Origin of the sequence: Rhizobium sp. 62_C5_N11_2, assembly GCF_051811185.1 — a bacterium.
Lineage (GTDB): Bacteria > Pseudomonadota > Alphaproteobacteria > Rhizobiales > Rhizobiaceae > Rhizobium > Rhizobium leguminosarum.
This window is the reverse complement of the sequence record NZ_JBPWPW010000006.1, coordinates 1-57671: the sequence shown is the minus strand read 5'-3', so window position 1 is coordinate 57671 and position 57671 is coordinate 1. Positions and strand designations below refer to the sequence as shown.

Annotated in this window: 49 protein-coding genes and 4 pseudogenes (1 of these 53 running past the window's edge); 19 read left to right on the top strand and 34 right to left on the bottom strand. The window is 58.9% G+C overall.

Features of this window, described 5'->3' with window-relative positions; all coding sequences use genetic code 11:
* The 6 genes from AB8B31_RS34985 to AB8B31_RS34960 form a co-directional block, all read right to left on the bottom strand.
* Positions 1 to 72, bottom strand: partial view of a hypothetical protein gene (locus AB8B31_RS34985; protein WP_130722851.1) — the start only. It extends 318 nt beyond the left edge of the window; 72 of the gene's 390 nt are visible here — the first part of the coding sequence; it begins with the start codon at positions 70 to 72; the stop codon falls past the left edge of the window.
* A gap of 246 nt (positions 73 to 318) precedes the next feature.
* Entirely contained in the window at positions 319 to 570 is a 252-nt protein-coding gene (locus AB8B31_RS34980; protein WP_130722852.1) for a DUF1344 domain-containing protein, read from the bottom strand.
* 71 nt (positions 571 to 641) lie between these two features.
* Complete coding sequence (locus tag AB8B31_RS34975) at positions 642 to 3296, bottom strand: ABC transporter permease (RefSeq protein ID WP_130722853.1); 2655 nt, start codon at positions 3294 to 3296, stop codon at positions 642 to 644.
* Positions 3278 to 3943: an ABC transporter ATP-binding protein gene (locus tag AB8B31_RS34970; RefSeq protein ID WP_245494162.1), complete on the bottom strand. Its 666-nt coding sequence runs from the start codon at positions 3941 to 3943 to the stop codon at positions 3278 to 3280. Before AB8B31_RS34970 ends, AB8B31_RS34975 begins: the two co-directional genes overlap by 19 nt.
* 10 nt (positions 3944 to 3953) lie before the next feature.
* Entirely contained in the window at positions 3954 to 4616 is a 663-nt protein-coding gene (locus AB8B31_RS34965) for an ABC transporter ATP-binding protein (RefSeq protein WP_130658178.1), read from the bottom strand.
* Between the two features lie 4 nt (positions 4617 to 4620).
* Positions 4621 to 5226: a hypothetical protein gene (locus AB8B31_RS34960; protein WP_245483879.1), complete on the bottom strand. Its 606-nt coding sequence runs from the start codon at positions 5224 to 5226 to the stop codon at positions 4621 to 4623.
* Positions 5227 to 5323: 97 nt separating this feature from the next.
* Between AB8B31_RS34960 and AB8B31_RS34955 the strand changes: the two genes are divergently transcribed.
* The 5 genes from AB8B31_RS34955 (at position 5324) to AB8B31_RS34935 (ending at position 10420) form a co-directional block, all read left to right on the top strand.
* Positions 5324 to 5980 (top strand): response regulator transcription factor, encoded by a 657-nt coding sequence (locus tag AB8B31_RS34955; RefSeq protein WP_130658177.1) that lies wholly within the window; start codon positions 5324 to 5326, stop codon positions 5978 to 5980.
* Positions 5981 to 6012: 32 nt separating this feature from the next.
* The gene (locus tag AB8B31_RS34950; protein ID WP_260696170.1) at positions 6013 to 7317 is read left to right on the top strand and encodes an ATP-binding protein; all 1305 of its coding nucleotides are present in this window, start codon (positions 6013 to 6015) and stop codon (positions 7315 to 7317) included.
* A gap of 284 nt (positions 7318 to 7601) precedes the next feature.
* The gene (locus AB8B31_RS34945; protein ID WP_130722857.1) at positions 7602 to 8615 is read left to right on the top strand and encodes an ABC transporter substrate-binding protein; all 1014 of its coding nucleotides are present in this window, start codon (positions 7602 to 7604) and stop codon (positions 8613 to 8615) included.
* A gap of 94 nt (positions 8616 to 8709) precedes the next feature.
* Positions 8710 to 9528, top strand: a complete 819-nt coding sequence (locus AB8B31_RS34940; protein WP_130722858.1) for an ABC transporter ATP-binding protein — start codon at positions 8710 to 8712, stop codon at positions 9526 to 9528.
* A 10-nt stretch (positions 9529 to 9538) separates the two neighbouring features.
* Positions 9539 to 10420: an ABC transporter permease gene (locus AB8B31_RS34935; protein WP_125846476.1), complete on the top strand. Its 882-nt coding sequence runs from the start codon at positions 9539 to 9541 to the stop codon at positions 10418 to 10420.
* Positions 10421 to 10471: 51 nt separating this feature from the next.
* On the opposite strand, the gene AB8B31_RS34930 is transcribed toward AB8B31_RS34935, so the two are convergent.
* From AB8B31_RS34930 to AB8B31_RS34905, 6 genes and pseudogenes are all read right to left on the bottom strand, one after another.
* Positions 10472 to 10756: a sensor histidine kinase N-terminal domain-containing protein gene (locus AB8B31_RS34930; RefSeq protein ID WP_130722859.1), complete on the bottom strand. Its 285-nt coding sequence runs from the start codon at positions 10754 to 10756 to the stop codon at positions 10472 to 10474.
* A gap of 27 nt (positions 10757 to 10783) precedes the next feature.
* The gene (locus AB8B31_RS34925) at positions 10784 to 11452 is read right to left on the bottom strand and encodes a response regulator (protein ID WP_130722860.1); all 669 of its coding nucleotides are present in this window, start codon (positions 11450 to 11452) and stop codon (positions 10784 to 10786) included.
* 148 nt (positions 11453 to 11600) lie between these two features.
* Complete coding sequence (locus tag AB8B31_RS34920) at positions 11601 to 11822, bottom strand: hypothetical protein (RefSeq protein ID WP_130722861.1); 222 nt, start codon at positions 11820 to 11822, stop codon at positions 11601 to 11603.
* Positions 11819 to 12571 (bottom strand): COG4280 domain-containing protein, encoded by a 753-nt coding sequence (locus AB8B31_RS34915; protein ID WP_130722862.1) that lies wholly within the window; start codon positions 12569 to 12571, stop codon positions 11819 to 11821. Before AB8B31_RS34915 ends, AB8B31_RS34920 begins: the two co-directional genes overlap by 4 nt.
* A gap of 225 nt (positions 12572 to 12796) precedes the next feature.
* Positions 12797 to 13870, bottom strand: a pseudogene (locus tag AB8B31_RS34910) (IS630 family transposase).
* Positions 13871 to 14418: 548 nt separating this feature from the next.
* Positions 14419 to 15600, bottom strand: a complete 1182-nt coding sequence (locus AB8B31_RS34905) for a flavin-containing monooxygenase (RefSeq protein ID WP_130722863.1) — start codon at positions 15598 to 15600, stop codon at positions 14419 to 14421.
* A gap of 80 nt (positions 15601 to 15680) precedes the next feature.
* Between AB8B31_RS34905 and AB8B31_RS34900 the strand changes: the two genes are divergently transcribed.
* The 5 genes from AB8B31_RS34900 to AB8B31_RS34880 all read left to right on the top strand — a co-directional run bounded on the left by AB8B31_RS34900 (position 15681) and on the right by AB8B31_RS34880 (position 20317).
* Positions 15681 to 16718, top strand: coding sequence for a phosphatidylglycerol lysyltransferase domain-containing protein (locus AB8B31_RS34900; RefSeq protein WP_439007700.1), 1038 nt, complete (start codon positions 15681 to 15683; stop codon positions 16716 to 16718).
* 68 nt (positions 16719 to 16786) lie between these two features.
* On the top strand, positions 16787 to 17197 hold the full coding sequence (locus tag AB8B31_RS34895) for a response regulator (protein ID WP_439007699.1): 411 nt from the start codon (positions 16787 to 16789) through the stop codon (positions 17195 to 17197).
* Between the two features lie 253 nt (positions 17198 to 17450).
* On the top strand, positions 17451 to 19334 hold the full coding sequence (locus AB8B31_RS34890; RefSeq protein ID WP_439007698.1) for a methyl-accepting chemotaxis protein: 1884 nt from the start codon (positions 17451 to 17453) through the stop codon (positions 19332 to 19334).
* Positions 19321 to 19806 carry a YidB family protein gene (locus AB8B31_RS34885; protein ID WP_439007697.1) on the top strand — a complete coding sequence of 162 codons (486 nt, stop codon included), beginning with the start codon at positions 19321 to 19323 and terminating at the stop codon, positions 19804 to 19806. Before AB8B31_RS34890 ends, AB8B31_RS34885 begins: the two co-directional genes overlap by 14 nt.
* Before the next feature lie 55 nt (positions 19807 to 19861).
* On the top strand, positions 19862 to 20317 hold the full coding sequence (locus AB8B31_RS34880; protein WP_439007696.1) for a hypothetical protein: 456 nt from the start codon (positions 19862 to 19864) through the stop codon (positions 20315 to 20317).
* Positions 20318 to 21147: 830 nt separating this feature from the next.
* Here the strand turns inward: AB8B31_RS34880 and AB8B31_RS34875 are convergent.
* The 4 genes from AB8B31_RS34875 to AB8B31_RS34860 all read right to left on the bottom strand — a co-directional run bounded on the left by AB8B31_RS34875 (position 21148) and on the right by AB8B31_RS34860 (position 26876).
* Entirely contained in the window at positions 21148 to 24411 is a 3264-nt protein-coding gene (locus AB8B31_RS34875; protein ID WP_439007695.1) for an error-prone DNA polymerase, read from the bottom strand.
* A complete protein-coding gene (locus tag AB8B31_RS34870; RefSeq protein ID WP_439007694.1) occupies positions 24408 to 25919 on the bottom strand; it encodes a Y-family DNA polymerase in 1512 nt (503 codons plus the stop codon). The genes AB8B31_RS34875 and AB8B31_RS34870 overlap by 4 nt, the downstream gene beginning before the upstream one ends.
* Positions 25840 to 26592, bottom strand: a complete 753-nt coding sequence (locus AB8B31_RS34865) for an ImuA family protein (RefSeq protein WP_439007693.1) — start codon at positions 26590 to 26592, stop codon at positions 25840 to 25842. Before AB8B31_RS34865 ends, AB8B31_RS34870 begins: the two co-directional genes overlap by 80 nt.
* A gap of 92 nt (positions 26593 to 26684) precedes the next feature.
* Positions 26685 to 26876 carry a hypothetical protein gene (locus AB8B31_RS34860; protein WP_439007692.1) on the bottom strand — a complete coding sequence of 64 codons (192 nt, stop codon included), beginning with the start codon at positions 26874 to 26876 and terminating at the stop codon, positions 26685 to 26687.
* Here AB8B31_RS34860 and ligD point away from each other — a divergent pair.
* Together ligD and AB8B31_RS34850 are read left to right on the top strand one after the other, a co-directional pair.
* Positions 26875 to 27939, top strand: coding sequence for a non-homologous end-joining DNA ligase (gene ligD / locus AB8B31_RS34855; RefSeq protein ID WP_439007691.1), 1065 nt, complete (start codon positions 26875 to 26877; stop codon positions 27937 to 27939). The two genes, AB8B31_RS34860 and ligD, sit on opposite strands and share 2 nt — an antisense overlap.
* A gap of 61 nt (positions 27940 to 28000) precedes the next feature.
* Positions 28001 to 28780 carry an SOS response-associated peptidase family protein gene (locus AB8B31_RS34850; RefSeq protein WP_439007690.1) on the top strand — a complete coding sequence of 260 codons (780 nt, stop codon included), beginning with the start codon at positions 28001 to 28003 and terminating at the stop codon, positions 28778 to 28780.
* On the opposite strand, the gene AB8B31_RS34845 is transcribed toward AB8B31_RS34850, so the two are convergent.
* Positions 28758 to 29297: a hypothetical protein gene (locus AB8B31_RS34845; RefSeq protein WP_439007689.1), complete on the bottom strand. Its 540-nt coding sequence runs from the start codon at positions 29295 to 29297 to the stop codon at positions 28758 to 28760. The two genes, AB8B31_RS34850 and AB8B31_RS34845, sit on opposite strands and share 23 nt — an antisense overlap.
* A 278-nt stretch (positions 29298 to 29575) precedes the next feature.
* On the opposite strand from AB8B31_RS34845, the gene tnpA reads away from it, so the two are divergent.
* The 3 genes from tnpA to tnpC all read left to right on the top strand — a co-directional run bounded on the left by tnpA (position 29576) and on the right by tnpC (position 32084).
* Complete coding sequence (tnpA, locus tag AB8B31_RS34840; protein WP_077976416.1) at positions 29576 to 30019, top strand: IS66-like element accessory protein TnpA; 444 nt, start codon at positions 29576 to 29578, stop codon at positions 30017 to 30019.
* Entirely contained in the window at positions 30016 to 30369 is a 354-nt protein-coding gene (gene tnpB, locus AB8B31_RS34835; protein WP_077976417.1) for an IS66 family insertion sequence element accessory protein TnpB, read from the top strand. The genes tnpA and tnpB overlap by 4 nt, the downstream gene beginning before the upstream one ends.
* A 62-nt stretch (positions 30370 to 30431) precedes the next feature.
* Positions 30432 to 32084, top strand: a complete 1653-nt coding sequence (gene tnpC / locus AB8B31_RS34830) for an IS66 family transposase (protein WP_439007688.1) — start codon at positions 30432 to 30434, stop codon at positions 32082 to 32084.
* A 270-nt stretch (positions 32085 to 32354) separates the two neighbouring features.
* Here tnpC and AB8B31_RS34825 read toward each other — a convergent pair whose 3' ends face one another.
* The 6 genes and pseudogenes from AB8B31_RS34825 to AB8B31_RS34800 all read right to left on the bottom strand — a co-directional run bounded on the left by AB8B31_RS34825 (position 32355) and on the right by AB8B31_RS34800 (position 45780).
* Entirely contained in the window at positions 32355 to 33830 is a 1476-nt protein-coding gene (locus AB8B31_RS34825) for an HlyD family type I secretion periplasmic adaptor subunit (protein ID WP_439007687.1), read from the bottom strand.
* Complete coding sequence (locus AB8B31_RS34820) at positions 33827 to 36034, bottom strand: type I secretion system permease/ATPase (RefSeq protein WP_439007686.1); 2208 nt, start codon at positions 36032 to 36034, stop codon at positions 33827 to 33829. The genes AB8B31_RS34825 and AB8B31_RS34820 overlap by 4 nt, the downstream gene beginning before the upstream one ends.
* Before the next feature lie 65 nt (positions 36035 to 36099).
* Positions 36100 to 42480 carry a beta strand repeat-containing protein gene (locus AB8B31_RS34815; RefSeq protein ID WP_439007742.1) on the bottom strand — a complete coding sequence of 2127 codons (6381 nt, stop codon included), beginning with the start codon at positions 42478 to 42480 and terminating at the stop codon, positions 36100 to 36102.
* Between the two features lie 861 nt (positions 42481 to 43341).
* Positions 43342 to 43590 (bottom strand): annotated as a pseudogene (locus tag AB8B31_RS34810) (M23 family metallopeptidase); the annotation flags it as partial.
* A gap of 133 nt (positions 43591 to 43723) precedes the next feature.
* Positions 43724 to 44266 (bottom strand): hypothetical protein, encoded by a 543-nt coding sequence (locus AB8B31_RS34805; protein ID WP_439007685.1) that lies wholly within the window; start codon positions 44264 to 44266, stop codon positions 43724 to 43726.
* 785 nt (positions 44267 to 45051) lie between these two features.
* Entirely contained in the window at positions 45052 to 45780 is a 729-nt protein-coding gene (locus AB8B31_RS34800) for a hypothetical protein (RefSeq protein ID WP_439007684.1), read from the bottom strand.
* A 48-nt stretch (positions 45781 to 45828) separates the two neighbouring features.
* On the opposite strand from AB8B31_RS34800, the gene AB8B31_RS34795 reads away from it, so the two are divergent.
* The 3 genes and pseudogenes from AB8B31_RS34795 (at position 45829) to AB8B31_RS34785 (ending at position 47044) form a co-directional block, all read left to right on the top strand.
* Positions 45829 to 46053, top strand: coding sequence for a hypothetical protein (locus AB8B31_RS34795; RefSeq protein WP_439007683.1), 225 nt, complete (start codon positions 45829 to 45831; stop codon positions 46051 to 46053).
* 47 nt (positions 46054 to 46100) lie between these two features.
* Positions 46101 to 46208 (top strand): annotated as a pseudogene (locus AB8B31_RS34790) (hypothetical protein); the annotation flags it as partial.
* A gap of 140 nt (positions 46209 to 46348) precedes the next feature.
* Complete coding sequence (locus AB8B31_RS34785; RefSeq protein WP_439007682.1) at positions 46349 to 47044, top strand: SOS response-associated peptidase family protein; 696 nt, start codon at positions 46349 to 46351, stop codon at positions 47042 to 47044.
* A gap of 296 nt (positions 47045 to 47340) precedes the next feature.
* Here the strand turns inward: AB8B31_RS34785 and AB8B31_RS34780 are convergent, their stop codons facing one another.
* Positions 47341 to 47667 carry a hypothetical protein gene (locus AB8B31_RS34780; RefSeq protein ID WP_439007681.1) on the bottom strand — a complete coding sequence of 109 codons (327 nt, stop codon included), beginning with the start codon at positions 47665 to 47667 and terminating at the stop codon, positions 47341 to 47343.
* A gap of 75 nt (positions 47668 to 47742) precedes the next feature.
* On the opposite strand from AB8B31_RS34780, the pseudogene AB8B31_RS34775 reads away from it, so the two are divergent.
* Positions 47743 to 48058: pseudogene (locus AB8B31_RS34775) on the top strand (non-homologous end-joining DNA ligase); the annotation flags it as partial.
* Positions 48059 to 48104: 46 nt separating this feature from the next.
* On the opposite strand, the gene AB8B31_RS34770 reads toward AB8B31_RS34775, so the two are convergent.
* The 10 genes from AB8B31_RS34770 to AB8B31_RS34725 form a co-directional block, all read right to left on the bottom strand.
* On the bottom strand, positions 48105 to 48872 hold the full coding sequence (locus AB8B31_RS34770; RefSeq protein WP_439007680.1) for an SMODS domain-containing nucleotidyltransferase: 768 nt from the start codon (positions 48870 to 48872) through the stop codon (positions 48105 to 48107).
* 2 nt (positions 48873 to 48874) lie between these two features.
* The gene (locus AB8B31_RS34765) at positions 48875 to 49381 is read right to left on the bottom strand and encodes an SLATT domain-containing protein (protein WP_439007679.1); all 507 of its coding nucleotides are present in this window, start codon (positions 49379 to 49381) and stop codon (positions 48875 to 48877) included.
* 347 nt (positions 49382 to 49728) lie between these two features.
* Complete coding sequence (locus AB8B31_RS34760; RefSeq protein ID WP_439007678.1) at positions 49729 to 50646, bottom strand: NADP-dependent oxidoreductase; 918 nt, start codon at positions 50644 to 50646, stop codon at positions 49729 to 49731.
* Between the two features lie 155 nt (positions 50647 to 50801).
* The gene (locus AB8B31_RS34755; protein ID WP_439007677.1) at positions 50802 to 51269 is read right to left on the bottom strand and encodes a DUF3788 domain-containing protein; all 468 of its coding nucleotides are present in this window, start codon (positions 51267 to 51269) and stop codon (positions 50802 to 50804) included.
* Between the two features lie 39 nt (positions 51270 to 51308).
* Positions 51309 to 52052, bottom strand: coding sequence for an FMN-dependent NADH-azoreductase (locus AB8B31_RS34750; RefSeq protein WP_439007676.1), 744 nt, complete (start codon positions 52050 to 52052; stop codon positions 51309 to 51311).
* Between the two features lie 42 nt (positions 52053 to 52094).
* Positions 52095 to 52640 (bottom strand): carboxymuconolactone decarboxylase family protein, encoded by a 546-nt coding sequence (locus tag AB8B31_RS34745; protein WP_439007675.1) that lies wholly within the window; start codon positions 52638 to 52640, stop codon positions 52095 to 52097.
* 32 nt (positions 52641 to 52672) lie between these two features.
* Positions 52673 to 53326, bottom strand: a complete 654-nt coding sequence (locus tag AB8B31_RS34740; RefSeq protein WP_439007674.1) for a nitroreductase family protein — start codon at positions 53324 to 53326, stop codon at positions 52673 to 52675.
* Between the two features lie 95 nt (positions 53327 to 53421).
* The gene (locus tag AB8B31_RS34735) at positions 53422 to 54393 is read right to left on the bottom strand and encodes a cupin domain-containing protein (RefSeq protein ID WP_439007673.1); all 972 of its coding nucleotides are present in this window, start codon (positions 54391 to 54393) and stop codon (positions 53422 to 53424) included.
* Between the two features lie 374 nt (positions 54394 to 54767).
* Positions 54768 to 56159: a hypothetical protein gene (locus AB8B31_RS34730; RefSeq protein WP_439007672.1), complete on the bottom strand. Its 1392-nt coding sequence runs from the start codon at positions 56157 to 56159 to the stop codon at positions 54768 to 54770.
* Between the two features lie 71 nt (positions 56160 to 56230).
* A partial coding sequence (locus tag AB8B31_RS34725) for a UvrD-helicase domain-containing protein (RefSeq protein ID WP_439007671.1) occupies positions 56231 to 57671 on the bottom strand: 1441 nt, incomplete at its 5' end.

Below are 57671 nucleotides of genomic sequence, written 5' to 3'. Positions count from 1 at the left end.
ATAGAGTTCAAACCCCGTGAAAGCCGTCACCGGAGCAATAATGAGCGCGATGGCGAGAAAAATCTGTCTCATTCAAAAATCCCTAAATTCTGTAAACGCGTCACGCCTGCATCGCCCTTCGGCGGTGATCGACTGCGCCTCGCTGACGCCCCCAGCGCGCTCGCCGCCTTCCCATTGGCACTTCCTTTGACCGACAATAACTACGCAGAGACTATTAGCGGAGAATTAGAGCCGATGCCGGTGTGGGCCCGATACGTAATCATCCGTCGCAATCGCGCGCGAAAGCGGCGGCCGCGTTGTCGCCGGCCGCCGCAAGCCTCACTTCTCTGGGGTCAGGTGAGAGACGACCGCCTTGCCGCCCTTGATCGCGAAGGTTAGCTGAACCTTCTCACCGACGCGAAGGTTGGTATCCTCGATCCCTTCGGGCAGGGTATAGTTCTTGCCGTCCGACAACGTGATCGTATCGGCCTTCTTGCTGATCGCGGTGATCGTACCGGACGTCTGGGCAGCGAATGCCGTGCCCATCGGTGCCAGCGCCAGTATTGCGACCATAAGCACTTGTGGTTTCATTTCTTTCTCCTTCATGGTTTCAGCCCCAATCTGTAGAATTTTTCGCAAGGCAGCGCCGGCGCGGCCGATGCTTATTCGCCTCTCAACTTCTCGGTGACGTGTACCCGGCTGCGCATCGCTTCGCTCGTCGCGGCGAGGAGGGCAGCGCTGGTTGCGGTGATGACGAGGGCAGCGAGATAACCCCAAGGCAACGAAAGCGCCTCGGGTGGCGGGTCGAATACCCCGGTCAGCAGCTTGACGAGCACATAGGCTATGAGCGCTCCGGTCAAGAGGCCGAGAAACATGCCGCCGCCGACCACCAACGCAGCCTCGCTCCAAACAAAGGCGCCAAGCTGCCGCGGCTTGGCACCAAGCGCGACGAGGATGGCGAAGGAGCGTTCACGGTCTGCCAACCCCAGCCCAAGGACCAATCCGCCCGAGGCGGCAAGCATGACCAGCGCGAAGATCAGCTCAAGCCGCGTCAAACCGGCGAGGTCGATCGCTGTGAGACTCGATCCGATCAAAGCAACGGCATCACCAATCTGGCTCACCTTCAGTCCAGGGAGGCTCGCAGTCGCGCTTTGGGCGGCCAGAGCGACGCGGTCAGGATCGCCGCTAGAACGGAGGAGGACGATCTCGCTTGCTGCGGAACCGGTCTGCTCGGCGATGTAAGCGGCGTTGGCGACCAGAAACGAATCCTTGGGCGCAGTCGGGAATTCGCGCACCACGCCGACAATGTGAAAGCGGACGATGTGGTATTGGTGATCGGTTGCGTTTTGCAGGCGAAGATTGATGCTGTCGCGGCGGCTGAGCTGATAGTCGTTCACGGTTTCCTGAGAGACCAGCACGCCATCGGGCGTTCGCGCGAGATCGGCAAGTGTCGCCCTGGCGTCGCCATTGGCGAAATAGGCGTCGGACATCGCCGTTGCTGTTCCGATGCGCTCCGGATCGATGCCATAAAGATCCTGAAGGTCCGTCCCAACGTAAGCGTATCGATGTTGCATCGGCTGGGCGGCCGCCACGCCCGGCAGCCTGGAAAGACGGTCGAGCGCCTGGGATGCGGGCGCGGCGGATGTGCCCGTAACCCTGACGTCCGCCCCGTTGGTGAGTTCGGCGTCGACCCGTGCCTGGGCCTCATAAGTCGCGTTGAAAATCGCGGTCGATGCGGCGAAGGCAAAAGCAAGCGCAGCCAGGCCGATGCCAGCAGTCAGCCGCCGGCCTTGCCGTGCAAATGTCGCAGCCACAACATCCGCGAGACGTCCGGCGACGGGTCGTAAGCCCCTGGCGATCGCCGGCCGGCCTTGCCGCAACCCGGACCCGACGAGCCGCATGGAAAATAGCGCCAGACCATTCCAGAGCAACACCGGGGCGAGAAAGGCCGTATAGTCGACCGCGGTCGCCGCCACGCCCTCCGGCGCGAGAACGACCTGGTATCCGCTCGCTGCCGAACGCCAGTAGAGCGCCGCCGCGAGCGCCAGCAGCACCAGATCAAGATAGAAGCGAGCCCAAAGTGGTGCCCGGTCATTGCCGATTGGCCGCCGGGCGCCCGCAATGCTCAAGCTACGGGCGTCGCGCCAGGCGGGGATCAGGATCGCTGCGAGCGAAAGCGCGATCCCGGCCACCGCCACGGTGCCGAGCAAAGGAACCGCTGCGCTTCGCAAGAGCGACACCCCGAGGATGAAATTCGCGGCAAGAGCAGCAAGGAGTATACCGAGTATCGCACCGCCGACACCCGCAACTGCCGCTTCAGCGGCAGCCAGGCGAAGAACTGTATCGACCGTTGCCCCGCGCAAGCGCAGCAAAGCCTGGTCGCGGCGGCGCCTGTCCCGACCAGCTCCGGCTACGGCAAGCGTAAGCAGGATGGCGAGGATGGCCCCGGGGGCACCGAGGAACAGGAAAACCAGCCGAGCGTAGAGGGCATCCTCACGGACCGCCCCCAAACGGGCCGCCAGGTTGTTTGCGAGCAGCCCGGTTCCAGCCACGCGAGCCTCGAAATTGTGGCCGCGCTCGGTCGCCCAGGTGCTCGCAGCGACCGGGCCGGAGGGCAGATCACGATGATCGAGCTTGACGTGGAACTCGGTCCGAATGGTATCGGGCCGGCTGGCGCCTTGCTGCTCGAACGCCTGCTGCCACTGAGACATCGGCAACAGCAGAACGTTGTCGGGCGGGGCTTGTGGTGCGGCGCCAGCCGGGACACCGATCGCCTGAAACATCGCATCGGCGTTCGGCAAATCGACGATACCGGCGATCGTCACGCTGGTATCCGGCGCTTGGTGGTGGTGGATGACGACCTGATCCCCGACCCCGACATGCAGGTTGGCGGCAGTCTGCTGCGCTATCACGACGCCGTCGACCGATCCTACGAGCCGTCGAACCTGTGCCGGGAATTGGTCGAAATAGCCCGGTCCGATGCCAAGCACCGTGCCGCCACCCGAGGTCTGCACGGTGCCTCCCGTGTTCGCCTCAAAGCCTGGTACGTCGGCATAGTTGATCAACTCCAAGCCCGTAACCCGCGCGGCAGACCGGATCGCTGCCTCAACCGCACTCTGATCCGCCCCCGATAGCGCCTGGACCTGCCAGTCGACGGGAACCTGGGCGACCGACCGAGCCGTCATCTCAGCTGCGCTGTATTGCAAAAAGGCACCCAGGCACGCGATAAAGGCGACCGTCAGCGCTACACCGCCGATGGTGCCGACAAGCCGACCGGAGCGGGTTCGGATAAGTCCGATCAACCAATGCCCGTACATGGGGACCTCTCAACCTTGCTTTCGAATTTGCCGTGGCGCATCCGCCAGATGCGGTTCATCTTTGCAGCCACACGCTCATCATGCGTGGCGATGATGATGGCGCTTCCGGTCTGCTGCCCCCAGGCGAGGAGCCGGTCGACCAGTATCGCAGCGCCGGCCTGATCGAGTTGGCCTGTCGGCTCGTCAGCGACAATTAATTCCGGATTGGTCACAATGGCACGGGCTACGGCGATCCGCTCAGCCTGGCCGCCGGAGAGCTGCTCTGGCAACTTTCCCGCGAGCGCTTCGACGCTGAAAGTCGCAAGCGCTGCCAGGGCGCGCGCCTCGGCTTCGGAGCCGCTACCGAGAAGGATCGGTAGCTCGACGTTCTCGACGGCGGTGAGCGCGGGCATCAGGTTGGCGGATTGGAAGACGACGCCGATCCGCTCGGGGCGCAATGTGTCGGACGAACCAAGCCCGGGCCATTCCAATAGTCCTGAGCTTGGCATGTCCAGTCCCGCGATCAGGTTCAAGAGCGTCGTCTTTCCGCAGCCCGACGGTCCCATGATGGCGATGGTTTCGCCGGCATTAATACTGAAAGAGCAGCCTTGAACGGCTGCCACGGTACCCCGTTCGCGCTGAAAGCTGCGCCAAAGATCGACGGCCACAGCCAAGGTCTTAGCCATGCACGATGCCTCCATCTCGGATGTCGATGACGCGGTCGGCCCGTGCGGCTAGCGGACGGCTGTGCGTCACGACCAGGACGGCAGCGCCGCTCCGGCAGTTTTCGATGAGGCGATCGATGACAAGCTGCTCGGTTCCCGCATCAACCTCGGCGGTCGGCTCATCGCACAGCAGGATTGACGGCTTTGCTGCGAGCGCCACGGCCAGGCCAGCGCGCGCCGCCTCGCCGCCTGAAAGGTGAGCGGGCAAGACACCCGCGAGGCCGCCAAGGCCCAAACTGTCGAGAAGGCCATCGATCTCATCCGGTCGGCCGTGGCCGGAAATCTCCATCTGGAGACGGACGTTGGCCCGCACCGTCAGATGCTCGAACAGATTGCCGGACTGCATGAGCATACCGAAATGGCGCGCCCTAAGCCGAGCCCGCTCCGGCTCGGGGCGTCGGGTCATGCGCTCGCCCAGGACCGACACCACGCCGCCGTCCGGCTCATCGAGCCCGGCAAGACAGGCAAGCAGCGTCGATTTCCCGCTGCCCGACGGGCCTCTCAACGCGGTGAATTCTCCGGTATCGAGCGTAAGGGCAACCCCGCGCAAAGCCACGACTTCGTCGTCGCCTGCATGATAGAAGCGGTAAAGCTCGGTCGCCTCCAGTGCACGCATGTACTCATCTCCACTGTAAAGAGTTGGAGATCAGCTTCCACTGGTCGACATTATCCGCGCCGGCCGGTGCGGCCAGATCGAGGGTGACCGTCTTGCCATCCTTGAACAGAATGAAACGCTCGTGCTCGAGCCTGATCTGTTTGTTGGTGACCGGGTTGGGCGCGGAATTCGACTGGTAACTGATGCGAACAGCCGGTCCGGCCGCGAGCTTCACGGCCCTGACCGCAGTGACCTTCACGGCGTGCCCGGCTTTCTCGAGGTTCGCGATCTCGCCGGCCCGGACCGAGGCAACCGTCGGAGCCGCCTTCGCCGTTCCAAGAGCAGCGCCGATTTCATCGTATTTGTCGGAGAACCGGACGCTTGGGCCGATCACTGTCCGCGACCATCCCTCGGGCACTTTCAAGCTGAACCCGTCCGGGGAGGTGTAAGCAACGAAGACCTGGTTGTCGGGAATGTCGCCCGGAGGGTTCGTTTCAGGCGCTACGAGTTTCTCCTGCGCCGCGGCTGGAAGAAACGCGCCAGATGCCGACATGAGCAGCGTGGCGAATGCGGCGGCGATCCAACAACGAACGGTCATGACGAAGTCTCCTTTGCAAACCAGCAAGGGCATATGACGCTCGTAGAATTAGGAGGGTCTTAGGGGGTTTCTCCTGCCCCAGCCGCGTCGAGTACTTCTGTTCTGGGGAACGTTCGGTCTATTATGGGGCATGCGTGTTCTCGTGATCGAAGATGATGCCATGCTGGGCAAGGCCCTCGTACAAGCCCTGGAAGATGCCGGTCTGTCGGTAGACTGGGTGCGTGACGGGCAACTCGGGGACGAGGCCGCCGCGGTTGGCGGGCATGGTCTTTTGCTGCTCGACCTTGGCTTGCCCGGTCGTTCGGGCCTGGAAATCCTGCGCTCGCTGCGGACGGCCGGCGACAAGAGGCCAATCCTGGTGATCACCGCCCGTGACGAACTCGACGATCGCGTCACGGGGCTCGACCTCGGGGCCGACGACTACCTGGTGAAGCCGTTCGAGGTCAAAGAACTGCTCGCGCGCATGCGTGCGGTTTTACGCAGGCATGGCGGTCAGGCGGTCTCGGTCCTGGGTACGAGCGAGATCGAGCTCGATCTATCAAGCCACGAGGTGACATATCGGGGGCTGAGCCAAGTGTTGCCGGCGCGCGAATTTGCGCTGATGCATGCGTTGCTGGAGCGTCCTGGAACCATTCTTTCACGCGCTCAGCTCGAAGAAAGGCTCTATGGCTGGGGTCAGGAGGTGGAAAGCAACGCCGTCGACGTGCTCATCCACTACGTGCGGCGCAAGTTCGACAAAGACATCATACACAACGTCCGCGGGGCAGGATGGATGGTCCCCAGGTGAAGAGCATGACTTCGATCCGACGTACGGCTTTCATGTGGCTCGCCGGGTTGATGGCGACTATCGGCATCTGCGCAGCGACGACATCCTACCTCCTCGTCAGGAATGAAGCGTCCGACTTCCTCGACAATCAGCTTCGGCAGATCGCGCTTTATGTTGGAGATGCGCCTCCCGGGCCGGCGGCTGGCCGCGTTGACGGCGTGGTGGCGCATGATCCCGAGGACGACTTCGTCATCCAGGTCTGGAACGCGGTCGGCCAGCCGCTGCAACAGTCGGATCCCTCCATCGCTATTCCCCGGCAACAGGCGAGCGGTTTGGCCGATATTTCAGCGGCCGATAACAATTGGCGCGTCTACATCCTCGTGACGCCGGATCGAACTGTTCAGGTTTCCCAGGAGATGAGTGTACGCCAGGAACTGGCCGCCAATGCGGCTCTTCAGGCGGCGCTCCCGATAGCAATTCTTATTCCATTGTCGTTGCTGACGTTGAGCTGGATCATCGATCGCATCATGGCCCGTCTCAATCGCCTGGCCTTCGCGATCGCCTCTCGAGACGCCGCAGCGGACGACCCCGTACCGATTGACGACGTGCCGGCTGAAGTCATTCCCTTCGTAAGCTCAATCAATCTGCTGCTCGCGCGGCTGCGGTCATTGCTTGAGCGACAGCGGCGGTTCATTTCCGATGCGGCCCATGAATTGCGCACGCCCCTCTCGGCACTTCAGATTCAAATCGACAACCTTCGACGCGACGACCGCGATGGCCGATTTGCCCAGCGGTTGTCCGAGCTGGAGGCCGGGATCAGAAGGTCTACAAGCTTGGTAAACAAGCTCTTGCGCCTCGCCCGTTACGATGCCCGCGAACCCGCGCCCGACCCGCGGCCTGTCGACCTCGCCCAGCTTGCGGTCGACACCATCGCGCGCCTGACACCGCTTGCTAGCAGTCGGTCGATCGATCTTGGCATCACCCGCCGGGATAAGGCCGTCACGATCGGCGCCCTTGCCGATCTCGAAATCATCCTCGGCAATTTGGTCGAGAACGCCGTGCTGTACACGCCACCGAACGGAACCGTCGACGTCGCGGTGCTGGTCGCCGGGCAAGAAGCACGGATCGAAATCCGCGACACAGGACCCGGGATCGCGGAAGAAGAGATGCCCCGTGTCTTTGAACGGTTCTTCAGGGCAATGCCTCAGGATGGCGAGGGGAGCGGTTTAGGACTGGCGATCGCGAAAGCGGCAGCCGAAAGACAAGGAGTGCGGCTCACACTCGCCATGCGCGAGGATGAGCGCGGTCTAATCGCATGCCTCATTGTACGGCTGGCCCCAATGAAGTCGTCTCGTTAGTTCCCCCTAACGCGGGAGATTGCGAACGGAATGATTACGATAATTGAATGAGAAAATGCAACGGATCCAGGTTTCATTGAGCGTCGTCGACACCGGGATGGCGCAAGAGTTCCAATTGAGCAGCAGCGGATACGCGCTGCGCCTCAGTCGGAACCTTTTTTCTCATCCTTGATCCGCCTGAAAGCTGGTTGAAAGCTTGGGCCAACTATCTTCCCCTAATCGCAGAGGAGAGCGTGGCCGTCGTGGCAACGTAAGTGCGATACGAAAACTCAGGAGGAGATCCAATGCGTTCTACACGCACGTTGTTCAATTCAGCCGCACTGTCCGTCGTCATGCTCGCGTCGATGCTTGCAGCAAATTCTGCTCATGCAGCCGGCAAGATCACGTTGATGGTCGGCGGCTACGAAAAGCAGATCTATCTGCCCGCAAAACTCGCTGAAGACCTCGGCTATTTCAAGGATGAAGGCCTCGATGTCGAGCTTCTGAACGAACCGGCCGGCGTCGATGCCGAGAACCAGCTTCTGGCCGGCGCGGTCCAGGGCGTTGTCGGCTTCTATGACCATTGCGTCGACCTGCAGGCGAAGGGGAAGTTTGTCGAATCGGTCGTCCAGTTCAGCCAAGCTCCAGGCGAAGTCGAACTCGTCTCGGCCAAGCATCCGGAAATCAAGTCCATCGCGGACTTCAAGGGTCATAGCGCTGGGGTCACCGGTCTTGGTTCCTCGACCAACTTTCTGACCCAATACATGGCCAACAAGGCTGGTCTGAAATCTGGCGACGTCACCTCCGTTCCAGTCGGCGCAGGCACGACCTTCATCGCCGCCATGCAGCAGGATGCGATCCAGGTGGGCATGACGACGGAACCGACGATCTCCCGTCTGCTGAAGACCAAGGAAGCAACCGTCCTCGTCGACATGCGCACGATGGAAGGCGCACGCCAGGCACTCGGCGGTACTTATCCCGCAGCCTCGCTCTACATGGAAACCTCATGGGTCGATGCTCATAAGGACGATACCCAGAAGCTTGCGAATGCTTTCGTGAAGACGCTGCGCTTCATCAATACGCATTCCGGCGCCGAGATCGCCGACAAGATGCCGAAAGAATATTACGTCGGCGACAAGGAAGGATACGTCAAAGCGCTCGACGAAGGTAAGGCGATGTTTACCGCCGATGGCGTGATGCCGGAAGATGGTCCGAAGACCGTTCTCTCGGTTCTTTCTTCATTCTCGAAGAATATGCAGGGCAAGCAGATCGATCTTTCGAAGACCTACACCACGGAATTCGTCAAAAAGGTCATGTAAGCGGCTTTCAGATCCGCCTCCGGCACGTTCGCCGGCGGCGGACATGTCCTCGGCTTCGCGTGCGAGCCTAACGAGCGCGCGTCAGGAAAAACCAATGTCAGACATCAGCATTCGGAAGCCGGCAATCGAGCTTCTCAATGTCAGCAGGCGCTTTGTCTCTCCGAGCGGCAAGTCGCTGACAGCATTGCGCGATTTCACCTTGTCCGTGGAAGAAGGCGAGTTCGTCGCGGTCGTAGGCCCGACCGGCTGCGGCAAATCCACTACGCTTAACCTGGTAACGGGTCTTGCGCGGCCTAGCGCCGGCGAGGTCAGGCTGATGGGCGGACCCGTCGACGGAATCGATCCGCGCGTCGGCTTCGTCTTCCAGACGGACGCGCTCTTTCCCTGGAAGAATGTCATCGACAACGTTATGGCCGGCGCCCTGTTTCGCGGCAAGAGTAGGAAGGAAGCAGAAGATAGCGCCAAAGGTTGGCTTCAGCGCGTCGGCCTTTCAAAGTTTCTGCATCACTATCCGCATCAGCTTTCGGGCGGTATGCGCAAGCGCGTATCGCTGGCGCAGACCTTCATCAACGAGCCGGAAATCCTGCTGATGGATGAACCCTTCTCGGCGCTCGACGTGCAGACCCGCACCGTGATGCACGAGGAATTGCTCAGACTATGGGCGGAACGGAAGGCTTCGGTCGTATTCGTGACCCATGATCTGGAGGAAGCCGTCGCGCTTGCCGACAAGGTCTATGTGCTCACAGCCGGCCCAGCCACGGTCAAGTCCGTCTACACGATCGATCTTCCACGCCCGCGTATCGTGTCGGAAATTCGCTACGAGCAGCGCTTCATCGACTATTGCAAGACGATGTGGGAGGATCTCCGCCAGGAGGTCGAGGCCAGCTATCGCCGTTCCAGCGAAGCTGCGTAAGGAGGCAAGCATGGCAAACATCATCGCAGACAACGTGCCGGCCGTCGTATTTCGCCCCGGCACATCGGATTCCGAAATCGAGGCCGCAGCGCTCCGCGCGATCAAGAGACGTAAGCAGCAGGTTCTGTCGCTGCAGATCGGGATCTTCGTCGCGGTTGTGGCACTCTGGCAGCTGTCATCCAACCTGCTGTGGATCGACCCGTTTTTCTACTCCAGCCCGAGCGACATTATCTTCCGTCTCTACGATTGGGCGGTCAACGGGACCAGTGAAGGATCACTTTGGTACAACCTCTGGGTGACGATGGAAGAGGCTCTGATTGGCTTTTTCTGCGGCTCCATTACCGGCGTCATCGTGGGTGTAAGCCTCGGTCGCAACCGTTTTCTGTCGGATGTTCTGTCGGTCTATATCAAGGCGATCAATTCTATTCCGCGTGTGGTTCTGGCACCGATCTTCATCATGATCCTCGGCCTTGGCCTGCCATCCAAAGTAGCGCTTGCCTTCATCATGGTATTTTTCGTCGTGTTCGCCAATGCGTTCCAAGGGGTTCGTGAAGCCGACCGCAACATGATCGCCAATGCGAGGATCCTCGGTGCTTCTGATTGGCAGGTCACGCGGGCCGTGATCGTTCCTTCGGCCATGAGTTGGATTTTTGCGAGCCTTCACGTCTCCTTCGGTTTTGCCATCATCGGCGCTATCGTCGGAGAGTTCGTCGGCGCCCGCTTCGGTATCGGCCAGCTGATTTCAATCGCCAAGGGCACCTTCGACGCTGCAGGTATGTATGCCGCGATCGTCCTTGTGATGATCGTAACGCTGATCGCGGAATTCATCATGACGCAGATCGAAAACCGCTTGGCGAAGTGGCGCCCGCAGCAGAGCCTCGATATTCAATGATCCTCCCAGGGAAGCAGTATAGAACACCGGCGCTCTCCGGCGCCGGTGTTTTTATATTGGCAGGATAAGTTCGATCTGTTTGTGACGGCCGGAATTCTGACCGTCAGCAGCAGCCTTCCGGCGATCTGCGCTGCTCCCCGCTTCATCGACGGTGACATCATCGGCAGTGACCCGCGCCGAAGCCATCAATGTCTGGTCGAAGATAAGGTTGGCGGTCGTATTGGCTGTGAGGAAACTGCGGTAGAGATTGATGCAGATTGCGCCGATGAGGGTCCGAAAGATCCATGCCAACAGCTGGATGCGCAGACTTGCGCCGAGCAGCCGGATGGCTTGCAAGGCGCCTTTCCGAGACTTTTGACGTTTTCACCCAGCATGGCGCAACATGTAGCCAAGGCCGCGGAGAGTTGCAATCTGGGCCGAGCTGCCCTCGAGCTTCTTCCGCACCCGATGGACGTAGATTTCGATCGCGCTTGCGTCCGCTGCGTCGTCGAAGCCGAAGACGCTTTCCGACAATGTTGCCTTTGCGACCGTCGTACCAACCTTTAGGGCAAGGTGTTCGAGGACCGCATGTTCTCGCGGCGTTAGAACCAGCGTCTCGCCCGCCAGGGTGAACTGGCGCGTGCCGCCGTCGAATATTAGATCTCCGATGGCTATCTCGGGCGCTGCCCGGTCATGGCCGCGCCGGACAAGCGCACGGATGCGGGCTTCCAGCTCCGCTATTTCGAAAGGTTTGGCAAGATAATCGTCCGCGCCGCCATCCAGTCCGGCGACCCTGCCATCGAGGCTGGCATTGGCCGTGAGGATGATAACCGGGACCTTGTTGCCGGCTTGTCGGAGCCCCTTGAGCAGCGTCATTCCGTCAATTTTCGGAAGCGACAGATCGAGAATGACGACGGCATACTCCGCTACGTTCAGGAGATGTCCCGCGTCTTCGCCGTCGTGTGCGATATCGACCGCATAATTCGCCTGCTTGAGCGCCTTGCCAAGCCACGCTGCTAACTCGTGATTGTCTTCGACAAGCAGGATTTTCATAGGAGGACACTACTACAAATCATCCGGAAATGTCGCGACGTTAGAGGTGCTACTCCTAGCATAAAAAGCGCAACTAAGAAGAGACGGCACTATCGATGACTTCTCGGAGAAGGGAGGTCGTGGAGTCCTTCAAAAGTTCATAAGGCCATCACCTGTGCATGAATTTCCGCCTCGCAGCTCGCGCAACGCTCTCGGCCAAGATCAGCAGGCATCCGACGATCAGTATGCCGGCGGCGATTGAACCGCCAAGTAGCCCCCATTTCACCGAAAAGCCGATGGCGATGATCAGGGCCAGCGCCAAAAGGGCAAGTGCGCCGTCGTCTATGAACATGCCGACGAGTTCGTTGATTGCGATTTTGAGAATGTTCATTGGGCAGGTTCCATATGCGCGTTGTAGTACCGGCGAAGCATTTTGACGGCCGCCAAAGAGAAGAGCGCCAATACGCCGAAGATCGGCAACAGCGAGAGATCGGCGCCCGGCCAAACCGTGCCGATCCCTTCTCCCACCCAGAAAATTCCAAACGCGCTCAGCGTCACGCCAACCACGAGTTTGAGCGTGTTTTCCGGAACGGTCGAGAGCGGCTTGTGAACCAAAAGGCCGGTAAGGAGAACGAGAAGGCACGCCGCCAGCGCTCCCAGGCTCGCATAGCCGAGCATTCCGGGACGTGCGCCGGTGGCGATCACAATGAACACCACTTCCAACCCTTCGAGCAGGACGGCCTTGAATGCTGCAATGCCGGCCAAAAAGTTTGCCCTGCGGTTGTCCGCCTGCCGACGAAGGCTGTCCGTCTCCTCGGCAAATGCCCTTTCCTCGTCATGCAGGTCGATGAAACCGGAAGCACGCAAAATGGCTTTTCTCAGCCAGCGCAGACCGAACAGGATCAGCAGCGTGCCGATGACGAATTGCATAATGTCGATCGGGATGAGGCCGAGTAGCGGCCCGAAGACCAGCACCAGAAGGGCGAGAACGAAAAGCGCCAGGCCCATGCCGATGAAGGCCGGCCGCCAACTCTGGGTCACGCCGACCGCAAGGACAATGGTGAACGCTTCGACGACCTCCACGAAAGAGCCTAAAAAGGCTGCTGTCACCGTGGAGATGATACTTGTTATTGTTGTCATGATCAGTGTCCGTTTTTGGTCAGAAGAGTTCGGAAGAGGTCCAATCGGTGCAGCGTTTCGCGGAGAGCGAGAACAGAGCCTAGCCCTAAGTTCCTATCGCAGCCAGTCGATGCGCACGTGGCACCGGGCAGGCGCCAGCAGCGTCCGTGAAAATGCGCTGTCGACGGCCTCGCCGGTCAATGGCCGACCACCATCTTCATGCAGGTCGATGAAGCCGTTTTGCTGCTAGTGGATTGATTCCAACGCTTGGTGCCCACGTTTGACCGCTGCAATGATCTCGTCTGGATCTGCCCTCCAGATGAAGGGTTTTGGTTTTTGGTTATGCTCTTTGACGAAGCGGTTAATGGTAGCCTGGAGGTCGACGACGGACTGGAAGAGGCCGTACTTCAGACGTCGGCGCGTCAGCTTCGCAAAGAAGCCCTCGACGGCGTTCAGCCATGAACAGGATGTAGGAACGAAGTGGAAGGTCCAGCGCGGATGCCTGGCTAGCCAAGCGCGGACCTTCGGCTGTTTATGGGTCGCGTAGTTATCGAGAATGACGTGAACGGCCTTATCCTTTGGCAACTCCGCCTCTATGGCGTTGAGAAAACGGATGAACTCCTGATGCCGGTGACGCTGCATGTTTCGACCGATCACCGAGCCGTCGAGGATATTGAGGGCGGCAAACAGGGTGGTGGTGCCATGGCGCTTGTAATCGTGAGTCATCGTGCCGGCGCGCCCTTTCTTCAGGGGAAGTCCTGGCTGCGTCCGGTCGAGTGCCTGGATCTGGCTCTCGACGGACAGGACAATGGCATGGGCCGGTGGCGAGACGTAGAGCCCGACGACGTCATGAAGCTTCTCGGCAAAGGCCTTGTCGTTCGATAGTTTGAAGGAGCGCCAGCGATGCGGGGCAAGGCCATGCTCATGCCAGATCTTCACAACCGAAGAGGCTGCAATCCCAACGGCCTTGGCCATCGCACGAACAGTCCAATGCGTTGCTTCCTGTTGAGGCGTCTCAAGCGTCAGTGCGACGACCCGCTCAACGAGTTCGCCATCAAGCGGCGCAATGCCGGGCGGTCTGCTCTTGTCGTGCAAAAGGCCATCGACGCCCTCAGTCATGAAGCGCTCCTGCCAACGCTAGACACACGTTTTGGATTTGCCGGTTGTCTCCATGATTGCGACCGTTCCCGAGCCATCACCGCTCATCAAGATGATCCTCGCTCGCCACACGTGCTTCTGAGCAGAAGTTGGAGCTGCAACAATCGCTTCCAAGCGGGCTCGATCCGCCGCGGCCACGTCAAATCTGATACCTGTACGCATACGATATCGTTGCACAACGAAAGTCGAAAAGGAATCCCAAATCGGACTCCTTTGTTTCAATCAATCCACTAGCTATAAGACTATACCAATTAATTCAGGTAGATAACACAGCACATTCCTCGGGATGCAGCAACATTGGGAACGGAACGGTTCCATTTATATCGCGCTTTGTCGCCGGTGAGAGTCCACAACCTTCTGCGACGCAGCCTGTTATGGTGATCGCCGCGTCACAATGCGTATTTAGTAGAACGTTCTTGGTACAAAACTTATAGGCAATACGGCGTGGCGGCGGACCCTGGGGCCTTTCCATGCATCGTCTGAGCATAAAGTCCAGTCTGCTGCTGGCTCGAGATTGTGATCTAGGCGCGAACGTTTCCGTCACCACCTGCCACAACAATGCTTTAAATGGCGGTGCAAAAGTGTGAGTTACGGGTCGCGGCTCCTCGGCGAATGATGCACGCGTGAACGCGTCGCGCCGCCTTGCCCGGTCGAGGGCGGGATTGATGTTAGCAAGCGGGCTGGTGCTTACAGGGGCCTCGTCGTATTGATCATCGATCACGCCAGGTGGTGGCGCTCCCATCAGTCATTCCTTCCTGCTGTGCACGCCGAATAGATCTCGCGATAGCGCGTCCCTGAATTTTGGCGCTCCCGATGTCACCGATAATGCTCGCGCGCATACCGATGAAGTACAGTCCCGAAAGATGCGGTAACTGTTGCGATCCATTGATCAGCGTTCGTCCCTGCTGATCTAGCAGATCGAGATTGCCGACGATCCTTTCGAGATCAGCAGAGTAACCAGTCGCTGCAATAACGATGTCTGGCGAACAAGCTTGCCCGTCTCTGAAATAGACTTGATCCTCGTCAAACGATTGCACTTCAGGCATCACCTTTATGGTTCCGGCCTTGATCGCCCTTACCGCGCCATCGTCTAATGCCAGTGCCGTGCCCTCTCTCAGTCGGGTTGCGCCGCCACCTGCCGGCTTTCCCATACCAAACCTTCTCAGATCGCCGAAGGCCACATAACTCGTCGCTGCGAGCGCCACATCGGCAAGTCGCGTCGGAAGCCGTTCCAGCAAGGGGGAAAGGCGATGTACAGTCACTCCGAAAAGCCGCTTCGGCACGAGTGCGGGGGCATGTCTTGAAGACAGCCAAAGAGTAGATGTTTTTCGCGCCGCCAGATGGTTCAGGATATCAAATCCGGAGTTGCCGGCGCCGACGATAAGCACGCTCTTTCCATCATAGTCGTGCAGACTTCCGAATTTCGCAGCGTGGATGACCTTGCCTCGAAAACGCTCAAGGCCCGCCCACGCCGGTATAATTGGTTTGCGGTCTCGGCCCGTGGCGATGACAAGATTGCGGGCTGCCACAGCCCCTTTGTTGGTCGAGAGGTGATAATTCCCGTTCACAACAGATATGCGATCCACCTCCACCCCGAATTCGATCGCCATAGACTGTTGAGCAACGAATTCTTGGAGATGCTCGACAACGGCATCGCGCTTTGGAAATGCCGGAGTACCCGCTGGATATCTAAGGTTCGGCAAGTGCGAAAGATCCCTGTGGGTGTTGAGCGTGAGCTGGGGATGTCTCGCACGCCATTGGTCACCCACGCGGGTCGCCCTCTCGAATATTCGAGGAAGGATTCCAACTTGCTGCAATTCAAAAGCGGCGATCAAGCCCGCGGTGCCAGCGCCCACGACGACGGCGGATTCGACTTCATTAGTTCGGAACACGATATATCTATCCCGTTTTCATTGACATTCTATCGACACGCATTGACGGTGCAACCGAGTGGTCTTGGAATTATTCTAAAATGGTGCGCATGAGAACCTTGATCGATTCCTGTTTTGACCGGAGCCTGCCCGCCATCCCATCTTCCAAACTGACGCTTGATCAGCGGCTCGCTCTTTGTCGGCAGTACGGTGATTTTTCCTTGGCCTACTCCACAGCCGTTCAGCCGGATCTTAGTTATTTCGGCGACGAAAATGGCTATATCGCCTATGCTACAAAGATGGGACATGTTTTTGCGCTCGGCGATCCCATCGCCAGCCGGGCTAGCAAAGCTGACTACATCGCGCGTTTCATCGCCCAATCCGGAAAACCTTGTTTTGTTCAGGTTCACGCTGCAACCGCCGCCGCACTCACATCACACGGCTACAGGGTCAATCAATTGGGCAAAGACAGCGCCCTTTCATTGCCCAACCATTCCTTCAACGGCAGGCGCAACGAGACGCTCCGCTATTCCGAGCGATGGCTGTATAAGAATGGATACTCCATTCACGAGTGCGGGGACGGGGAGCTGGGCCCCGAGCTTTCGAAGATCTCTGATGACTGGCGGGCGGGTAGAATCGTCAGACGCCGCGAGATGCGGTTTTTAAATCGGCCATTTTGCCTGTCGCTGAGGCCCGGCATGCGACGATTTGTTCTTTTCTCGCCTCATTCAAAGCCAATTGCGTTGCTCGATTTCGACCCTCTTTGCCGCGATGGCAAAGTCATTGGATATACGGCAGCGTTCAAGCGGAAGATTCAGGGCACAACGGCCCATGCTGAAATCGGGCTCACGAAGTACGCGGCAGATCGGTTTAGACAAGAAGGTGCTGAAATCATGACGCTCGGCTTGTCACCGCTGGCCGGCATCGAGAAAAGCCAATTTCCCGAGAGCACCGTTTGGCGCTACCTGTATCAGCGCGCTTTTCTGTCGCCGCTCATAAACCGCCGCATTTTCAACGTTCAGGGTCAAGCTGCATTCAAGCGCAGGTTCCACGGCGATGAGTTGCAAACTTACATCGGCTTCAAACGCGGGACTCCAACGGAAAAGGTTGCGCTCTTGCGTTTGCTGAAAACGTTCTAGCAGACCAGATCGCGCTAAGGGTTGATCACGCGCGTCGGGCCAATGTTACCGACTTGCGCGGTAGTGACATGCATGCGGAGGCGGTGTACGTCAGTTCTATGGAAACTCCGGCTATTGGCCTGCCCGTTCTCATTCTTGAGGACGAACCTTTTATTGCCTTGGATGTCGAGGAGCTTCTCGCCGCGCACGGTTACGGCGAGACGATCGCCCTTTCCAGAGGCTCGGAAGCTATAACCTGGCTGGAAATCAACGTACCGCGGCTGGCGATTATCGATCCCAGGCTGTCCGACGGCATGTGCTCCGCAGTGGTGCGACTGTTGGCCGAGCGCGGCACGCCGTTCATCGTCTACTCCGGGGAGACGAGTTCGCTGACAGACGAGGAACCGGCTTTCGGTGCGGGAGAGCTCGTGTTGAAGCCTGCGCCGCCGGAGGACATCATGGCCGCGGTCGCACGAGCTCTGAAATCTGTGAGCGGATGAGCGCTAAAGCCCACGGGCACCAACGACCCTATCTGACATGCGTGATGCCAAGCCGCGCCTCCCCCCAAACGCGGACTCAAGCTGACCGTCGGAGACTGCCTCAGTCCGACGGACAGCCATTGATCTCGCTACTGATCGTCTCTTCGAATGTTGGTAAACTGCGTATTATATTTGAGTAAATCATTAAATTATTTTCCTTACGATCTCCAACATCAATCCGCCATTGTGTTGGAATTGCCAAAGGGGTCCTTCGATGCGTCGTCCAAGCATAAAGTCGAGCCTGCTCATAATTCTTGGCGGCCTCGCTGTTCTATTCGGTCTCATTGCGTATCTTTCAATTGACGGTCTCAGCAAGACAAACGGATCCACCGAGGAAATCGCAAAAAATTGGCTACCGAGCGTACAAGCATCGCGGGCAATCAATCTCAACATGGCGAATTTGCGCCTCGCGTACCGCGACCACGTCATCGCGCAGTCAGACGCAGACAAAAAAACGCGCGAAGAAGCCATTGTCATCGCGGAGGATACACTTCGCAAATCGATAGATGCTTACCTTTCTTTGGCATCATCCGACCGCGAGCGACAGTTGGTCGCCGGGATAAAGGAGAGCGTTGAGGGCTATATTGCCAGCAGGCCGCAGCTTGTGGTTCTTTCCCGCGCGAATAAAATTGAGGAAGCTGGTAAATATCTCGGCGGCGAGATGCGCACCTATTCGGACAAGCTGAAAGAACTAACAACTGCCTTGGTCGAATTCAACGTTAGCGGCAGCAACAAGGCGGCAGAGGAGAGCAAGACAACCTATGCATCCATAAAGTTCTATCTAATTGCCGCCATTGGAATCGCAGGACTGCTTGTTGTCGGCGCTGTGGCCTTCGTGCTGACCTGTATTGCCAATCCGATCGGCCAGATTACCAGCGCGATGAGACGGTTAGCCGAAGGAGACACCGGTTCTGACATCCCATTTGCCGGCCGCGCCGACGAGATCGGCTCCATGGCAGCCGCGGTGGAGGTTTTTCGGCAGGCGGCGATCGCCAACAAGCGGATGCAGATCGAAGCGGACGAAAACCGCAAACAGGCAGATGACGATCGCATAGCTGCGCAGCAGAAAGCGGAGTCTGATGCCACCGAGCGTTTACGCATTGCCACCTCAGGTCTTGCTTCCGGCTTGCGGCGGTTGGCTGCAGGCGACTTGGCATTTCGTCTCGATGAGCCGTTTGCTCCCGACTTTGAAGCACTACGCCACGACTTCAACCAGTCCATCGCACAGCTTGCCGAAGTTTTGACGGCTATTTCCTCCAGCATCATCACGATTGAAGATGGCACCCGGGAGATTTCCTCCGGGGCAGATGATCTTTCAAAGCGCACGGAACAGCAGGCAGCAGCCCTCGAAGAAACTGCAGCCGCCCTGGAAGAGATCACCGCCAACGTATCAAACTCGAGCAAGCGGACCGAGGAGACCCGTACGGTAGCCACGCAGGCAAACCAAAGCGCGGCAAAGTCCGCCGAGGTCGTTTCCCAGGCCGAAGAGGCGATGGGACGTATCGAGACATCATCGCAGCAGATCTCCAATATCATCGGCGTGATCGATGAAATCGCGTTTCAGACAAACCTTCTCGCCTTGAACGCAGGAGTCGAGGCGGCCAGAGCGGGCGAAGCGGGCAAGGGCTTCGCAGTCGTCGCTCAAGAAGTGCGGGAACTTGCCCAGCGGTCAGCCAGCGCGGCCAAGGAGATCAAGGGCCTCATCCAGAACTCCTCCAAGGAGGTGGAGAGCGGGGTAAAGCTGGTGCGTGACACTGGACAGTCTTTAAAGACCATCTGCAGCTTTATCATGCAGATCAACCAGCATATGGATGCGATCGCAACCTCTGCAAATGAGCAATCGGTCGGCCTCAGTGAAGTCAACGTCGCAGTCAATCGGATGGACCAGACCACACAGCAGAACGCCGCCATGGTCGAACAATCGACTGCGGCCTCTACTTCACTTGCTCAAGAAGCGCAAAAACTTCGTGAGCTTGTCAGCCAGTTCAAGTTAGATGAGGTCGCATCCGGCCAATCCACAATGCTGCGAATGACGGCGAGAACCATGGCTCAAGATGTCGCTCATTCACCCGTCCCATTAGCAAGTGCACGCCGCTAGCTCTTGGACGAGAAGCCGCAAAGGGCTTCAGAAGCCGGGGGGGGTAGACCCTTGTTCATCTCCGGTTCATTCGGCGGGTGTAAGCGTTGTATACGGTTGGACCAGGGAGAGTGTCATGGGGCTTTTCGATGGTTTGGGCAGTGTCGTCAGCGACGTCTTGAATGGCAAGCCGGTCAATCTTCTGGCGGTCGCCGAGGATGTCTTCCAGAATGCCGGCGGACTCGATGGCGTTCTCACCCAACTCAATCAAAGCGGGCTTGGCCATCAGGTGGCCTCCTGGATAGGCACGGGCGATAATATCCCGATCACTGCGGACCAAATTCGCGCAGCGCTCTCGTCCGAGCAGCTACAGGGCCTTGCCTCCAAACTCGGCATCGATATCAGCAAGGTACCCGAGCTTCTGGCCGGGCACCTTCCGACAGCCGTAGACCAGGCAAGCCCCAATGGAACCCTCCCGTCGTCAGCGTCTTAACGCCGAGGCGGAAGCGAAGACTGAAACGTCAACATTATCGACGGAGGCCAATCATATGTCACACAAACTGCTTCTCTCCGCTGCCGGCTCGCTGGTTGCTGCCATTATCATGTCGTCGCCGGCGCATGCGTTGACGATGAAGGAGTGCAGCACAAAGTATCAGGCCGCCAAGGCCGACGGTTCCGCTAAGGACGTAAAGTGGAACGATTTCCGCGCAAAGTTCTGTGGGGCGGACGCTGCTGCTGCCGACAAGGCTGACGAGGCGGACGTTACCGCCACGAGCGAGAAGGAACCGGCAAAGCCGACGACCGCGGCGCCGAAGAGCGTCAAGTTCCCGAAGGCGATCGACAAGAAATATTCAAGCGAAACGCCTGGCAAGGCCCGCTTGCACACCTGCGTCGACTCCTACCATACCGCCAAGGATGCTGGGACGCTCGGCGATCTGAAGTGGATCCAGAAGGGTGGCGGCTACTGGAGCCTCTGCAACACGAGCATTAAGGCTGCCGGCTGATCGAAGCCGGATTAGGTCTCCTGAAACGCGAAAGGCCGCATCTGCGAGCGGCGGCCTCTTCTCAATTCGCCTGCCGTTGAAAACATAAGTTCGCTCTGCATAATCGTCGAAGCCATCGCGCGACCACCAACTGGATTTGATAGAAGAGTCGCCGGTTAGCAGCTGCCTGCTCCCTTCTCGCGCCGACGCGGTGGCTGCCGCGGCAAGGACGTTCCTCTAAACAACGAGCATCCGAGGCGAAGGCGCTCCGGCGTCAGTTCGCGCACAGCTTGACCGGTCAACAGGGCAGCCGCGGGAAAGTTAGCAAAGAGCTGCCTTGTGGGTCCCAAAGGTCTCGGAAGAGACGGACAACGTCCGCGCCATCACCACGGCGTAGGAGACTTGCACGATCAAAACAGAATTCGCGGGCGGTGGCTCTATCGAAACGCAGATAGAGGCTTTTGACCCATCAGCCCAAATCACTGGGCATGATCTATCGGCTCCCACCACCAAGCTTGCGACTTTGCTGAATGGCCTCTCGCAACAGCGGTTCCGTTGCGAAGCATCGACCGGCCGGCTCGGTGACAATTTTTCCCCAAATCAGTGCTTGCAGTCGCCCTTGTCGCCCTGCCCGGACTTAGCCGCGTGTTCACGTCATGGCGCGCGTCGGCGGAGAGCGATCGCGAGATGTCGATGAGAACGATCGGAATCTTATTGCCGGTCAACTCGTTCATGCGGTCGCAAAAGATGCAGGGCTCGACCCCAATCGGACGCGTCTTCATCAATCGCCTGCTCTTGACCGGAATCGGACCGCCGCATTCTCATCGAAGAAAGCTATCACGCTGGCTTCTCTAGTGAAAATTCCTGGCCTTCACTTTCAGCGTATCGATATGAAGGTCGGGAACAAAAATATCCCTCGGCTTGACCGCCGGCGCTCGATCCCGCGTATCCGGACTTCCCGGCGATCCATGGGTGAACTCGTCACCGCGACCTGTCGGCAGTTTGAACTCCCCATCACGATCAGCCAAGGCGGATAGGTCGCCCGAGAGATCGAACAGCTGCTGGGCGATGAGGTGCACGACTTCCCCTTCCCGTTGGATGCGGCCATTGATCGCCATCATGCTCGACCCGAGCACAACGCGCCCGCGCCGCTCGAAGAGTTTCGGCCAGACGACGACGTTCGCCGGACCGGTCTCATCCTCGATCGTCAGAAACATCACGCCTTTGGCCGAACCGGGCATTTGCCGGACGAGAACGAGGCCTGCGGTCATCAACCAACGACCATCTCGGGCCGACATGGCTTCCTCGCATGTGACGATGCTTCGAGCGGCAAGGTCCTTGCGTAGGAAGGCGAGCGGATGCTCTCGCAGTGTCAGACCGGTGTGGCTATAGTCCTGTATGACGTTGTGCCCATCTGTCATCTGCCGAAGTTTGACATCAGGCTCCTGCTGCTCGGCGATTGTCTTCATCTCGCGCTCGGCCGCGGCAACAAAGAGTGGCAGTGGCTCATCGCGCAAAGCTTTGATCGCCCACAATGCATCCCGTCGCTGAAGTTGGAGCGATGGCAGGAAAGCATCGGCCTCTGCCAGTTCGACCAACGATGCTGATGGAACGCTCGAACGCCGCCACATGTCATCGATGCTGTCGAAGGGGTGATCGGCACGGGCGGCGACGATGCGAGCCGCGTCGATTGCGGCCAGCCCACGCACCAGACGCATGCCCAGGCGGATAGCATGGCGGCGTTGGTCGCCTTCCATCGGCTCGAGCGTACAGTCCCAGCGAGAGCGGTTGATACAGACCGGTCGGATCTCCACACCGTGGTTGCGGGCGTCGCCGACGATCTGGGCAACCGCGTAGAAACCCATGGGCTGGCTGTTGATCAAGGCCGCGCAGAACGCGTCGGCGTAATGGCATTTCACATAGCTGGAGGCATAGGCGATGAGTGCGAAGCTCGCGGCATGGCTTTCCGGAAAACCGTAGGAGCCAAAACCTTCGAGCTGCGAAAAGGTCTTTTCAGCAAACTCCGGCGAGTATCCATTCTTCACCATGCCGGAGACCAGCTTGTCCTTGAACTTCGAGACGCCACCGGTGAACTTGAAGGTTGCCATCGACTTGCGCAGCTGGTCGGCTTCGCCACCGGTAAAGCCGGCGCAGACCATCGCGACCCTCATCGCCGACTCTTGAAACAGCGGCACGCCGAGCGTCTTGCCGAGCACCGCCTCAAGCTCGGGCGTCGGATATTCGACGGCCTCCTTGCCTTCGCGACGGCGCAGATAGGGATGCACCATGTCGCCCTGGATCGGGCCCGGCCGGACGATCGCTACCTGCACCACAAGGTCGTAGAAGGTTCGGGGTTTCAGCCGCGGCAGCATCGCCATCTGCGCGCGGCTTTCGATCTGGAAGGTGCCGAGCGTATCGGCCTTGCGGATCATCGCATAGGTCGCAGGATCCTCCTGCTCGATGTCAGACAGGTCGAGATCCCGACCCTTGTGCTCGCGGATCAGATCGAAGGCCTTGGCCATGCAGGTCAGCATCCCAAGGGCCAGGATGTCCACCTTCATGAATTTCAGGGCTTCGACGTCGTCCTTGTCCCATTCGATGATCTGACGGTCCTTCATCGTCGCCGGTTCGATCGGCACGAGATCGTCTAGCCGATCATGGGTGAGGACGAACCCGCCCGGATGCTGGCCGAGATGCCGTGGCGCGCCCATCAATTGCTGCGCAAGCTTCAAAGTCAGCACAAGACGCCGGTCGTCTGGATTGAGATTGAGCTCGCGGACATTGCGATCGCAGACCTCCTCCGACCATGACCACATGCCGGACGACAGCGCCTTGATCACGTCCTCCGGAAGCCCGAGCGCCTTGCCGACATCGCGGATCGCGCCGCGCGCCCGGTAGCGGGTCACGGTGGCGCAGAGCGCTGCCTTTTCTCTGGTGTAGGTCTGGTAGATCCACTGGATCACCTCTTCGCGCCGCTCGTGTTCGAAATCCACATCGATATCCGGCGGCTCGTCACGCTCCTGAGATACAAAACGCTCGAACAGAAGATCATTGGTCGAGGGATCGATACTGGTGATGCCGAGGATGTAGCAGACGGCGCTGTTGGCTGCGGACCCCCTCCCCTGGCAAAGAATGTCTTGAGACCGCGCATAGCGCACGATCGAGAAGACCGTCAGGAAATACGGGGCATATTTCATGGTGCGGATGAGATCGAGCTCGTGGCGCACGATCTTCAACACATCAGGCGGCAGTCCTTCCGGATAGCGATCGGGCACGCATTGCCAGACATAGTGCTCCAGTGAGGCCTGAGCATCCTTGCCCGGCACGATCGCCTCCTCCGGATATTGGTAGGTGAGTTCCTCGAGCGAGAAAGTGCACCGACGGACGATCTCCATCGTCCGCGACAGAGCTTCCGGATATCGCGGAAACAATCGCTCCATTTCTTCCGGCGGCTTCAGATAGCGATCAGCGTGGCGCTCGCGCTCGAAGCCCACCTCGTCGATCGTCGTGCGGGTCCGGATGCAGGTGACGATGTCCTGCAGCTGCCGGCGGCCTGGCTCATGGAAAAGGACGTCATTGGTGACGACGGTCTTCACCTTGAAGCGCGCCGCAAGATTTGAAATCTCATGCAGCCGCAGCTGGTCGTTCTGCCGGCGCCGGAGGCAGAGCGACACATAGGCGCGATCGCCAAATAGCTCGGCCATCTTGCGCAGCTGGATCGCGCAGGCGTCGTCCGGTAGATCCGGCACAAGAATGCCGATCATGCCGTCGGTGTATGCGATGACATCATCCCAATGCAGGATGCAGTTGTTCTTGCCGCCGCGCGATTTGCCGAGCGTGATAAGGCGGGTCAGCCGGGAATAGGCAGCCCGGTCGGTCGGGTAGACCAGCAACGACATGCCGTCTTGCAGATCGAGCCGGCAACCGACAACGAGGCGCAAACCGGTGGCGCGGGATGCTTCGAGCGCCCGGACAATTCCGGCAAGCGAATTGCGATCGACGATGCCGAGGGCTTCGATGCCGAGAGCTTTGGCGGTCTCGAACAGTTCCTGCGCCGAGCTTGCACCGCGCAGGAAGGAAAAATGGGTCGTGACCTGCAGCTCGGCATAACTCATGCGAAGATCCCATGGCAGAACCAGCGGTGACTTCCGGTTTCAGGATCGATGCCATCACCGGAGCGAAACACCCAGAGGCGTTCGCCGTCCTCGTCTTCGATGACGAAGTAGTCCCGCACCGCCTCCATCTCGGCGTCGCGCCGCCACCACTCGCCAAAGATCCGTTCCGGACCGTCGGCCCGCTTGACCTTCCGACGCTTGCCGCGCCAGGTGATCGAGACCGGCGGCCGGTCCGGCAGCAAGGCGATGGCCTCGATCAGCTCCGGACGCGCCAGCAGCCGAACCGGCCGGCGCCAGTGACTGACCCAGGTGACCTCGACCGGATCGGCAGCAGGACCGATCCGCTGGACGGAGCGCTCGGGCACATCGGAGGCAACCGGTGCCACCCGATAAACACGTTGCCCACGGTTGCCGTAGATATCGATCAGCGGCGTCACGTCCTTCACTTCCTCCTCGACCAGCGAGGAGAATTTCTGACGCTCCTCCAGCGGCTCGACCATGACCGCCACCAGGGTGAGCTTCTCGATCCCGAAGCCGGGCTCGATCTTTTCCGTCCGATCACGAAACAGCTTCGTCAGCCAGACTACATCGCGAACCGGCTTCACCGTGCCGGCGCGGATTGCCTGCCGCGTACCGTCGACCTTTTCGACGATCAGGTCGGCGCGCCGAACACCAAGGCCGCGCCTTTGCAGCTCTTCGATCAGTTGCACCACCAGCCGGCCGACATATTTGTTGATGGTTTCGGCAGCACCGATCGGCTCGGCGAAGGCTCTGGAGACCTCGATCAATTCTGCGGTGCGGATTGGATCGATCGGTTCGCAGATGCGGCCGACCATCTGGTCGAGCCGCCGGCCAATCTCCGGACCAAAACGAAGCGTCAGCGGCGCGCGCGGCGTGTTGGCCAGTTCGCCGATCGTCTGGAAGCCGAGCGTTCGCAAATCACTGACGACTTTCCCGGGAAGGCGCAGCAACGATATCGGCAGCTTCTCGACGGCGCGGACGGTCTCACCTGAAGGCACGATGACCGTGTCGCGACTGATGGCGCGGGCACAGGCGTGCGCTGCACCCCAGGTGTCGGCGATCGCGACACGGGGGGTGAGTTTCTTGGCCAGGAACTGATTGGCGATCTTCGTCACCATGGCAAGCTCGCCGCCCTGCAGGTGATCGGCACCCTCTGTGTCCATGACGATCCCGTCGATCCCATCGACCGCGACGATCGGCGAATAGAGCGTCAGTGCCCAAAGCGTAATGCGTTCGAGTGCTGCAGCATCCAGCGCAGGATCCGCATCGACCAGCATCAGGCCGCGGAACAGCGCCTGTGCTTTCGCCGCCGGCATGCCGACATGGACCCCGGCTTTCCTGGCAGCGGCGTCGGCGGCCGACACCCAGCGTTTCGAGCCGCTCCTGGCGATCACGGCGATCGCCTGTTCAGGCGGAATAGACGGATCGGCGCGACGAATGCGATCCGTCGGCAAATCCGGAAGATAGATCGAGACGACCCTTGTCATCGCACGCCCTCACGAGAAACTCAGCACATTCACCCGCTTTCACGCGCATCAATTCCAGCAACCATTGGGCTCTCCCCACACCCGGCACTGGCAATTCCTCCGACGGCATCACGCTCACCCGCCATCGGGTGATCGACGCCGTCGGCTGCCCGAAATCATTCGCCTCCGTCTGCCGTCGCCAGCGTCGGACGGCAAGCGCCATGGTGCCGGTGCGCTCAGCCGCCAGCTGCAGGCGGCGCGAGCTGACCATAGGCAGGCGAACGAGTTCACCGACGACTGCGCCGAGCCCACCAAAGGACAGCCCTTCCTCCATGTTTGCCAGAACGTCGTCCTCTCTGTCGGATTCGACAAAGATCACCCGGTGGGGATGGAGGCCGACCTGGGCGAGCGCGGGAAAGAAGAGATCGGGGCGCGTCAGGCACCAGACGATCGGACCTTTGGTGCGGGCTGCGATGCCCGCCGCACATAGGGCTGCCGCCGCACCATCTACCGTGCCCGACCCGCCGCCGGCAAATTCGTGCAGGGCGCCATAGGCCAGACCACCTCCCGGGAGCACTGCATCGATCTCAGGCACGCCGAAGGACAGACAGCCAGCCTTTCTGGCTGATACGCCTTCCAGTGATGCAATGCGCTCGCGCAGATCGGAAATCACCCTTTCACGGGCAGCAGTCATCGTTCACGGGTCCCTTCAAGGTCGTGTTGGCGGCCGACATCATGTCGATCAAAATGCGGATGTTCTCTTTCTGTTCCGACGCGATTGAAGAGTCAAGCAACCGGAAGGATGGGAATATTATCCTGAACATTAGAAATCAGCAGAATACCGAAGGGAATCAGCCCAATAGCGGCCTGTGGATTTTTTTCCGAGCGTTTGCGAGCGCTAATCCCTTTGTGTGAATTGCGGGGACAAGTCGGCATCGTCACAGTGTCTTTAAGATTTTTCTGCTGAACTCTCGGCATGACGAAGCCTCCGAGATCAAAACCCCTCCTTCATGACACCGAGGCCCCGATCCGTTCGCGGCCGCGAGGCAAGCGCAATCCAGCCCAACCGCAGCTCCTATTCGACCCCATGCCTGAGCGCGTCGAGCCTGCGCTGGCGCAACTGAAGCCTCATCCCCCAAAGGGAAGCGAGTGGAGCTGGGAGCTGAAATGGGATGGCTATCGCCTTGCCGTTCACATCGAGCCGCAAGGGATCCGGATCCTTACCCGCGGCGGCCATGACTGGACACATCGGTTTCCAGCGATAGAGCAGGCCGCCAAAGCGCTCGGGCCGGCAACAATGATCATCGATGGCGAGGCCGTCGTGCTCGACGATGAGGGTCGACCGGATTTTGGTCTGCTACAGCAATCGCTGGGCACATCGGGCAAACAAGCTGGCAACCGGGCGTCGGACGCTGTCCTCTACGCCTTCGATCTAATGTACCTTGATGGCCATGATCTGCGCGGTGTCGAATACCGGTCTCGACGACACCTTCTCGAGGACACGTTAAACGGCACAAAGAATGACCAGATCGGCGCCATCAGGCTATCGGAAACACTCGATGGCGAACCAGCTGTCCTCATGGAGCACGTCTGCCGCCTGGGGCTGGAAGGCATCGTCGGCAAGCGTCTCGATCAGCCCTATCGTTCCGGCCGGACCGGGGATTGGGTGAAAGTCAAATGCGTCCAGAGCGAAGCCTTCTTCATCGTCGGCTATGAGCGGTCGACGGCGTCCCCGGCCGGCTTCGGCTCGTTGGTGCTCGCAGCGTATCGTGGTGATGAGCTCGTCCACGTGGGGAGCGTCGGCACGGGCTTCAAAGAAGCCGAGACCATCAGATTACGGAAGATGCTTGACACGCTGCGGTGGAAGCGAAAGCAGCCGCCCCTGCCCTATTCAGGAAGTGCCGATATTGTCTGGGTCGAACCGACCCTCATCGCCGAGATCGAGTTTCGCGCCTGGACGTCGGACGGGAAACTACGTCATCCATCCTACAAGGGCTTGCGAGAACGGCAGGACAATGCCGATGTCTTCCAGCTCGACTAGCGAAATCAGCGCCATACGCTAGATTGTCCGCCACTCGAGCTCGGCGGAGTGGATATCTAGCATGTGCAATCTTTATCGCATGGAAGACAAGGACTGGGTCGCGAAATGGGCCCAGGACGCTGAGAGCCTGATCAACCTCATGCCGGCCTACCAGATGAACCCCGATCAGATGGGGCCGATCGTCCGCAACACCGCCGGCGGAAAGAAGCAACTGGTCCATGCGCGCTGGGGATTGCCCTCGCCGCGCTTCGCACTTGAAAAGGCGGCCAAGGCCAAGGCCGAGAAACTTGCAGCGAAAGGCAAGCCATTCGATCTGGAAGAACTGACCCGCATGGAGGCCGACCGCGGCACGACCAACGTGCGCAAGCTCAGTTTTCCGCACTGGAAACGATGGTTCGGGGTCGAGAACAGATGTCTCGTCCCGGTCACCAGGTTCGCGGAACCAGATCCGGCCAGCCGGCAAGATGGCGGCAACGTGCCGAATGCCTGGTTCGCCCGCGACGAGCAGAAGTCGCTGATGTTCTTTGCCGGCATTCATGTGCCGCAATGGCAGAGTGTCCGAAAGGTCAGGGACGGCCTGACCACCGATGATCTCTACGGGTTCTTGACCACAGATCCCAACGACCTGGTGAAGCCGATCCATGAGAAGGCCATGCCAGTCCTGTTGCTGACCAAGGAAGAGACGGACACCTGGATGCGGGCGCCGTGGGAAGAGGCCAGGGAGCTGGCCCGTCAGTTACCCAAAGACGCTCTGATCATTTCGTCGCGCGAACCGTACGGATCCACGATCGTGTCGAAATCCGGAGATCCGACGTCCGCTACTTCTTGCGCCAAGAGTTGATTTCTTTAGCGAGCTGCGGATCGTGTCGTAGTTCCTCAACCGCCTCTCTGCTGATAGCGGCTTTCGAGCGCCTTAAGGGTCCAATCAGCAAGAGGCGGCTTTCTCCATTGGAGGGATCTTTTGCTAATCGAATAAGGTCAGGGAGCCTCTCTTCAGTTACTGATCCGGAAAGCGCGCAAGCCAAGCCTTCCTTGAAACCCAGCACGAATTCCGTTTCCTCACCGGGGAAAACAGGGCCTTTGCCTTGTTTCGCGTTGATGTATTGCTGGACAAGGAAGTCCCAATATTCGCCGGCCGCGGGAACCGCTAGAGCTCTGGCAATCCCGCTTCGTGTTCGATCAGAGTAAGGCAATTGCAAATGCTTCATCAAGATCGGCACCAAATTCGGATATCCACTTCTGCTGTTAATTAAGTCCCAAACCGAGGTGATGTTCGCGCCTGCCTCGCGAAGGTCTTTCACAATAGGTTGTTCCTCTTGAACTAGGCGAGCGTCGCGAATGGTCCAAATATCGCTCATTCTATCCTCCTAAATCTAATGCACTCCCACAATGGTCACTGCCCTATGTCCCTACGGTTCAAGCCCTCCTCAATTGCCCTTTGGAGAGGCCCTGATCTTTGTGTCGTTGGCCGGTCGAACAGATCGAAGCGCAAAGGCCGACACGGGTAGCGTAGTCGCCGGGATGTTTAGCCGTGGATCGAATGGAACGTAAGCGCCGTTTCCGCCCCATTGAATTGGCAGTATTTTGAGGCTTGTTGCCTATGCGAGAAGGTCTCCAGGAGTATCTGGAGATTTGCATGGCAGAAGAAGGATTTGTTGGGCGCTACGAAGTTGTCGAGCCGCGTCGTGGAAACCGGCGTTGGCCGGATGATGTGAAGGCGCGGATCGTGGCGGAAAGCCTTGAGCCTGGTGTTCGTGTTGTTGATGTCGCGCGCCGTCATGACGTTGTGCCGCACCAGCTTTCCTTGTGGCGCCGGCAAGTGCGCGAGGGCATTCTGGCCCTGCCTTTTGAGGCTATGCCGGACCTGGCGGAGAGCGGCGATGCCGAGCCTGCATTTGTGCCTTTGGCGATTGCGGCGGAGCCGAGCGAGGCTGTGAATATTTTGGCGCCGCCGCTGCCGGAGGCGGTTTCGTCGGTCTTGACGTTGGAGATCGGCCCGGATGTCGTGATGCGGGTTCCCGGCGATGTGCCGGTTGAACGTGTGGCGGCTCTGGTGCGAGCCATGCGAGGGACGGCATGATCGTCGCGGGCCAACGACTGCCGATCCTGATTGCAACGCGGCCGGTGGACTTCCGCTGTGGGCATCAGGCGCTGGCTCTGATGGTGCAGACCGAGTTGAAGCTCGACCCGCATTCCGGGGTGACGGTGATCTTCCGGTCGAAGCGCGGGGATCGCCTGAAAATCCTGGTGTGGGATGGCACCGGAATGGTGCTGATCTACAAAATTCTTGAACATGGAAGCTTTGCCTGGCCCAAGGTTCAGGATGGGACGATGCGTCTTTCCAGGGGTCAATATGAGGCTTTGTTCGAAGGTCTTGACTGGCGACGGGTCATGGCACAACGGGTGACCGCGCCGTCGGCGGCAGGGTAAATATCCGGCCGTCTTTGCATTGTTTTATTTGGATTTTTTGTGCTGCCTTGCTATAAGGCCGCATGTCGTCGCCCCTTGATCTCAGCCTGTTTCCGGACCTTCCGCCAGAGGTTATCAAAGCCTTTGCGGCGATGCAGTTCGAGCTTAAGGTCGAGCGTGCCGCACGCCAGCATGAACAGGCGGTGGTGGCCGAAAAGGACGCGTTCATCGCCGAGTTGAAGGAACTGATCGAGAAGCTTGAGGGGCAGGTTCACGACTATCGGCGCACGAAGTTCGGGCCGAAATCGGAAAAGCTCGATCCGGCGCAGATGGAACTGGCGCTGGAAGACCTTGAAACGGCGATTGCCGAAACACAGGCGCGGATCGCCGCCGTCGAGAAAAAGATCGACGCCAGCGCATCCGATCCGGACAAGGCCGTTCCTCGCAAGGAGCGTAAGGCCCGTGCACTGCCCGAACACCTGCCGCGGGTCGAGAGAGTGATCGAGCCCGAGAGCATCGTTTGTCCCTGCGGTTGCGGCAACATGGTCCGGATCGGCGAGGATCGGACGGAACGGCTCGACCGGGTCCCGGCACGCTACGAGGTGATCGTCACGATCCGCCCGAAATACGCCTGCCCCAAGGGTCGAACGGGCGTCGTCCAGGCCAGAGCGCCGGCGCATCTGCTGGAAGGGAGCTGGCCGACGGAAGCCCTCCTGGCTGAGATCGCCGTCGCCAAGCATTCCGAACATATGCCGCTCAACCGGCAGGCCGAGGTCATGGCGCGACACGGGGTGCCGATAGACCGCACGGTGCTTTCCGATTGGCTCGGGCGCACGGGCAGCGAAATCGCACCGGTGGTCGACTACATGGCCGAACGGCTGCTGTGGGAAAGCACTCGGCTTTATGTCGACGAGACAACGGCTCCGGTTCTTGATCCTGGGCGCGGCAAGACGAAGATCGGCTATCTCTGGGCTGTCCTGCGTGACGACCGCGGCTGGAAGGGCTCAGCCCCGCCGGGCGTGGTGTTCCATTATCGAGCAGGACGTAAAGGCGAATATGCCGCAGAAATCCTGGATGGCTTCAACGGCACAATCCAGGTCGATGCCTATGGAGGCTACTCTCATCTCGCCACGTCAAAACGCACGGGCGGCGACCCGTTGAAGCTGGCTTTCTGTTGGGCACACGGACGCAGAAAGCTGATCAAGGCCACACCAAAGAGCGGATCGCCCATCGTCGACGAGGCGCTGGTGCGGATCGCCGCGCTCTACAAGATCGAAGACAGTATCCGGGACTCAGATCCCGAACATCGCCGGGCGGTTCGACAGGAGCTGTCCCTCCCGCTGGTGGACGAGTTCTTCACCTGGCTGGCAGCACAGGCCAAGCGTGTCTCACGCAAGTCGGACCTCGGAATTGCCCTGGCCTATATGCTGACGCGACAGGACGGCTTCCGGCTGTTCCTGAACGACGGACACGTCGATATCGATTCCAACCTGGTGGAAAACGCCATCCGTCGCCCGGCCATGAACCGCCGCAACGCGCTCTTTGCGGGCCATGACGAAGGGGGACGGAACTGGGCCCGGTTTGCCAGCCTGATCGGCACTTGTAAAATGAATGGCGTTGAGCCCTACGCCTATCTGTGCGACCTCTTCACCCGCCTCGCAAACGGCCACCTCGCCAAAGACATCGATGCTCTGATGCCCTGGGCCTATGCCGCCCGCATCAAGGCCTCACAATGAGCTCATCAGGTACTCATCGGTGAGCTCATTTGACGGCCCGTAGACCAACCTCAGATCGCTGCAACTGAAAAATCAATGGGGCGCGGACGCCGCATACAATGGAACGATGTTGACGAACGAAGCGAGCGGCCATTTCTGGAGAAATTGGACGCCTCAGGTGTGCCATTCATCGCGCAGGTAGTTTTCGCAGCACCCCAACTGACCCATCTTGATAATCGGGAACGTGCTATTGCCAGCGGCGGCTCCTCGCACTGCCTCACATTGCAGGCCCTACCGCTCCTGCATTGCCTCGGAACTGATTTCAGCCAATGGCGAGTAGAGATATTCGAGGATGCGCCGGCTACCGGTCTTGACCTCGACGGTGACCGACATACCGGGCGAAAGCGCCACGCTCGTTCCATCGATGTCGATGCTTGCGACATCCGGCTTGATGGTGACCGGGAAGACCAGGTTCTGGACGCGTTGCGCATTGCCGATCGGGATCACGCTCTGCAGCTCCTTGGCCGGCTGGCCTTCGAGCTGCTGCGCATCCGGCTCCGGAATGGCGTCGGTCGCGACGCGGGTGACCTTGCCGTTGAGGATGCCATAGCGGGTGAAGGGGAAGGCTTCGATCTTGATGACGGCGGGTTGTCCCGGCGCGACGAAGCCGATGTCCCGGTTCGGCAGATAGGCTTCGATCTCCAGCGAAGCATCGTCCGGGACGATGCGCATCAGTTCGGCGCCCGCGGTCACCACCTGGCCGACCGTGGTGATGGCGGATGTCTGGACGATGCCGTTGATCGGGCTTTTGATTGTCATCGACTCCAGCCGCTTGGCCGCCTTGACCAGCTGCTGTTCCTTCTCGTCGATCTCTCGTGATGCTGCCGCCTGCTTCTGAGCATTGTCGGCGACGAAGGTCTTGATGGCTTTCAGGCCTTCGCTCGCTGCCGTAACGATCGCTGTCTCCGCCTCCGCCCGCTGACCGATCTGCTCGGCAAGCGTTGCCTCTTCCTTCTGCCTGATCTCGACGGCATCGATGACACCGGATCTCGAGCCGGCGCTGAGATCGACCAGGTTGGAGCGCATGGTGACACGATCTGCAAGCGTTGCCACCAGTGCCTGCTGGGCGGCAACCATCTCGGTATATCTTTTCACCGCGGCGAATTGCTGATTGCGTTGGGCGGCAAGACTGTCGAGGGTCGAGGCGAGCTGCTCGAGATCGGACGTATAGAGCAGTTCCTCGCGCGTGCGGATCTCCGCGGGGATGGAATCGGCGAATTCCGGGACGATCTCAATCCTTCGCGTTCCGCTCCATAGATCGCCACGTTGCCAAGCGTTGACTTGCTTTAATGCCGCGCCACGCCTTGCGACTTCTGCCCGCAGTGCCGCGAGGCTGGTGGAAAGCGTGTCGACTTCGACCCGGGCTTCGGTCGGGTCAAGCTCGACGAGAATGTCTCCCGCTTCCACCTTGGCGCCGTTTGCGACCGGGACCGCGATCGTCTTACCGACCTCGATCGATTGGATCACCTTGACGCGTCCGGTCGGCTGGATCTTGCCCTGGGCTGTCGCCACGATATCGAACCTGCCGACATAGCTCCAGATCAGTGCGCTGGCGGTGAGCACGCAGATGAACCAGATGAGCGCCGTGCGGATCGGAGAAGCCGGGGTTTCCAGAATCTCGAGCGCGGCCGGCAGGAACTCGTTGTCCACCTGCAATCGTTTCTGTGGCTTCGGCGGAAGCCGGGGAGGTTGGACGGTCTGGTTCATGACTGGATTGGCCCCGTCTGCAATTGCCACAGATGGGCATAGAGCCCGTTCGGACGGGCAAGCAGCGTCTCGTGTGTTCCTTCCTCGACGATGCGCCCGTCCTTCATGCCGATGATGCGGTTGCATTGCCTTACGGTCGCCAGCCGATGGGCGATGATGATGACCGTGCGGCCGCGGACGATCTCGCGCATATTGCCGAGAATGATGCGTTCGCTCTCATAGTCGAGCGCGCTCGTCGCTTCGTCGAGGATGAGGATCGGCGGATTGGTGGCAAGCGCTCGTGCAATGGCCAGGCGCTGCCGTTGGCCGCCGGAAAGATTGGCGCCGCGCTCCTCGATGAGCGTGTCGTAGCCGCGCGGCAGCTTGGCGATGAACTCGTCGGCGCCGGACAGTCGCGCCATCTGAATCGCGGCGGCCCGCGACATGGCCGGATTGACCATGCAGATATTGTCGTGGATCGTCCGGTTGAACAGCATGTTTTCCTGAAGCACGACGCCGATATTCGATCGCAGCCAGGCCGGGTCGACCTGAGCGATATCCTGCCCGTCGACGAAGACCTGGCCGTTGTTCGGGATATAGAAGCGCTGCACCAGCTTGGTCAACGTCGACTTTCCCGAGCCGGAGGGGCCGACGATGCCGATGACTTCGCCCGGCCGGATCGAAAAATTGATGTCCTTAAGCACGTCCTGGCCATCGGGCGAATAGCGGAAGTTCACCGCCTTGAAGCCGATCGCGCCCTTTGGCGGCGGCAGGCTGACGGCAACGCTCGGCCGCGGCTCCTGCGGGGCATTGAGAATATCCGAGAGCCTGGCGATGGAGACCTGCACCTGCTGGAAATCCTGCCAAAGCTGCGACAGGCGCAGGATCGGCTGTGAGACCTGTCCGGCGATCATGTTGAAGGCGACCAGAGCGCCGACGCTCAGTTCGCCATCGATGACCGCCTGTGCGCCGAAGAGCAGCAGCGCAGCCGATGTGATCTTGTTGACGTACTGGATGGCATTCTGACCCTTCGCCGCCAGCATGGTCGCCAGGAACGACGAGCGCACATAGGCAGCCAACCGCTCTTCCCATTGCGAGGAGACCACCGGCTCGACCGCCGATGCCTTCAGCGTCTGGATGCCGACGACGGTCTCGACAAGCAACTGCTGGCTGAAGGCGCCGCGCTCGAACTTCTCGTCGATCCGCTCCTTGAGGAAGGGGCGGATCAGAAAACCGATCGCCATGTAAAAGGGAATGGAGGCGACGACGATCCAGGCGAGCTTCCAGGAATAGGAAAACAGCACGAAGATGAAGATGACGGTGAATATCAGATCGAGGCCAGAGAACAGGCCCTGACCCGTCAGGAAATTGCGGATGGTTTCGAGCTCGCGAATCCTTGCGACCGTCTGGCCGGTGGCACGGGTCTCGAAATAGCTGAGCGGCAGGTTTAGCAGATGCCGGAACAGACGGCGGCCGAGCTCGACATCGATGCGGTTGGTCGTGTGCGACAGCGCATAGGTTCTGAGATACTGCAGAACGACATCGAACAGCCCGACGGCGGCGAGGCCAACGACGAGCACGATCAGCGTCGAATAGCTGCGATGCGCTAAAACCTTGTCGACGACGACCTGGAAGAACAGCGGCGTCACCAGCGCAAAGATCTGGATGACGAGGGAGGCGATCAACACATGGCCGAAGGCACGCCGATAGCGCCAGATCGCCGGCAGGAACCAGCGGAACCCGAAATTCTGCTGTGAGGCGCCGGGGCCGGCGAACCGGCGCTGGACGAGGATGAACTCGCCCGAGGTCAAAGCGAGAAGCTCCTCGGCGTCGATATTGCGCGCGGAAAAATCGATCGGATTGATCAGCCGATAACGACCCTCGGCGGCCGCGCCGGCGAAGACTGCGAAGGTGCCGTCCTTCAATGTCGCAAGCGCCGGTGCCGGAAGCGTTGTCAACCGTTTGGCGTTATCTGTCCGGATGGTGCGGGCCTTCAGGCCGATGATCTTCGCCGCTCGAAGCAGGTCGTCGCGCGAAGCGGGCGCGGTCAGCGCAAGCTCACGGCTCAATGTTTCCGGACGCGATGCGATCCTGAAATAGCCGGCAACAGCGCAGATCGCCGCCAGTCCGCTGTCGGCGATTGCTGCTTCCGGTAATGGTCTGGGATCGTCTCTGGTCTCTGCCTCCGCCGCGTCAGGGTCGGATGCTGTCTGGATTTCGGTCATGTGGGGATCAAGAAAGTGAGAGGATGCCGGCGCCAATAGGCGCCGACACGAAGTGGGGCATCTTGTTACACGGCATTTGCCGCTTGGCTTGACCGCGAGGCGAGAATTGCGTCACCAACCAAGTATTGGTTCGTGCCATCAACCGTTTGATAAGAGCTGGTGCCGGTGATCATAGAGCCATCGGCGAAGGATTGCGCCCCATCGCTGCTCGGTATCAGGTTGATCAATCGGATGCCGGCATCGGTCATCGTCTGCAGTTCACCGGCGTCGCTGACGCCATTCTGGTTGAGGTCGCGCCAGACCCGGAACTCGCTCCAACGATCGTCGTTCAAGTCAAGGACGTTGTCGTGGTTCGTGTCGAAGGCACGACGGAGACCGTCAAGGTCGGAGGTCGCACTGTCGTTCCAAAGACTGAACGCCAGCTCCCGCGCCTGGTCGATCTGCCCATCGGCGCCGGCCGTTCCATCCGCACCGAGATCGATTGCTAGGAAGCCGTCTTGAGGGCCAACCCAGGCTGTTTCATCTGCGAGGCCATCGCCATCCCAGTCGAAGCCCACCGATGTGGCGAGCGAGTCGAGTGGCCGAAGATCGACATGGCTGTCGGCATTCAGGTCCAAGAGGATCGGAGAATTGGCGTAATATGTTTGGATGACTTGCCCTTGGGCATTATATTTCTTCCACCAATCCAGCGTGCCACCCCGATCGGAGTGGTACTCGTATTCTATGCGGGTGCCGTCATCGAAATACGTATCGCCACTAGTTTTGACCCCATACCTGTCAAATCGGATGATGTCCGTGGTCCAAGACTTGTCCCCCAGATAGTCGCGGTAGGTGTACATCCACTTCTTTGACTCGTCCATTTGCGTGAACGTTTGCATAAGAGCGCCCGACGCCGAGTATGAATCGGTGTAATATCTCCAGTTACCGGCGTTACCGACGTCATAAGTCGTCTTGTCCGTTTGACCAATATCGAAGGTCGTTTCTTCGTAAGTCGTCTGCCCGGCGCTGTTCTGGATCACGAGACGGGATGACCAGTTTGCGGTTGCCCGGTCCCACGCATAATAGCGCGTGTCGCCGTTGTCGTAATAGATGTTCTGAACCGTGAGTTCATTGCTAGCATTGTAGGAATAGTCGATGCGAGACCATGCCACCGCATTGGCGGGATCGTAGCTGGCGACATAGCGCGTGCCGTCATCATTGGTTTGATCAACCCCAACCAGCCTATTCGCAGTGTCATAAGATTGCTTGATCGTCGACCATGACAGGTTGCCCGCAACGTCGGAGGCAGTCTTCGTTCCGTCGTCGGCCGTTTCGAGCCTATACGTCAGCTGCCCTGCCGCGTTGTAGTTCTGTTGGACCTGAGACCACGCGGCAGTATTCGATGGATCAAAGGCGATCTCGATCCGCGATCCGTCGTCGTTGATCTGTGTTTCGAGCGTCTTCCTGCCAGCGGCGTCGTATTGCTGCTCGATCCTTGTCGATGTGCTCGCATTTAGCGGATCGTAGAACGTGACGGTTGTCAGCAAGCCGGCCTTATTTGCATTGGCAACACTCAGCGTCTGGCCGCTCGCCCCGTCATAGGTCGTCGTCACGGAGCTTCCATCGGCCGCGACGATGGTCTCAGCGGTCTTGCGTCCGAGCGAGTCCGTCGTAAGGCTGGAGGAAAGCGAGCCGAGCGCGGTAACTTGAACAACGATTGTCTGCGTCATTGCGCCGCTGGCGTTGAGATCGATCTTGGTCAGGGTAATCGAGCCGTCGGCATGCATCACCGCCGTCTCGGTGTGATCGATGGTGCCGTTATTGCCCGCATCCTTCGACAGCTTGGTGATCAGGCCATCGGCGCTGGTCGAGATCGTGCCCTTTGCCGTCACCGTGCCACTGGCGTTGGTTTCGGTTACCGCCGTGACGATAGAGCCGTCGACTTGAATGGTCGACTGCATGACGGTCTCGTAGACGCCGTTGCCGTCATAGTCGTATTTGGCGATCTTGGTGCGGCCATCCGCTGACGTAGTCGTCTCGATCTTCGCCGCGATCGCCTGGGTCCAATAGACGCCGCCCGGCATCAGGTTCGAAACCAATCGCGCCGTGGCATTGTTCGTGACAACGGAGACCGATGCGCCCGTGGAATCGATGGTGACGGTTTCAGCCTGATCGACCGTTGCGTCGCCGTTGATATCCTTCGACGTCGTCCTCACCCTGCCATCCGCAGAGGTCTGGCTCGTCGTATTTGCGGCCAAGGTGCCACCCAGCAGATCCGTGTCCGATACCACGGTCGTGCTGCTGCCGTCGGCATTGGCGCTGAAATTCGTGACCCGCTGACGGTCGATCGTGCCATTGCCGTCGAGATCCCAGGTGGTGGTCGTCAGGCGGCCGTCGGCGGATACGACGACGGTCGATTTATCTTTGACCGTTCCATCGGCCTTGAAGTCGGTGGTCACCGATGTCTGGATGCCGGAATTGGCGGTGACCGTCTCCTGACGCTGATCGACGATGCCGTCGCCGTTGCCGTCGCGGTCGACGGTGACGGTCAGCTTGTCGGCGCTGGTAAGGGTGACGATCTTGCCGATCAAGGCGCCGGCGCTATCCTTTGTCTCGACGATCTCGCGAACAGCGCCGTCCGCCAGCACCGTGGTCGTGTCGATTACCGTCTGGTTGCCAAAGCCCGGACGCTCCTGGCTGGATGTTATGATCAGGCCATTCGCGCTTGTCGTGGTGATGGTCTTGGAGATCAGCGAACTATCGGCCTTCTTGCTTTCTACCGTCCTGGTCTTGGTGCCATTGGCATTCAAGACAGTGACATCGGTCGCCGTCTGGCTGTAGGTGCCGGCACCCGTCGGATCGATCTGGGTGGTGATGGACAGGCCGTTGGCGCTTGACGTGACGAGAGTGCGGCTGGTCAGCGTCGTGCCGGTCAGGTTGCTGATCGTCCGCGTCGTCGAGCCATTGGCGTTGAGGACGGTGACGTCGGTCCGGCTCTTGTCGAAGGTGGTGCCGCCACCGGTGCCGGCCGTATCCCACTTGGTGGTAACGGTCAGGCCGTCTCCGGACACTTCGGTCAGCGTAATGCTCTTGGTGACGCCGGCGACGATATCCTTCGTCGTGGTCGTCGTGCTGCCATTCGCTTTCAGAACAGTCGCGCGGGTCGTCTTCTTGTCGACCGTGCCGTCGCCATTGCTGTCGTATTCGACAGTCTGCGTCAGGTCGTCGGCATACGTCGTGACGGTCTTTGAAGCCTTAACCAGATTGTTGGCGCCCAAGTCGCTGAGGACCTGGACTATCTTGCCGTCAACCTGCTTCGTCGTGACCGATTTTTTATCGATGATGTTATCGCCGTCGACATCGGTGGTGACCGTAGTCGTAAGACCATGAGCTGCGACCGTGGCGATGGTCTTGCTTTCCAGCGAGCCATCCGCCTTGAAGTAGGACAGCGTCTCCGTCGAGCCGCCATCGGCGTTGAGGACCGTGACGTCGCTGCTCGAGCGAATGGTCGTACCACTGGCATCGGCCCAGATCGCCGTCTTGCTCAAACCGCTGGCGCTGACATTCGCTGTCGTCGTGCCAATGCCCGTCTTCGAGATCGTTTCGGTGCGGCTGCCGTCGGCATTCAGCACCGTGTCATCTGTGGTGACGAGTTCGAAACCATCGACACCGTCGAGATCGGATTTCCATGTCTTCGACAGACCATCATCCGACGTCGTAAACTTCGCTTTGGTTTCGACCGCGTTTTCGCCCTTGAATTGCTGGATCTCGTTAGTCGTCCATCCATCACTGCCGATCGTTATCGTTTCCACGCGGTCGACAATGGCGTCGGCATCGATCTTGGAGCTGATCGTCGTCGTATTCTGATCGGCGCTGACCGTGGTGATCCTCTGCGAAATCAGTGTGGCGGCAGCGTCGGTTGCCTTGACCGTTTCGGTTGTGGTGACCGATCCGGCCGGATCGAGCGGCGTTTTCTTCCACGACAAGGTCTGATTGACCGTGCCGTCGCCGTCAAGATCGTAGTCGGTCGATCCGGAAAGGCCGTTGAGGTTGGTCGTGACTTTGGTTGTTCCTACGAGCGATGTTCCCCGATAATCTGATACAGTCTGGAACTGCAGCCCATAGGTGTCGAATGTCGTCACATCGGTCGTCTTGGCATCGACCACCTCGTCGGCGTTGATGTACTCGCTTGTCGTGATCGACATGCCGTTGCCGCTGGTGACGATCGTCTTCTTGTTGAGGCGCGTGGCATCGCTGCTCGTGACAGAAATCGTCTCAGTCTTGCTTCCATCGGCATTGAGCACGGCCTGCTCGCTGGTTATCCGGTCGCCGACGCCATCGTGGTTCAAATCAGCCGATACGGTCTTGGTCAGGCCATTGCCGGTGATGTCGGTGATTGTCGTGCTGATCGTCGATGCATCCGCAGCGTATTGCCGCTCCCAGATGTTGACATTCCCGCTGACCGAGACCGTCTCGACCCGGCGCGTATCGGTGTGGCCGTCGCCATCAGCGTCGGTCACGATGGTGGTGTTCCTGCGATCGACGCTAACATCGGTGACGATCTGAGTCTTGAGCGTTCCGTTGGCGCTCGTGCTCCTCACCGTTTCCTTTCGCGCGCCGGTGGCGTCAAGAACGATGACGCTTTTCGTCGTATCTTCGAAGACACCGTCGCCATTGGCGTCGGTCTTGACATACTGCGTCAGGCTGTCGGCGGATGTGTCCGTGACAGTCTTGCCGATCACCGTGCCGTTGGCGTTTTTCAACGTCACTGTTTCGGTGCGGCCGCCATTGGTGCCGTTGGTGATGACATCCGTCACGACGAGATCGTTGACGGTATCGCCATTCACGTCGATGCTCGTCGTCTTCGACAGACCACCGGCCAATGTTTCGGTGATGGTCTTGCTAACCAGCGAACCGTCGGAGTTCAGTGTGCTGACCGTATTGGTCGTCTTCCCGTCCGTGTCGATCACAATCGTGGTCAGGCTGTCGGTGTTGGTGTCGCCGTTCGCATCCTCGGTGATCGTGATCGACTTGCCGTCGAGGCTAGTCTTCGTGACCGTCTGCGACAGCAGCGTACCGGCGATACCGGTCTTTGTGCGATGCTGGACCGTCTGCGTCCGGTTGGTGGCGTCGATCACCGTGATATCGGTATCGGTGAAATCGATGACGCCATCGGCGTTCACATCGCTATTGACGGTCGTCGACAATCCGTTGGCGGTGGTGACCGTTGTCGTTTTTGAACGCACTATGGAGGATGCATTGGTATTGTAGGTCGAAGTGACGAGCGTTACGTCGCCCGATGCTGCCGTGGTGGATGTGGTGACAGTTTTGGTTTCGCGGGGTCCGTTGCCGTCCGCATCGACCGAGATTGTGATGGTGCGGCCGTCGGCGCTGGTTGTTGTGTCGACCTCTGATAGAACTTTGTTGTTGTTGGCGCGATCGATCACTGTTTTGGTGCGGCTGCCATCCGCCGCGACAGTGGTCGTCTCGGTGACGATATCGTCGTAAACGTTGTTGCCGTCGACATCGAGGCTGGTCTTCTTAGTCAAACCGTCCGCAGTCGATTCGACCATCGTCTTTTTCAGGAGCGTCCCGTTGACGCTGAGCTGCTCCGTGGTCGTCGTGGTCGAACCGTTTGTCAGCTTCTCGTAAATCTGGCGTTGATCGACAATACCGTCACCATCCTGGTCGAGCGTCGTCGTCACAGTCAGGCGATCGGCGCTGGTGACCGTCGTGGTGCGGTCCGAAAGCGATCCGTCGGCATTGAAGTTTGAGACGGTCTTTGTCTGGACGCCGGCAGCATCGACGGCGAGTACATTGGTCTGCGAACGGTCGAATGTGCCGTTGCCGTCATCGTCGAACTGCGTCTGGACGCTGCGGCCATCGGCGCTCGTCGTCACCACATTGCGGAAGGCGAGGCTGCCGTCCTCGTTATAGGCGAGGATCGTCTTCTCGACCGAGCTGTCGGCCTTCGTCACGCCGGTCGTCCTGATGACGTATCCGGCATTATCGCTAACCAACAGTGCATCACCAACGGTTCCCGTCGTGCCGTCCGCACGCGTGAAGGTGGTCGTTCCCGTTATTGCTGAGCCATCAGTAAACGTCTGACCACCGCCCTTTGGCGTCAGGTCGATCGAGGTGATGCCGAGGTTATCCAATGTCACCAACTGACCGTTGATGTCCACCCGGAATTTCGACCATTGCGCGTCGCCGGCGTCCAACCTGCCGTTGCCGTTGGTGTCGAAGACGTGCTTCAACGCTTCAAGGTCGCTCGTCGCCGAGGAATCCCATTCGGTGAAGGCGAATTCGTTCGATTGGCTGATCTTCCCGTCGCCGTTTGCGTCTATGATGAGAACGCCGGTGCCCTGCGTGGCCCATGCAGTTCTAAACTGATAGCCGCTTCCATCGAGATCGATGAACCGCGACGAAGAATCGAGAGATTCGACATTCAGGCCATTGCCCGAAATATCGAGTAGAACAGGGCCCCATGCTCCAGCTCCTAACGAATCTCGGAGACTTCCAGGATTATTCCCCTTGTTCGGGTTTGTTCCGTTGTTGGTTCCCTTGGGCCCCTTTGAGTTGCTGGGTCCATTCGGATCAATCGCTCCCCTGCCGCCGCTGGACCCGCCTCCCCCGCCGCCGCTGGACCCGCCTCCTCGCACAGCGCTGGCGTTGTTTGCCCGAACTCCTTCGTCTGGCCCATTCCACTCTGAGTAATTGTTTGGACGCGAACTGGGCGTTGGACCATGCTGTGGTGTAGATGCATAACTACCTGATTGACGACCGCCACCTCCGGACGATCCGCCCGAAGAAGATCCGCCCGAAAAAGATCCGCCGCCCCACGATGAGACGCCGTATGACCCACTGTAGCCGTCGTAGATATCGGCGGATCCACCGCGACCAGACGATCCCGAATATCCGCCGCCCTCGCGATAGGAAGAGGCGTCCCAGAAATTCCGAAAATCCGACAGTGATGCAGGCGTGAGTGGAGCTACGGAAGTTAGAGGTGAAGGGGCGGACAGCGACTTCAAACTGATCGGGCTGATTGGCGTCGGCGCCTCAGCCGCCGGCATCGGGATCGCTCCTGGAGCAGTGTTCATCGGCCTCTCTGGCAGCAATGGACCTATACTTGGAAGTTTATCACTCGGATCAGGTGACGGAGCCAATTGCGGCGGCGCAGGCGCTGGTGCCAATTGGGCCGGTGTCGGAGCCGATTGCGGACCGGGCGATCCAACTTGTCCAGGAACGACCGGAAATCGGAACTCGCCCGGATGGTAGATTTGGTGACCTTTGCGAAGTGAATTTGGGCTAATCGGGATGACTTCAAAGTGAAGGTGCGGACCAGTCGATAGCCCGGTACTCCCAACATGCCCAATGGTTTGGCCAGCAGAAACGGAAGCTCCTTTTTCTAAAGGGGACTTTTCCACCATATGACCATAAAGTGTATAGACGCCAATTCCGCCTATTACATGTTCTAGAACCACTACGTTTCCGTAGCCAGTTAATTCGCCATTAAAGAACACTGTTCCGCCGGCCGCAGCGGGAATTTCAGTTCCTTTAGGCGCCCTGAAATCCATTCCAGGATGAAAATTCGGCTTTCCGAACAGCGTGCGGGCACCGAAGCCTGAGCTTTCGCCGAAAGGGCTGCCTGGCCTGTAGGGAACACCTTCCAGGTTAGGGGTAGGCAATAGTCTATCCAAATCCGACATCTCAGAACTCCACCATGCTACAAATATAGGAACTGCGGCTTCCATAATCGGTGATCCAGCCGTCACCATCGTCATCCGTCTGTCCCGGCGGAGAACCTGTCGCGGGAACTATGCTGAGATTTTTGCCGGTGCGCTCCAGGATGTTTTTGCGCAAGGCTTCTGCTTTCACGTTGAAGGAGAACTCGTAAAGTAAATCCGACATACATCCCCCGCCTGCGAGGCCATAAATTGGGACGCTGAAGCTTTGAAATTTGCTCCCAAAGAACTCTCCCCCGGATTCAATAACTAGGGAGCGCGGCTCGTCCTTAGCCTTGCAACTTGTGGATGCCTTTTTCCCAATATCCTGCAAACGATTTTTTACATCCGGCGACAGATCGGCAGTAATAATTATTTTTTGCTGGTCTACATCGTAATATATGCTTCCCTCACTAAAGGCACATTCTTTCGGATCGGGAAAAAGCTTCTCCGCCCATCTATCTGCTGGAAGACAAACAGACGGAAAAAAAACCAAAGTAGCCACGGCAGCAGCAACCATGCGCTTCATGTTTCCGGCTCCTACGGATGGAAAATAAAACCGACACTAACTCTGCTACAAGTAGCGAATGCGGCTTCAATACGGTTCGGATTGGTGGAACTGGTCGGCTCGGAATACCACTAAGTAAATTTCATCATAAAGCATTGGAATTGCCAGCTAATCCGGCTATTTTGACGTGGACTTGCACAAAAAAATGTTAGCGAAATCGTATATAGCTTACTCATCACGTCTGCCTAAAATTTAAAGAATCCTACTTTAAGTTTATTTTTTTCATTGTTTTTCAAATAACGCAAGGGGGGCGGTTGCATATTTTTGCATAGTTGAAACAGAGCTTCAACGTAGGCACACCGAGGACAGATCTTAAGATCTTTTTTTTCAAAATGTGGCATTTCTTTATGTTAAAAGAACAGAGAATTGCGGCTACGTTGTAAAAAAAGTAACACACATGGTAATTGAACTGAAAGTATAGAACGACCACTATTTTATAGTTTGTCAGCGTGACTCATACTTCCTCTTCTCGGTTTCGCAACAAAGGTTCATCAGCGGTTGGCGGAAGACGGCCTTGCGCCGGACCAGATTGCTTCGCGATTCGAGCAATCGATCATCATCGGGGATTTTCCAACTCATTCTCGCGGGAGGCCTGTTCCTCCTTGCCATGGTGTTGGGCCTTCGGAAGGCATGCGCGCCGTGAGGCTTTTCAACCAGCCCGGAAGGTTCCCGCGCCGATCCAGTAACCTGAAATGCCAAAATAGCCCGGGCATAGCTGTCCGGGCCTGGTCGTTGCCACTGCGAGCCTACACGACTACCTTATCCGACACCTCGCCACCGGCTGTCCGCAGCAATCCAGGCAACCAGCTGGTTCCATTCAGCAAGTTTTCGGCCCCGACGACCGCCTCGGCTTTTGAAGCCTTTTCAATTGCCCCCACCGCATCCGTTGCGCATCCAGCCTCACCTAGAACCTCGGCGATGCCCGACTTCGTCAGACGACCGAGAAATGACGCATCCGGTGTCCAGTAAGCCCGCATGTTGAGTCCAAGGGCGTTAGCGATCTGCTCGACCTGTTCGAGGCGCCCCCGGCTCTGGTCATGCTTGACCTTTACCGCGTTGAGATTGGCGGCTGTGACGAATGCCAGCAGGTCGAGCAGCCGCGTCGTCGGCTGTTCCAGCAACCACGCCCATAGTTCGGCGGGCTGTCCCGGCAGGTGGTCGCCCCACGTCTCCCTGATGGCCGACCAATCACCAAGGGCGCGGGCCTTACCCGGCTCCTTGATCGACGAGGCAAGGTCACGGCGCTGGCCGCTGACCTCCACAGGAAACTCCGCCCGATATGACGCCGGGCCGGTGTAGAACACGCTGGCGACCAGCGGATGCAGTAGCGCAGCAAGCGCGATATCGGGTCGGTTAGCAAGCTCCACCCGCATCGCCGCCGTGCGGATGGCGGTCAGTTCCTCGACCAAAGCGGCGGAATAGGTATCGTCCGTCGCGGCGGGCACTTCGTCCACCCCTGCCCCGTTCGTGTCCACCTCTCCCTGCCGCAACCGGTCCAGCGCGGCCCGGTCATCAGGGTTTACATGGCCCCGACTGACTTGCAGGCTACCGGCATGGTCGATGGTGACGATGCACCCGGCCAGCGCCATTTCCAGCGGGTCGTAATTCTTGAGCGCGTTCTGGATGCCGTCGATGCTGCGCTCGATCTCGGCCAGCCGCGCCTCGTCGTCAGCCAGTGCAGGATCACCCTCGGCATAAGCCTCAATCTGGGCCTGAAGCGCATCATAGCTCTTGCCAAGGGCAGATAGCTCGGCCTGTTCGTCCTCGGTCAACTCACGCACCTGCGGATAAATCCGCGGAGATCGAGTTTCGCGCCTGGACGTCAGACGGGAAACTCCGTCATCCGTCGTACAAAGGCTTGCGAGAACGCCAAGACAATGCCGATGTCTTCCGGCTCGGCTAGCGAAACCGGCGCCACGCGTTAGATTGTCCGCCATCCGAGCTCAAGCGGAGTAAATACCTGCAATGTGCAATCTTTATCGCATGGAAGACAAGGACTGGGTCGCGAAGTAGGCGCAGGACGCTGAAAGCCTGATCAACCTGATGCCGGCCTACCAGATGAACCCCGATCAGATGGGGCCGATCGTCCGCAACACCGCCGACGGGAAGAAGCAACTGGTCCATGCGTGCTGGGGACTGCCCTCGCCGCGCTTCGCGCTCGAGAAGGCCGCCAAAGCCAAGGCCGAGAAACTTGCGGCGAAAGGCAAGCCGTTCGACCTCGAAAAGCTGATCCGCATGGAGGCTGACCGCGGCACGACCAATGTGCGCAAGCTCAATTTTCCGCACTGGAAGCGATGGTTCGGTGTCGAAAACAGATGCCTTGTCCCGGTTACCAGCTTCGCCGAGCCAGATCCGGCCAGCCAGGAGGATGGCGGAAACGTGCCCAATGCCTGGTTCGCCCGCGACGAAAGTAAGCCGCTGATGTTCTTTGCCGGCATTCATGTGCCGCAATGGCAGAGTGTCCGAAAGGTAAGGGACGGCCTGACCACCGACGACCTCTATGGATTTCTGACCACCGATCCCAACGACCTGGTAAAGGCGATCCATGAGAAGGCGATGCCCGTCCTGTTGCTGACGAAGGAAGAGACCGACACCTGGATGCGGGGGCCATGGGAAGAGGCCAAGGAACTGGCCCAGCCGTTACCTAATGACGCGCTGATCATCTCGTCCCGCGAACCGTACGGATCCACGATCGTTTCGAAATCCGGAGAGGTGGTGGAACAGGGCAATCTGCTTTGACGCCTGAACCCAGAGCTTGAATGTATCGGAAAACGAAAAAGCCTGCCGCGGGAGGAGGTGCGGCAGGCTTTTTCAAACAATTGAACAACGGCTGGGAGGAGGAGTGCCGCAGTTCCGTCAGGCTCCCCTTGGGAGGAGGAGTGGGTCGCCTGAAACACGAAGCTCTGCGGGAGGAGGTGCATTGCTTCGTTGGGCTGAAGATATCAGAGGCTGTCCCGACCGCCAGCGCTCAGATCGCAGTGCAGCCATGCACTTGCTGCAATGCAATATAGACCCTGTGCTCATTTTTCGGGCCATTATGGTGGAGACGCAGCCTTCTCTCTGCTGGGCTCGAAACCGGGAACGAATTCGATCACCTTGGCGGAGGACATTTCGCACGGCTTTAGGATCGACCCCGGTCCAGCCAATCGATAAAGGTTGAAGCTGACGATATCGGTTCCGCCAAGCTCCTCGCCGTAGCGGCAGGTCCGTTTGCCATCCTGCGACCGCGTGACGGTCACGCCCCATGATCGATCACCAAAATATCCGGCAACATAGTCTTCGGGCAATTTCGCAAGCGCGTCTTCGAACGTCGCCAGAAGAGGTGGAGGTGTTTCTCTGCAGGCCGTCATGGTGCCAGGCATTCGTCGCAGATCTGCACGGCGGTCAGATGCAGGACATAATCACGGCGACCAACCCACGAGCAATGGAGTCGTTAAGGCATCGTCGGCAAGCACCTCGACCGGCCCTGACCGGCGATTGGGTAAAAGTCAAATGCATCCAGAGCGAGGCCTTCTTCCTTGTCGGTTGTGAGAAGTCGGCAGCGTCCCCGCCCGGCTTCGGCTCTTTGGCGCTCGCCGCGTATCGTGGTGATGATCTCGTCCACGTCGGAAGCGTCGGCACGGGCTTCAACCAAGCCGAGATCATCAGCTTGCGGAAGATGCTCAACACGCTGCGATGGAAGCGAAAGAGCCGCCCCTGCCCTATTCCGGAAGCGCCGATGTTATCTGGGTCGAACCCACGTTGATTGCCGAGGCGATCCCCTATCTGCGTTCGTGTAGACTACCGGATCATTCCGGAATCAGCTTCTTGGCTTTGGCTTCTGCCGATAGGGGTATCCGTTCGCCTCGTCACTTTTAATGTCCCTCACCAGGTTCTTAGCCCGGGTTATCTTCTCGTTGCGCCATGCCGTTGTTTCATTGGCGGTGAGGTTATCGAACACCGCGAAAAGATGATCCCGTTGGTTGACCGCAAACCAGAACGATAGATTGCAAATCCATTTCTCAAATAAGTAGGAATCGAAAACGTATCCGTTGGCCGCATTCCAGATTTTTGCCAAGCGGATCGTGGGCTTGATCAGATACCCATTGTTTTTATTCTTTTCTTCCAACGTGGCGTTGAAGTCGCTGGGATCGGAATACTGCCAGCCCTGCGGCCCGTTTGGGATTTTGTAGGTCGTGGACCATGCGAAGAGAGCCGGGACCAATTCGAACTTAATGTGGTTCAGCTCAAGGACGATCGTTGGGCTGGACTGATAGACTTCGGATGAAGCATACGCCTTTTCCACAAAACGCCTGAGGCGATCCAGATAGCTTTGCGGCTGCAGGCCATCTTTCTCGAAGGCTACCATGTAGTCGATGTCAGAATTGGGATCATCACGGCGGGGAAGAATGGTTCCGCGCATCGATGACCCGAAGCGGAAATGCGTCTTCAACCCATCTCCCGCAAGCGTGAAATAGTTGTTGAGCCGGCTGCTTAGAGTGCTGATGGAAGTTGTGATGCTTCCCCGCTCTTTCTCGGACAAAACCGCAGACGAAGCTCGTTCTTGAAAATAGGAATTGACTGACATGGCTATTGCTTATCGACCGCATGGAGGGCCTCGCCTGCGTTGACACCCGCGCGAGCTTTTTGGAAATCGTTATCCGAGAACATGCTGCTGGCCTGATTCAGTTCGTTGCGCCGTGTCGTCAAACCTACCAGGCTTTCCATCACTGCCCCTTCATCAGTGGCCTGTTGGAGCGTGAGTTCGCGGAAGACGCGGGCATCGTTTTTAAGAGCTAGGTATTGATCACCGGAGTTCTTGTGCTCCGTTGCCTTTTCCGCGGGTTTTAGGAAAGTAACCAAAGCTGTCAAAACGGTCACGGCGGCTGACCCGATGCCTGCCGGAAGAGCGTAGTCCTTAAAAAAAGCGGTTCCGATCACGGCGCTGATGATGACCGACGGAATACCAAACCAGTAATTGAGCTTGTTCCAACGGGAGCTGGCGTTGAAGTGCGCTTTACCCGAGTGGGAGCAATCCTCTTCCAGGCGCACTATTTCGTTGGAAATCCGGGTCTTTACTGTGTCGTCTAGGGCCATGCCTCACTATGCTGCAGGAGCGCTCTCTACACAATCGGAAGACGAAATTTGCCCGATTTATTCACAGCTTCTACTGACCGAGGCGGTTTCCGCCTCCCCTGTTGCGCGTGGGCCACCGGTTTCACCCAGTTTCAAGGTCATAAGCACCACCAATCCCCGCTTGCCGCCAGTCGGAATTCCACCCGAACTGGTCATCCGCGGAAACGATGAAGAACGGCAGCGCCTAGGGTATCGCCAACACCGCCCGAACGCCCGGAATGAAGGCGCATGCTAAGGCAGTATGCGAAGCTTGGGTGCCCATGCGCACTCCCTGGAGGAACCCCTTCCAAGGAGTGCCCATGGGGTGCTCACGGAAGGACGCGAATGACGGTCTTTCCCGCACGCCGCTCCGTCGAATTGAAGGTGGCGACAGCATCCTCTAGGCTTGAAACCTTGCCGATGTTCGTCCGCAATCTTCCGTCCCGGACGCGCTCAACGATCTCAAATAGCTGGGCACGATCGGCCTCGACGACGAAGTCAACCGTCAGGCCATCCAAAGGCCGAATATCCGTCGGTCCGACTGCTGTCACGAGCGTTCCCCCGGCCCGGATCAGCGCCGCAGACCGTTTCTGTATGTCGCCGCCGATAACGTCGAACACCAGATCGACCCCGCCGACGTCTTCCAACCTATCGTTTCCGAGATCGACGAACTCATGTGCACCGAAGTCCAGAGCCTTCTGGCGGTCAGCGGCGCGTCCGGTACCGATGACATAGGCGCCGGCTTCCCGCGCAAGCTGCGTCACGATCGAGCCGACGGCGCCAGCCGCGCCCTGTGCGAGGACGCTCTGCCCGGCTTGAAGGCAGCCATGTTGAAACAGTCCCTGCCATGCGGTCAGGCCAGATATCGGCAGGCTCGCGCCCACCGTGAAGTCGACGTCGCCCGGCAGCGGCGCGAGGTTGCGGGACTCCATCGCGACGTACTCAGCGAGTGTGCCGTCGCGATACCAGTCGGACAGGCCGAACACCCGCTGTCCGATCGACAGTCCCGTGGTGCCATAGCCCAGCGCGGTGACCACACCGGCCAGCTCATGGCCGAGGATCGATGGCGTCCGATCGCGAAAGGTCCGATCGGTCCAGGTCGAAGGCCAATCCAGTTCGGTATTGACGAAACCCGCAGCATGGACCTCAACGACGACGTCGTTTATCGCTGCCTGTGGCTTGGGTCGCTCCACCAGCGTCATTCCGGCTGTTCCCGCAGCCTGGTCGGTCACTACGATCGCTTTCATGGGAATTGTCTCCTCGGATATTTGTTGGTTGGATAATTGCAGGCGCGGAAGGTCTTTTCGATCTCTCGCCCAACTCGTTATCGGTTCGACGTCTTTCGCGAAGATCTTGTCGAATTGCTGTATGATGCCGCGGGCTAGCCCGGCTTATTCCCGCTTCAACTGCGCGGCAGTGGCGGGCGCTTCATCGTCAGAAGGTCCACCACATCATGCAGATCGTCTGCCGATGAGATGGCAAGCGTCAGCCATTTTCCGTCGATATATGTTTTGGCTTCATCGTAAAGCTTGACCAGCTGCGGGCGCCAGACATAACGCCGCTCCTCGAACTTCTCACGCTCTACTCCACCCATGACCACGACAGCCGAAAACCGACGGTATTCCGGCACCAGGGTGGTAAACGCCTTCGTTTTCTTATAGCGCAAGGACCAACCGCAGTTCTTGCCGCCGTAGAGCCAATCCGGCGCGAAAACTCCCGGATAGAATTCGTCAATCCAGGCCCGCAGTTCGGTCCAATGGCCGAACGCTTCTGCTCCGATCCATTCGCGGACGGCGCTGTCATCAGGCGGTGCTGATTTGGCTGTGATCCTGTCGCCGATTTGGGGAAACGTATTGGTAGGTAAAATCATAACGAGACCTCATGTTCACGGTCCGGCGGCGGCCGGAGGTTAAGATGCGGGCGTGCCAAGAACCTGCGGCGCGCGGTCCGAATGCTGCTGGCGACGCTCTCCTGAGCAGAGGGGATCGCGAAACGGTCTGCCAGCGCTCGTAAGCACCGCAGGACGAACGTGGAATTCTCGAAAATGCTCAGCGGCGGTCAGGTCGAGAGCGGCGAGGGCTTTGTCCCTCGCTAACGGCGCCTGGCTCCGATCCAGGAAGGCGGTCCCTTGAAGCGGGAGAAATTGTTGCGTTTTCAGCCCAATGGAGCTGAGTGCCAGCGACAGATAGGGTGTGAGAAAATCCGGCTGGTTGGCTCGCTCACCGGTGAAGAAGCCACCGGAAGCCACGCCGATATAGACCGGTCGGTCCCGGAGCATTCCCACCTTCCCTGATGGCGTCGACTTCATTGTGCGGCCGACACGCAGGATCTGATCGATCCACGCCTTGAGGACCGAGGGTATCGTCAAATTGTGCATCGGCGTTCCGATGACAATCACGTCGGCCGCTTCGACTTCCCGAATAAGCGCTTCGGAAAGATCAAGAGAACCCGTCGGCGGGGCGGCCAACGTTGCCGGCGACGCCAACGCAACGGCGTAGAGGGCTTCGGTTTGCGGCAGGGGTTCAGCCCCCAGGTCACGTCGAATGATGTTCGCGCCAGGCGCAACCTCAAGAAGCTTTTCGATGATCGCCGCCGAAAGCTGACGGCTGTGCGATCCCAGGCTCGGGCTGCTATCGATATGGAGAATATTCATGTCAATGATCCCAAAGCTTCAAAAGGTTGCGCAGTCGAAGGCTCAGATCGAGCCAGCCGGAGTGACGAGAGGGAAGTCCTTCTCGGGATCGAAGACGTTGTTGAAGAAGTTCGTCAGCGAATACATCGCCACCAGTGCGATGATCTCGATGATGTTGGCGTCGGTGTAGCCGACATCCCGGACCTCTTTCAGGTCGGCGTCGCTGACTTGCCCGCGGGTCTCGACGACCTTGCGTGCAAACTGGACGGCGGCGTCCCGCTTCGGGTCGGTAGCATGACCCTTGCGCGCGAGAATGATGTCATCGGCCGGCAGTTTAGCCATATGTTCAGCGGTGAAGCTGTGAACAGTCAGGCAGTAATTACACCCGTTCACCTCCGAGACGGCAAGGCCGATGCTGTCGCGTGTCTTTACGTCGAGCGCCTTGCTCAGGGAGCCGAGCAGGGTGGCCCAGGCGTTGAACGCAATGGGGCTCTGCGCGAAAGCCGCCATCATGTTGGGCGTGAACCCGATGTTACTGGTGAACGTGTCGAGCGTCTGTTTCGATTCAGCCGGCACCTGTTCCGGCGTCAGAACAACGGTTCTGGACATTGTAATCTCCTATTTCTTGATTGGATTGGTAATCAGGCGAAGGACAGGACGTCGGCCACCGGCATGCGCGGCTTCTGCGGCCAGTTGCCGGCCCGCTCCGGCCCGACGGTCAGCAGCATCACCGGGATTTCGTCTTCGGCCAGGCCGAATTCGCGATGCACGGCCTCTGCGTCGAAGCCGATCATCGGTGTCGAACCCAGGCCGAGCGAACGGGCGGCATAGATGATTGCGGCGCTGCCGAAGGTAGCGGAGCGCACCGCCTCGTCGCGCTGGCGCTGCGGCTGGTCGTCATACAGGCCGCGGGCGGGGATTTCCCATTCCGGCACCAGATGGGCCGGCATGATGCCGGCTTCCACGACCGGCGCCAGGCGCTCGGGGATCGTGCTGGCATCGGCCAACTGGCCAATGATGATGAAGGTGACGGCGGCGTCGAGGATCGCGGGCTGCTTCCAGGCGATCGGATGGAGCCGTGCCTTGGCGTCAGGCGTACGGACGGCGATAAACCGCCAGTTCTGCAGGTGGAACGATGTCGGTGCGGACGTGCCGATCCGCACCAGGTCGCGGATCTCATCGTCGCTCAGGGTGGCGGCGCGGTCATAGTACTTGGCAGCACTACGGCTCAGGATGGTTTCGATGACGGCGTTCGTCGGCGTCAGTTCGTTGGCTGCGTTGCTGATGTAGTTCATTGGGTGGCTCCCTCATCAAGTGATTACGGAGCCTAATTTACGGTCGTCAGTGAGAATATCGAGGCTGGATTACCTCAATATAATGCGCGAAAGGATCACTCCTCGGAACGCGCCCGCCCGGCATGCGCTTGTCGGCGCCATTCCCCGGGGGTCATTCCCATTCTCTCAGTAAATACACGACGGAATGCCGAGACAGATTGATAACCGACCGTTTCGGCCACAGCCTCGGTGCTGATTGCTGGCTTCTTTAGCTCGTTGGCGGCCAAACTCATGCGGAGATCGGTCAACAGGTCGAGCGCGGAGCAACCCAACCTGTCCTGAAAGTGCCGCATGAATGTGGCGCGTGACATGCCACACAAGTCCGCCAGATCGGGCAGTTTCCATGGCTGGGCCGGATCGGCGAGCATGGCGGCAATTGCCGGAGCCAATCGCGGGTGGCCGGCCAGGGCTAACAAGCCTTCGGGAGCTTTGTCGGATTCGCTCGCCGCTCGCAGCACCAGCGTGAACAGGGCCGAAGAAAGGGCGTTGAGAACTGCGCGCCCTCCTGCGCGGTCGCCGGCAGACTCCATCCGCATCAGTCCCACCAGGCTGGCCAGTTGATCGGCAGCCGATCCGATACCGTCTTTTCCGACGTCGTCTCCCGTTCGCGCCACAAGGTTCGTAGGCAGGTAATTGCGGATCAGCCGATCGTGGGGCGGTGCAATGAAAAATCGCCCACACAACAAATCGAGTTGCTCGCCCTGACTGTCGTTCTCGCTCAACATCCATCCGGCAGAGCCTTTGCGCTGCTGGGTGGGGATTGGCGTTTGTCCGCTACCGTCGTGAAGCACGTGCGCCGCGCCGTGAGGAAGCAGCACGATATCCCCGCTCACCAGCTCCCTCGCCGTTCGCGTCTCCGGATCCTCGAAGATGGCCCGGCCCTTGACGATGACGTGGTAGGGAATTTCGTTCGCCGCCGCCCGGCTCCACGTCAGACGCCACGGCGCACCATAGGCACAGCGCACCTCGAGCTGACCGGTTACCGTGACGATTTGCAGGAGATGGCTTAACCAATCGACTTCAGACATTGGACCTCAAGAACCGGAAACGAAACATCTTACCGCAATTGTGCGCTCGTTCCACTTACCAGCATGGCTTGGTCAGCCGATCACAGCTTTCAGGCAAGGCGAGAGTGATGTCACGGCTCAATGAGGATCAGAGCCTTCGTTCGGCATTGTTTCAGCCGCCATTGCGAAAACCACCGATGCACGCCTTGAACCAGTTCGAACCTGCGGCCACGCTATTGCGATTGGAGGCCAATGAAATTTCAGGCTTTTTACCTCAGTCCCACCAATATGAAGATCTGGCTCGGATAAGCGCTCAACCTGCACATACTCGCGAAAAATCAAGTAAGGATTTTCAGAGACCTTTTCCGGGTTAGTCGCGCATGGATTTGCGGTTGCTATCGGTTGACCTTGATCCATCCAAAGAAGGTATCCGTGGAGTCCGACGTCTCGCACGCAGCGCCATATAGCTCCAAGAAATGAGCGAACCGAACAAGAAGTTGACCGGCGATCATTTCCAATTCGCGGCGGTCAATCGGCTTTTGCTTTCTATACCCTGGCAGGTCGGTATTGATCGTGGGCCAAGTCCCGTGGGCAACACGCGATCGTGCCGTCGTGATGTTAAGGATGAATTGGTCAACGGTAAGTACGCTGCCTGGGTACTGGTGCGACCCCGTAAGTCCAAAGAACGCTTCAAAACTTTCCTTCAGACGGCGTTTGCTGCCTGCCATGTCTTCCGACCGAAATAACACTTCTATTGTCGTCTCAAGCTTGAAGACGGCTACCGTATCGAGTGCCTCGGCAACGGCTTGGTTGAACCAAAATGCTGCATTCGCCCAGCTTTCGACGAGAAGAGGAAAGCTGCCGGATGCGCCTAGGTATTCTTCAAGCCTACGCCCAACCACATCGAGAGACCGGCGAACCTGCACGCCTAGGACGTCGGCAAAGGCAGCGGGAGCTATCACCTTTGCGGGTTCAAAATTGGAAACACCGTTCCGTGTGTATGATCCATCCGACCAGACGTCGGCTCGCCACAATGGAGGAGTGGAAGACGTAGCTCGACAGATATTTCGTATCTCAAGCCCAGGAGCGACAGCTTTGAGTGCGCCAAGCGCTATGTCGACAGCAATATCAGCCATTGCTTTAGACTCTTGTTCAGCTTTCCCACTTATTTCGACGATCGCCACCCAGCCAGCAGAGCGCCCATGAGCCATTTTCATGAGATCGCCGAAATGCAAACCACCAACCTCGCGCTCGCTTCCCGATGAGCCTATGCCCCAAAATTCCTCTCGCGTGACGCCGAAGCGGTCCGTAGGGAAATCGTGCCATGTGGAGAAATGGACCGGCCCGATGTCAAATGAGGGTGCCGGATATGGGGAAATAATGCAGGGAACCGCATGCAATCGTGTGTGAGTGAGGGATAAAAACCACTCGTCGACCTTTCCATCCAAAGCGATGAAATCATCCAGCGCGGGTATGCTATTACCATGCTCCAGCCAGAGCTTTGCTATTGTTGCAGCTAAAAGTTTTGCCAATGTCGCGCTGCTGGCTTGTAGGCTTCGGCTCGGGTCGGTCGAACGGTAAATCTGCGCGAGTTCTGCGAGCGCGGCGAGACCAGACCGCGAGTAGCCTGTGGCCGTTCCAGCGACATAATCAATAAACCCGTGCTCCACCCCTCCGGCATCAAGTACGTCAGTCAGGTTTGTTTCGTCTGGGGAGGAGGACAGCAAGCTTATCGTGCGGAGATCCGCAAATGCCTGTCTCACGAGTTCTTCTTGCTGCGGATTCACTGGGGTTTCCCTAGAGCGATTGATGGAGGAATGCAAAACGCTGCTGAACAAAAAGGAGCTTTTATCTCGTCTCATCCAAGGCCGGCTTCGGCGATGAAGGGGGTCGGTCTGTTTCTCCAATGGGACTGATCGGACACGACGAGTAAGATGCGCTTGGCACGGGTAAGGCCAACATAGAACAATCGTCGAGATTCGTCATACGCCTCCTGCGTCGAGGTCGAAAAATGCGGGATACTACCATTGTTCATACAGATCAGGGCAACAGCATCAAATTCGCGTCCCTTAGAATTGTGCAGCGTTATTAGCTTGAGCGCATGCTCAGGATTGGCGAAAAGACCCAAATCGGAGATCAGCAGATTCGCGAGATCGACCTTGCTGGCCCGCATGTCGGACAACATTTCTTCGGCGGAATCGATTAGCGTTTGTTTGGCACCGCCCGGCAACAATTCCTCGTTTTCGAGATAGTGACCTGCCTCGTGGGCCATGGCGCGCAGCCAAGCGACGCCGCCGGGATGTTGGTCAGCAAGTCCACGAGCGAGATAGATCAGGCTGAGCGCCACACGACGTCCCTGATAGCTGAACATGTCGTAGCGCGACTCTCCTGTGAGGTCGCCGATGAGCCGAAACAGAGCCCGCTCGACACCTGGGAGCCCGAGGTAGTTGCCAGCCTCGGCACAGGCTCCGAGCTGCTCGGCGAGTCCGGCAAGCAGTCGCCGACGTCGATAGGGCCGTGCGCCCGGACCGAAGACTGGCACGTCCAATTCCCGGAGGGCACGGGCGACGGGGATAAGATGCGTCCACCATGGCGCCAGAATTGCTGCCTTACCGAGCGGGATGCCGGCATCCTGCAAGGCGGGCAGAAAGTAGTCAGTGATGGCGTCAATCGGCCGGGCGACATGAACGTAGTTCACTTGCGCCGCGACTTGGGCAGCATCGCCCGCCGACTGCATCCCCGGGACGGTCGGGATCAGTGTCGATGCAGTGCCGACAATCGCCGGTCCGCATCGGAAGTTGCCGGTCAAGGTTGTGTCGCGGTGCGCGTTAATCTGATCTCCAAACTGATCAGCGAGTTCGGGACGAGCACCTGCGAAGCGCATGATCGACTGATTTTGGTCACCGACGAGAAAGAAGCGCGTGTGGAGGAAATCTCGGAGTGCGCCGAAGATGGCGATCTGGATATCAGTGGTGTCCTGAAACTCGTCTATAAGTAGCCAGGCAAAGCGGCACGCGATGCCTCGTGCGACGAACGGGTGCTGATCGAGGATCTTCCATGAATAATAGAGGATCATCGCGAAATCGAGGTATCCGTGGGCGCGGACCCGCTCCCAATAGAGCGTGGCGGATTCCTCAGTGACAATGCCTGTCTCGATCCCTTGACCGCAGGGGTCGCCGTTCACGTCGATGCGAAGCGATTCATAGTCCTCGAACACCTGCCCGGCGGGCATGCGACCGAAAGCGTCCTCGACTGCCGTCACGATCTGCTCAAACTGACTATTCTCCCGGGAGAGCACC

Coding starts and splice junctions, on each gene's coding strand:
- AB8B31_RS34755 (WP_439007677.1), bottom strand. CDS start 51,269: ATGATTTTACCTACCAATACGTTTCCCCAAATCGGCGACAGGATCACA.
- AB8B31_RS34900 (WP_439007700.1), top strand. CDS start 15,681: ATGGTGCGCATGAGAACCTTGATCGATTCCTGTTTTGACCGGAGCCTG.
- AB8B31_RS34895 (WP_439007699.1), top strand. CDS start 16,787: ATGCATGCGGAGGCGGTGTACGTCAGTTCTATGGAAACTCCGGCTATT.
- AB8B31_RS34940 (WP_130722858.1), top strand. CDS start 8,710: ATGTCAGACATCAGCATTCGGAAGCCGGCAATCGAGCTTCTCAATGTC.
- AB8B31_RS34770 (WP_439007680.1), bottom strand. CDS start 48,872: ATGTCAGTCAATTCCTATTTTCAAGAACGAGCTTCGTCTGCGGTTTTG.
- AB8B31_RS34780 (WP_439007681.1), bottom strand. CDS start 47,667: ATGCCTGGCACCATGACGGCCTGCAGAGAAACACCTCCACCTCTTCTG.
- AB8B31_RS34935 (WP_125846476.1), top strand. CDS start 9,539: ATGGCAAACATCATCGCAGACAACGTGCCGGCCGTCGTATTTCGCCCC.
- AB8B31_RS34785 (WP_439007682.1), top strand. CDS start 46,349: ATGCCGGCCTACCAGATGAACCCCGATCAGATGGGGCCGATCGTCCGC.
- AB8B31_RS34965 (WP_130658178.1), bottom strand. CDS start 4,616: ATGCGTGCACTGGAGGCGACCGAGCTTTACCGCTTCTATCATGCAGGC.
- AB8B31_RS34735 (WP_439007673.1), bottom strand. CDS start 54,393: ATGTCTGAAGTCGATTGGTTAAGCCATCTCCTGCAAATCGTCACGGTA.
- AB8B31_RS34870 (WP_439007694.1), bottom strand. CDS start 25,919: ATGACAAGGGTCGTCTCGATCTATCTTCCGGATTTGCCGACGGATCGC.
- AB8B31_RS34760 (WP_439007678.1), bottom strand. CDS start 50,646: ATGAAAGCGATCGTAGTGACCGACCAGGCTGCGGGAACAGCCGGAATG.
- AB8B31_RS34750 (WP_439007676.1), bottom strand. CDS start 52,052: ATGAATATTCTCCATATCGATAGCAGCCCGAGCCTGGGATCGCACAGC.
- AB8B31_RS34960 (WP_245483879.1), bottom strand. CDS start 5,226: ATGCCCTTGCTGGTTTGCAAAGGAGACTTCGTCATGACCGTTCGTTGT.
- AB8B31_RS34850 (WP_439007690.1), top strand. CDS start 28,001: ATGTGCAATCTTTATCGCATGGAAGACAAGGACTGGGTCGCGAAATGG.
- AB8B31_RS34980 (WP_130722852.1), bottom strand. CDS start 570: ATGAAACCACAAGTGCTTATGGTCGCAATACTGGCGCTGGCACCGATG.
- AB8B31_RS34825 (WP_439007687.1), bottom strand. CDS start 33,830: ATGAACCAGACCGTCCAACCTCCCCGGCTTCCGCCGAAGCCACAGAAA.
- AB8B31_RS34875 (WP_439007695.1), bottom strand. CDS start 24,411: ATGAGTTATGCCGAGCTGCAGGTCACGACCCATTTTTCCTTCCTGCGC.
- AB8B31_RS34975 (WP_130722853.1), bottom strand. CDS start 3,296: ATGTACGGGCATTGGTTGATCGGACTTATCCGAACCCGCTCCGGTCGG.
- AB8B31_RS34920 (WP_130722861.1), bottom strand. CDS start 11,822: ATGAACATTCTCAAAATCGCAATCAACGAACTCGTCGGCATGTTCATA.
- AB8B31_RS34745 (WP_439007675.1), bottom strand. CDS start 52,640: ATGTCCAGAACCGTTGTTCTGACGCCGGAACAGGTGCCGGCTGAATCG.
- AB8B31_RS34890 (WP_439007698.1), top strand. CDS start 17,451: ATGCGTCGTCCAAGCATAAAGTCGAGCCTGCTCATAATTCTTGGCGGC.
- AB8B31_RS34860 (WP_439007692.1), bottom strand. CDS start 26,876: ATGCCGAGAGTTCAGCAGAAAAATCTTAAAGACACTGTGACGATGCCG.
- AB8B31_RS34740 (WP_439007674.1), bottom strand. CDS start 53,326: ATGAACTACATCAGCAACGCAGCCAACGAACTGACGCCGACGAACGCC.
- AB8B31_RS34915 (WP_130722862.1), bottom strand. CDS start 12,571: ATGACAACAATAACAAGTATCATCTCCACGGTGACAGCAGCCTTTTTA.
- AB8B31_RS34880 (WP_439007696.1), top strand. CDS start 19,862: ATGTCACACAAACTGCTTCTCTCCGCTGCCGGCTCGCTGGTTGCTGCC.
- AB8B31_RS34820 (WP_439007686.1), bottom strand. CDS start 36,034: ATGACCGAAATCCAGACAGCATCCGACCCTGACGCGGCGGAGGCAGAG.
- AB8B31_RS34765 (WP_439007679.1), bottom strand. CDS start 49,381: ATGGCCCTAGACGACACAGTAAAGACCCGGATTTCCAACGAAATAGTG.
- AB8B31_RS34845 (WP_439007689.1), bottom strand. CDS start 29,297: ATGAGCGATATTTGGACCATTCGCGACGCTCGCCTAGTTCAAGAGGAA.
- ligD (WP_439007691.1), top strand. CDS start 26,875: ATGACGAAGCCTCCGAGATCAAAACCCCTCCTTCATGACACCGAGGCC.
- AB8B31_RS34955 (WP_130658177.1), top strand. CDS start 5,324: ATGCGTGTTCTCGTGATCGAAGATGATGCCATGCTGGGCAAGGCCCTC.
- AB8B31_RS34950 (WP_260696170.1), top strand. CDS start 6,013: ATGTGGCTCGCCGGGTTGATGGCGACTATCGGCATCTGCGCAGCGACG.
- tnpC (WP_439007688.1), top strand. CDS start 30,432: ATGTCGTCGCCCCTTGATCTCAGCCTGTTTCCGGACCTTCCGCCAGAG.
- AB8B31_RS34805 (WP_439007685.1), bottom strand. CDS start 44,266: ATGAAGCGCATGGTTGCTGCTGCCGTGGCTACTTTGGTTTTTTTTCCG.
- AB8B31_RS34925 (WP_130722860.1), bottom strand. CDS start 11,452: ATGAAAATCCTGCTTGTCGAAGACAATCACGAGTTAGCAGCGTGGCTT.
- AB8B31_RS34865 (WP_439007693.1), bottom strand. CDS start 26,592: ATGACTGCTGCCCGTGAAAGGGTGATTTCCGATCTGCGCGAGCGCATT.
- AB8B31_RS34795 (WP_439007683.1), top strand. CDS start 45,829: ATGGCCCCGACTGACTTGCAGGCTACCGGCATGGTCGATGGTGACGAT.
- tnpB (WP_077976417.1), top strand. CDS start 30,016: ATGATCGTCGCGGGCCAACGACTGCCGATCCTGATTGCAACGCGGCCG.
- AB8B31_RS34945 (WP_130722857.1), top strand. CDS start 7,602: ATGCGTTCTACACGCACGTTGTTCAATTCAGCCGCACTGTCCGTCGTC.
- tnpA (WP_077976416.1), top strand. CDS start 29,576: ATGGCAGAAGAAGGATTTGTTGGGCGCTACGAAGTTGTCGAGCCGCGT.